Genomic DNA, 57,124 nt, shown 5'->3' with positions numbered 1-57,124 from the left:
GCGAAGAAGTGCTGGAGCCTCGGCACCGCGAGCACGAGCAGGAACGCCCCGCCCATCGAGGCGACGAGACAGATCCGCCACCAGGTGTAGGGCCGGGCGATGATCGCGAGCACCCACATCGAGACCAGGAAGAGCGTCAGCGTCGCGACGCTCGTCTCCGCCTCCAGCGAGCCCTCCCCCGTGTAGTAGTGGCGCGCGATCAGGTACGTCGTGAACGTCGCCGCCGCCGCGACGACGCCGCCCGGGATCGAGTACCGCATCACCCGCCGCACGAAGTGGGGCTGGGCGCGCTCCTTGTTGGGGGCGAGGGCGAGGAAGAACGCCGGCACGCCGATCGTGAGGGTGGACAGCAGCGTCAGATGACGCGGCAGGAAGGGGTACTCGACCTGCCAGCACACCACCAGCACGGCCAGCAGCACCGAGTAGACCGTCTTCACCAGGAACAGCGTCGCGACCCGCGTGATGTTCCCGATGACCCGGCGGCCCTCCCCGACCACCGACGGCAGGGTCGCGAAGCTGTTGTTCAGCAGCACGATCTGGGCCACCGCGCGGGTCGCCTCGGACCCCGAGCCCATGCTCACCCCGATGTCCGCGTCCTTCAGGGCCAGGACGTCGTTCACCCCGTCGCCGGTCATCGCCACCGTGTGCCCGCCGGACTGCAGGGCGCCGACCATGTCCCGCTTCTGCTGCGGGGTGACCCGTCCGAAGACCGTGCCCTTCTCCAGGGACTTCGCCATCTCCTCGCGCTCGTCCGGCAGCCGGCGCGCGTCCACGACCTCGCCGGTGAGCCCCAGCTTTCCGGCGACCGCGCCCACCGACACCGCGTTGTCACCGGAGATGACCTTGGCCCTGACGTCCTGCTCGGCGAAATAGCGCAGGGTGTCGGCCGCGTCCGGGCGCAGCCGCTGCTCCAGCACGACCAGCGCGGCGGGCCGGGCGGCCTCCGCGACACCCGGGTCGTCCAGGTCCTTGGTGGTCCTCGCGAGCAGCAGCACCCGCAGCCCCGCCTCGTTGAGCCGCTCGGTCTCGGCCAGGGCCCCGTCCTCGGGGGGCAGCAGGACGTCGGGCGCGCCGAGCAGCCAGGTGCTCGACTCGCCGTTGCCCTCGCTGAAGCCGGCGCCGCTGTACTTGCGGGCGGAGGAAAACGGCAGGGACTGGGTGCAGCGCCACTCCTCGCTGTCCGGGTAGGCCGCGATGATCGCCCGGAGGGAGGCGTTCGGCCGCGGATCCGACTCGCCGAGCGCGCCGAGCACCCTGCGCAGGTACGACTCGTCGGCGCCGTTCAGCGGCCGCAGCTCGGTGACGTCCATGCCGCCCTCGGTGAGGGTGCCGGTCTTGTCGAGGCAGACGGTGTCGATGCGGGCGAGACCCTCGATGGCCGGAAGCTCCTGCACGAGACACTGTTTTCGGCCAAGGCGGATCACGCCGATCGCGAAGGCGACGGAGGTGAGCAGGACCAGGCCCTCCGGGACCATCGGCACGATCCCGCCGACGGTCCGCGCCACGGAGTCCTTGAAGCCGTGCTGCTTGACGACGAGCTGGCTGATGATCAGGCCGATGGCGGTCGGGATCATCATCCACGTCACGTACTTGAGGATCGTGGAGATACCGCTGCGCAGCTCGGAGTGGACCAGCGTGAACCGCGAGGCCTCCTCCGCGAGCTGGGCCGCGTACGCCTCCCGGCCCACCTTGGTCGCCGTGAACGCGCCGCCGCCGGCCACCACGAAGCTGCCGGACATCACCGGGTCGCCGGCGTGCTTGACCACGGGGTCGGCCTCACCGGTCAGCAGCGACTCGTCGATCTCCAGCCCGTCGGCCTCCGCGCAGGTGCCGTCGACGGCGACCTTGTCGCCCGGCCCGATCTCGATGAGGTCCCCGAGCACGATCTGCGACGACCGCACCTCGGTCGCGACCCCGTCCCTGCGGACGGTCGGTCTCACCTCCCCGACCACCGCGAGCGAGTCCAGCGTCTTCTTGGCCCGCCACTCCTGGATGATGCCGATCCCGGTGTTGGCGATGATCACGTAGCCGAACAGGCTGTCCTGGAACGGCGCCACGACCAGCATGATCAGCCAGAGGACACCGATGATCGCGTTGAAGCGGGTGAACACGTTCGCCCGGACGATCTCGCCGACGGAACGGCTGCTGCGGACGGGGACGTCGTTCACCTCGCCGCGCGCGACCCGTTCGGCCACCTCGGCGGCGGACAGCCCCTCGGCCCGCCGGGAGGCGGGTACGGGCACCGGGTGAACGGGGTCCAGTCCGGCGCCCGCGTCGGTGTGCGTCATGCCATCGACGGTACGTGCGGATTTGTGGCTTCACCCGCCGAGTGCGCAGAAGTTCCGACCTGGGGAGGAGGGGGAGCGGCGGACAATGCTGCCGTAGGTGGAGAAGCCCCTTAATCCGGCGGTGGAGAAGGCCCCTAGTCCGTCACGGGGGTGGAGGGGGAGCCGCCCGCCAGGGCGCGCTTGATCGCGGCGTCGCGCTTGCGGACGTACCAGATGCCGATCAGGCCGAGGCCCGCGCCGGCCAGACAGGTCCACAGCCACCACAGGTGCCCGTGGTCGTCGAACCAGCCGTAGAACGGGAGCTGCACCAGGAAGAGGACGAACCAGAGGATCGTGCCGCCCGTGATGGTGGCGACCACGGGGCCCTCCAGGGGCTCCGGCGCCTCGTGCTTGGGGGTCCACTTCGCCATGTGCACAGCTTACGAGGGTCGGCGATCGATTGTGTTCGCACCCGGTGTCCCCTTGTGCCGCAAGGGTCTACGCGCGGAGATAGCGATTTCGAACTCATATGTTCATACTGAAACCGTCTGAGTCTGGCCGGTTGTATTCGTAGGAAACGCCAACAGCGATCTGGGGGAACCTGTTGGTGAACGACTGCCGACCGGACTCGATCACGCCCCTTCCCCTGCACGTTTGAGGACCCGCATGTCCACCTCGGCCGCCACCAAGGCCCCCGCCCCGCAGGAGCCGGAGCCCCGGCCCGCGCAGGGCGCCCTCGACCGCTTCTTCAAGATCTCCGAGCGGGGCTCCAGCCTTCCGCGCGAGATCCGCGGCGGTTTCGCCACCTTCTTCGCGATGGCCTACATCATCGTGCTGAACCCGATCATCCTGGGCAGCGCGAAGGACATGTACGGGCACCACCTCGACAACGGGCAGCTCGTCACCGCGACCGCCGTGACCGCGGCCTTCACCACCCTTCTCATGGGTGTCATCGGCAACGTGCCGATCGCGCTCGCCGCCGGCCTCGGCGTGAACACGGTCGTCGCCCTCCAGCTCGCGCCCCGGATGTCCTGGGCGGACGCCATGGGCATGGTGGTCCTCGCGGGCTTCATCGTGATGCTCCTGGTCGCCACCGGTCTGCGTGAGCGCGTCATGAACGCGGTGCCGCTCGGCCTGCGCAAGGGCATCGCGATCGGCATCGGCCTGTTCATCATGCTGATCGGCCTGGTCGACTCCGGCTTCGTCACGCGCATCCCGGACGTCGCCCAGACGACCGTCCCGCTCCAGCTCGGCACCGACGGCCACCTGCACGGCTGGCCCGTCCTGGTCTTCGTCCTCGGCACCCTGTTCACCCTCGCGCTGATCGTGCGCAAGGTGCCGGGCGCCATCCTCATCTCGATCGTCACCATGACGGTCGTCGCGGTGATCATCAACGCCGTCACCACCGTCCCGTCCTGGGGTCTGACCACCCCGAAGTGGCCGGGCAACCCGGTCGCCAGCCCGGACTTCGGCCTGATCGGCCAGTTCAGCCTGTTCGGCGGCTTCGGCAAGGTCGGCGTGCTGACCGGCGTCCTCTTCGTCTTCACCGTGCTGCTGTCGTGCTTCTTCGACGCGATGGGCACGATCATGGGCATCAGCGACGAGGCCAAGCTGACGGACGCCGAGGGCAACATGCCCGGCATCAACAAGGTCCTCTTCGTCGACGGCATCGCCGTCGCCGCGGGCGGCGCCTCCTCCTCGTCGGCCACCACCTGCTTCGTGGAGTCCACGGCCGGCGTCGGCGAGGGTGCCCGCACGGGCTTCGCGAACGTGGTCACCGGCGCGCTCTTCGCCGTCGCCCTCTTCCTGACCCCCGTCGCCACGATGGTCCCGTCCCAGGCGGCCACCCCCGCGCTGATCGCGGTCGGCTTCCTGATCATGTCCCACTCGGTCAAGGAGATCGACTGGGCGGACTACACGATCGCCATCCCGGCCTTCGTGGCGATGATGATGATGCCGTTCACCTACTCGATCACCAACGGCATCGGGATGGGCTTCATCACCTTCGTCGTGCTGCGCCTGGCGGCGGGCCGGGGCCGTGACGTCCCGGTCGCCATGTACGTGGTGTCGGCGGTGTTCGCCTTCTACTACCTGATGCCGGCCCTCGGCCTGACCTGAGCGGCTCCGACGGCCCAGGCCGTACACGGCAAGGTCACGTGACCCCGTAGAACTTCTCCGTCTCGTCGACGGCGGTCTGGAACCGCTCGTCGAAGTCGTCGCGAATGAGCGTCCGGACCACATAGTCCTGGACGCTCATTCCGCGTTTCGCGGCATGTTGTCGGAGCCGGTCGAGCAGCTCCCCGTCGATGCGCAGGCTGAGCACGCTGGTCCCCATGGAGTCGAGGGTCGCCGCTTTCCGGCCGGATTCGGGTCACTTTCCGGAGCAATCTCACTCATATGAGTGATCTCTGCGGCGAATGGCGTGTGTCACAGGGGCCCCGTTGTTCTTTAGCGAGAGTAATGAGTTACGCTAAAGAACATGCCTGACCTAACCCATGGCGACGACGAGGCCGCCGTGAACGCCTTGCGCTCCGCAGTGATGCGGTTGTCGCGTCGACTCAAGCACCAGCGGGTCGACGAGTCGCTGAGCCCCACCGAGATGTCGGTGCTCGGAACCCTCGCCCGCTGCGGCAGCGCCACGCCGGGCGAGCTCGCCCGCAAGGAGCACGTGCAGCCGCCCTCGATGACCCGGATCGTCGCGCTGCTCGAATCCAAGGGGCTCGTCAGGCTGGAGCCCCACCCCGAGGACCGGCGCCAGAAGGTGGTGACGCGGACGGACAAGGCGGAGGCGATGCTCGAAGAGAGCCGCCGCAGACGGAACGCGTTCCTGGCCGGACTGGTCGAGTCCCTCGACGAGGACGAATGGGCCAAGCTCCGCGAGGCCGCTCCCGTCCTGGAGAAGCTGGCGCACATCTGACCGACGACGGACCTCTTCCGCTCGCCGGGCTCGGATCGGCGGTCTCGGTCCGGAGCACGGGTCTCGGTCCGGAGCGCTGATCTCGGATCGGCGCATTCGGAGCGGTGGTCACCGTCCGGATCGCCGATCACGTCCTGGAGCAGTGCTCTCGGTCCGGAGCACGGGCCGCGGACCGGAGCACCGCTCTCGGCCCGGATCGCGGGTCGCGAACCGGATCGCCGATCACGAACCGGAGCACCGAGCGCAGCCCGGAGCACTGCTCTCGGAGGGTGGAGGGTCCGTCCTTCTTTCCCGCAAGCGTCGGCGCGCCCGCGGCGCCGACGTCCACGACTGCCCTGGAGGCGAGCCCTTTTGAGTACGGGACCCGGAGCACACTCCGCCCCCGGACCAGCCACCCACGACTCCACAGCCACCCGCGACCCCCGCCGCTCCTCCTCGATGTTCAGCTCGCTGAGGATCCGGAACTACCGACTGTTCTTCCTGGGCCAGGTCGTCTCCAACACCGGCACCTGGATGCAGCGCATCGCCCAGGACTGGCTGGTGCTGAGCCTCACCGGCTCCTCCGCCGCGGTCGGTGTGACCACCGCGCTCCAGTTCCTGCCGATGCTCCTCTTCGGCCTGTACGGCGGTGTCCTCGTCGACCGTCTCCCCAAGCGCCCCACGCTGCTGGTGACCCAGACGGCGATGGCCCTCACCGGTCTCGCGCTCGCCTTCCTCACCCTCTCCGGACACGTCCAGGTCTGGCACGTCTACCTCGCCGCGTTCGCCGTCGGCATGGCCACCGTCGTCGACAACCCGGCACGGCAGTCCTTCGTCTCCGAGATGGTCGGCCCAGGACAGCTCCAGAACGCGGTCAGCCTGAACTCGGCCAACTTCCAGTCCGCGCGGCTGGTCGGACCCGCCGTCGCCGGCCTGCTGATCACCGGAGTGGGGACCGGCTGGGCCTTCCTGCTGAACGGCCTGTCGTTCGTCGCCCCGCTGGCGAGTCTGATGCTGATGCGGTCCCGCGAACTGCACGTCGTCGAGCGGGCACCGCGCGCCAAGGGCCAGCTCCGCGAGGGCCTGCGCTACGTCGCGGGCCGCCCCGAACTGATCTGGCCGATCGTCCTCGTCGGCTTCATCGGCACCTTCGGCTTCAACTTCCCCGTCTGGCTGTCGGCGTACGCGGACGACGTCTTCGACTCGGGCGCCGGGGCGTACAGCCTCTTCAACACGCTGATCGCGCTGGGCTCGCTGGCCGGAGCGCTGCTCGCCGCCCGGCGCGGCACGGCCCGGCTGCGCGTGCTGATCGCGGCCGCGCTGGCCTTCGGGGCGCTGGAGGTAGTGGCCGCCACGGCCCCCGGGCTCTGGCTGTTCTCGCTCCTGATGGTCCCGATCGGCGTCTTCGGACTGACGGTGAACGTCACCGCGAACACCGCGGTCCAGATGGCCACCGACCCGGCCATGCGCGGCCGGGTCATGGCGCTGTTCATGATGGTCTTCGTGGGCGGCTCGCCGCTCGGCGCGCCGCTGGTCGGCTGGGTCACCGACGTCTACGGACCCCGCGTGAGCTTCGCGCTCGGCGGACTGGTCTCGATGGCCGCGGCGACGGTCGTCGGTCTGGTCCTGGCCCGCCTGGGTGGTCTGCGGGTCTCCCTCGGATGGCACCACGGCCGCCCCCGGATCCGCTTCGTCCCGCGTGCGCGGAGCGAGGAACGGCTCGCCGCCGCGGGGTGACCGGGCGGCTCGGAGGCGGCCGGCCCGCGAACACGGTCGGCCGCCTCCCGCGTACCTCCGGCTGCCTCCCGCGCACCTCCGGCTGCCTCCCGCGCACCTCCGGCCGTCGCGTGCGTACCTCCTGCCGTCGCGCGCCCCGCATGCTCGCGCCCCGCGTACTCCCGTGTGCTGATCGTCGTTCCCTGGGAGGCTGGCCCCATGAGACTCTTCGCGGCGGTACTGCCCCCTGTCGACGCGGTGCGTGAACTGGCCCGGGAAGTGGACGTGTTGCATCGGACGCCGGGTGCGGACGCCTTGCGCTGGACGGAACGCCCCGGCTGGCACTTCACCCTCGCGTTCTACGGGGAGGTGGCCGACGACATCGTCCCCGACCTCACGGAACGGCTGCTGCGGGCCGCCCGCCGCACCGGCCCGTTCCCGCTGTCCCTGCACGGCGGCGGGCACTTCGGCGGACGCGCCCTGTGGGTGGGCGCCACGGGGGACGTCGAGACCATGCGGCTGCTGGCGGACCGGGCGGAGGCGGCGGGCCGCAAGGCGGGTGTCGAGATGGAGGAGCACCGCCGTTACCGGCCGCACCTGACGGTGGCCCGCAGCCGCGGCTCCGCGGACTTCGAGCCGTACACCGCCGTGCTGGACGCGTTCGCCGGGAAGCCCTGGACGGTGGGTGAGCTGTGTCTCGTCCGCAGCCACCTGCCGACGTCGGGAGTGCCCGGTGAGCAGCCCCGATACGAAACGGTGGCGAGCTGCCCGCTGGGGGCGGGCGACGGGACCGGGCCCAATGCCCGTTAACCTCGTTGGCGTGAACCCGAAGACCCGTAACCGGATCATGGCCGGTGTGCTCGTGCTGATGTTCTTCGTCGTGGCCATGGCGGCGGCGGTCAGATAACGACCGCCGCCGCCGGACGCACTGTCGGACCACGGGGCCGACGCCTCGGGGGACGGTCCCGCTACCAGGCGAACGCCTCGGGGGACGGTCCAGGGCCCGGGAAGATCTCGTCGAGACCCTCGAGGACCTCCTTCGACAGCTCCAGCTCCACCGCGCGCAGCGCCGATTCGAGCTGCTGCGCGGTGCGCGGTCCCACGATGGGGCTGGTGACGCCGGGACGGGTCAGCAGCCAGGCCAGCGCGGCCTCTCCGGGCTCCAGGCCGTGCTTCTCCAGCAGGTCCTCGTACGCCTGGATCTGCGCGCGTGAGGTGGGGTCGGCGAGGGCGTCGGCGGCCCGGCCGCTCGCCCGGCGGCCGCCCTCGACCTCCTTCTTGATCACGCCGCCCAGCAGTCCGCCGTGCAGCGGCGACCAGGGGATGACGCCGAGCCCGTACTCCTCGGCGGCCGGGATCACCTCCATCTCGGCGCGGCGCTCGGCGAGGTTGTAGAGGCACTGCTCGCTGACCAGGCCGATGGTCCCGCCGCGGCGGGCGGCGATCTCGTTGGCCTGGGCGATCTTGTAGCCGGGGAAGTTGCTGGACCCCACGTAGAGGATCTTCCCCTGCTGCACCAGGACGTCGATCGCCTGCCAGATCTCCTCGAACGGCGTCGACCGGTCGACGTGGTGGAACTGGTAGACGTCGATGTAGTCGGTCTGGAGCCGCTTCAGGCTCGCCTCGACCGCGCGCCGGATGTTCAGGGCGGAGAGCTTGTCGTGGTTGGGCCACGCGTCGCCCTCGGCGCCCATGTTCGCGTACACCTTGGTGGCGAGGACCGTCCGGTCCCTGCGGTCGCCGCCCTTGGCGAACCAGTCGCCGATGATCGATTCCGTACGGCCCTTGTTCTCGCCCCACCCGTAGACATTGGCGGTGTCGAAATAGTTGATGCCGGCGTCCAGCGCCGCGTCCATGATGGCGTGGCTGTCGGCCTCGTCCGTCTGCGGTCCGAAGTTCATCGTGCCGAGGACGAGCCGGCTGACCTTGAGCCCCGTGCGTCCGAGCTGTGTGTACTTCATGAGCACCTAGCCAACGACTTGGAGCGCACTCTATGCAAGGGGGAACCTGGGACGGCGGGGCGCTCTACGGCCTGTTCCGAGTCGGGATCACGGGAGGGCCGGCAGGCTGCGTAACCAGAGGATGGATCCGCGCAGGTGGGCGCGGTCGGCGCGGGAGGAGTAAGCCTTGTCGTCGGCGACTGCGTCCGGCCTGGTCCTGGGCTGGAAGACCGCGTCACGCGCCCGCATCCGGAACCGGTCGTAGATCGTCGACCAGGAGCCGTAGCTGTCCGGCACATCCCGCCGAGGGCTGCCGGTACGGAACCGCCACATCACCGCGTTGAAATAGCTGTGCAGGTCAGGGATCGGTCCGGACGCCCCCGGCGGCAGGTGCGGCTCGATCAACTCCCACTCGGCATCGGTCAGGTCCCCACGGGGCACGCGACCGGTCCTACCGCAGCCGGCACCCTCCTGGAGCGGGAAGGCGCGGGGAACTGCGCGAGCCGCCCCGACGCGGGCGCACCCGTACGAACGAGGCGAACCCCAGGCAACCGGGCGGGAGGCCGGGCCTACTGGAGCATGCCCCAGATGAGTTCGGTGTCGGCGTCGGTCACACCGGTCGTGGTGACGCCGGACGACGTGCCGGGGAAGCGCAGCGAGCCGTTGATGGCGCCGACGTAGAGGTCGGCCTTGCCGTCGCGGTTGGTGTCGCGGAGGCGGACCGGATCGCCGAAGCAGTCGTTCCACGCGACGTCGCCGGGGACGCCGACGGTGTTGCGGGCGAGCCACTGGGAGTTGGTGCCGGTGATCCCGCTCGCGCTGCCGCGCAGGACGTGGACGCCGCCCTCGGTCGTCTCCTGGCTGATCTTCTCTCCGTAGACGCCGATCGCGAGGTCCTTGTAGCCGTCGCCATTGATGTCGGCGGCCGAGACGGAGGAGCCGAACAGGTCGTCGGACTCTGGGGTGCCGGCGACGTTGGTGGTGGCCTGCGTGATACGGGCGGCGGTAGCGGGGCCGGTGGAGGAGCCGTACCAGATGGACACCCGGCCCTGGTAGTTGTTGTACATCTGGCTGCCCGCCGCGAGGTCCCCGTAGCCGTCCTTGTTGAAGTCGGCGATCACCGCCTCGCCGGGGTCGCCGTAGTCCGTGACGAGGCGCAGGGTCTTGCCCGCGCTGAGCGGGGAGCCTCCCTTGATGAACCACGCGTCCGTGCCGAAGTTGTCGGGCTCGTCGGTGATTCCGATGATCACCAGATCGGTCTTGGAGTCCCCGTTCATGCTGCCCGAGACCAGGGACTTGGGCGCGAATTCCGTCGTCTTGTCGTGGCTGGTGACCGAGCCTGCCGCACCGGTGCGCGTGATGCTGCGGTAGACGTAGACCTTGCTTCCGCTGATCGCGGCCAGGTCCTTCTTGCCGTCCCCGTTGAAGTCCCCGGCGGCGAGGTCGCGGCCGAAGCGGGCGTTCGACACCTTGGCGCCGGCGTTGGGGATCGCGGTGCCACCCGAGAGGCCGGTCGCGCTTCCCCACAGGATGACGACGCCGCCCTCGTCCGTGCGTCCGTCGACGTCCTCGCGCGACACCGACACGGCGAGGTCCCCGTATCCGTCGGCGTTGAAGTCGGCGGGCACCCGGACGTCGCCGAACTGGTCCTCCGTCTCGTCGGCGCCGGGGACACCGGGGCTGTCCTGGGTGATCAACTGGGTCTGGGTGCCGGGTCCGGAGGCGGTACCGAAGGTGATCCGGACGCCGCCGCCCTTGCTGTACCGCTCGTAGGTGTAGCTGGCGTAGTCGCGGTAGCCGTCGCCGTTGAAGTCGTCCGCGTATTTGGCCGCCGCCGCGCTGGCGGGAGGTGCCGTGAGGACGGGGGCGAGGGACGCCACGAGGAGCGCCGCGCAGGCTGCGGGGCGAATGCGCATGAAGTGTCTCCTGATGATTCTGTGCGACCGCTCCTGTGCCGATTGATTTCTCAGGGACCACAGAGACAGGGGCGGTTGATGATCAGAAGACAGTCGGACGGGGGAAAAGGTTGTAGGCGGGTAGCTGTGCAGGTCAGGGGGCGGTCCGAACGCCCCCGGCGGCAGGTGTGGCTCGATCGATTCCACTCGGCGTCGGTCGGATCACCACGGGTCACGCGACCGATCTACCGCAGCCGGCACCCTCCTGGAGCGGGAATGACCGATCCCATGATCTCAACTCAGAACACCCCCTAGTCGCGCGGGAACTCGTCGGTCTTCAGGGTGAGGCCCAGTGGGGTGGTGGTCATGTCGAGGTCGGCGCCGAACGTCACGGTCGTCTCGCAGGTGTAGTCGCCGTCCTTGGGCTGGGTGAAGAGGTGACACTTGCCCTGGTACGGGTCGACGATCAGGTAGACGGCCACCTCGGCGGTGGCGTAGGCGATCCGCTTCGGGCCGTAGTCGTTCGTCGCCGTGCCCTTGGAGATGACCTCCGCGGTGAACTCGACGTCCTCATGGCGCCATTGACCACCCGCCGTCTTCTCGGCACCTTCGGCGACCACCGTCACGTCCGTGGCGAAGCCGTTGAGCCGTCCCGGGTAGTCGATCCGGACGTCGGACTTCACCCGCTGCCGGGGGTACTTGGTGCGCAGCTGCTCGACGACGTCCAGGATGATGTCCCAGTGGGTGTCCCGCTGTGGCGACATGGAGATGGTCCCCTCGACGATCTCGACCTTGTATCCCTCGGGGACGGGCATCTTCTCGAGTCGCTCGAACAGGCTGTCGAGCGTGATCGGGTTGTCGCTCTCGGCCATCGCGATCCTGTCTTCAAGGACGGTCATCGTGGCGTTCCTCCCCGGCCGCTCCCTCGGTGAGAGCTGCCGCGCGGTACAACGATACGCACGGTCACCCGGTCACGGGTTCAGCCCTCGTACGCCTCTCCAAGCCCCCAGGCCTGGTGCATCGCCTCCGCGAACCCCTCCGCGATCTTGTGCTCGCCGCTCGCGTTCGGGTGGGTGCCGTCGTAGGTGTCGACGGCGATGTCGTACGAGGCCGGCGGGGACGCGAGCAGCAGCGGGGAGCGCGGTTCGTCGAGGTCGGCGACCGTCTTGGCGAGGAGTTCGTTGAACGCGGCCACCTCGGCGGCGAAGGGGGCCTCGTCCTGGGCGCGGACGTTCGGTATCACCGGGAGCAGGACCATGCGGACGCGCGGGTTCGCGGCGCGGGCCTCCGTCACGAAGAGGCGGACGTTGTCGGCGGTCTGGACGGCGTTGGTGTAGAAGCCGAGGTCGATGAGGCCGAGCGAGACCAGCAGGACGTCGGCGCGCTGCTCGCGGACCGCCTCGCGGATCAGCGGGGCCATGTGCAGCCAGCCCTCGCCCCAGCCGGCCAGGTGGGCGCGGGGGAAGTCGGGGTCCGCGTACTCGTACGAGCCGGCGGAGTCCGTCGCCTTGTCGTAGAGCGCCTCGCGCGGGCCGACGATCTTGAACGGGCCCCCGTACGTCGCGCGCAGGTGCTGCCACATCCGGTACCGCCACGTGTGTTCGCCCGCGCTACCGATCGTCATGGAGTCGCCGACGGGCATGAACCTGAGCATCCGATCATCATGGACGATCGGCCCGGGCGCCATGGGGCCGGACGGTGTGAGGCTGGACACGCGGACGCCCGGTCCGGTGGGTGGGGCGGGGCCGTGCCGGTGCATCAGCCCGTCGCCGTCGGGTGAGGTGTGGGCGTCGGTGGCGACGGGCATCGATGTACCGGCACGGCCCCTCGCGCCGGATCCCGGGTGCGGGTGATTCGTGGTGGCGGGCATCGGTGTGCCGGCACGGCCCCTCCCGTGCGTCGCCGGGTGCGGGTTCCGGTGGACGGCGGCGGCGTGAACGGTCCGACGGGATGGCAGGCTTGGGGACATGCGCCGATCGCACTCGTCCGTGTCCGGAGCCGCCGGAGTCCTCGCCGGAGCGGCCCTCGTCCTCGCCATGGCGGCGCCCGCCCTCGCCGACGGCGGGGACGGGGGATTCACCATCGAGGACCCCCGGATCAAGGAGTCCAGCGGCCTCGCCGCCTCACGCGTCCACCCGGGCGTCTACTGGACCCACAACGACAGCGACGACGGGGCGTACCTGTACGCGGTCGACAGCCGTACGGGCAAGACCGTCGCCACGGTCACCATGAGCGGGGTCGGCACGCCCCGGGACGTCGAGGCGATCTCCCTCGGCCCCGACGGTGATCTGTACGTCGGTGACATCGGCGACAACCTCGGCGGCTCGTGGGACCACGTGTGGGTCTACAAGCTCCCCGAGCCGAAGGTGCTCAAGGACCAGACGATCCGCGCCACCCAGTACGACGTGAAGTACGCGGACGGCCCCCGCAACGCGGAGGCGCTGATGGTGCACCCCAAGACCGGGCGCGTCTACATCGTCGACAAGGACGAGGACGGCGGCCACCTCTACGAAGGCCCCGCCGAGCTGTCGGCGGGCACGACGAACGTCTTCAAGCCGATCGCCCCCGTCGACCTGTGGGTCACGGACGGCGCCTTCTCCCCCGACGGCCGGCAGCTCGCCGTGCGCGGCTACTTCGGCGGCATCGCCTACACCTGGAACGACGGCCGCATCAAACGCCTGGAGCGCCTCAACGTGCCCCTCCAGGGCCAGGGCGAGTCGATCACCTACACCACCGACGGATCGAAGCTCCTGTACGGCAGTGAGGGCGCGGGCAGCACCGTGGAGCCGGAGGACGTGCCGGGCGCCGCGGGATCCGGCTCCAACTCGCCCTCCAAGGGCGGCGGTTCCGCCTCGGAGGACGGGAGCGGCGACGGGATGGGCGGTGAGGTGAAGGTCGGCGCCATCGCGGTCGCGGCCCTCTTCGCCGTGTTCCTCGGCTTCAAGCGGCTGCTGCGCCGCCGCTGAACGCGCCCTCGGGCCTGCCCTGCGGCCGGTGGCCGGGGCCCGTACGCGTGACGGCCGGCGGTCATCGCCCGTACGCGCGGCGGCCGGTTGCCATCGCCCGTGAGAGTGACGGCCGACGGTCCCGGCCCGTGCGTACGCACGGCGAAGGGGCGCCCCGCACGCTCGCGCGCGCCGGACGCCCCTCGGCCGTCGGTTCCGCCGTTACAGCTTCTCGATCACGTGGTCGATGCAGTGCGTCAGCGCCTCGACGTCCGCCGGGTCGATCGCCGGGAACATGGCGACGCGGAGCTGGTTGCGGCCGAGCTTGCGGTAGGGCTCGGTGTCGACGATGCCGTTGGCGCGCAGGACCTTGGCGACCGCGGCGGCGTCGATCTCGTCGGCGAAGTCGATCGTGCCGATGACCTGCGAGCGCTTGGCCGCGTCCGTCACGAACGGGCTCGCGTACTTGCTGTCCTCGGCCCAGCGGTACAGGCGGGTCGAGGAGTCCTTCGTGCGGGCCGTGGACCAGGCGAGGCCGCCCTGGCCGTTGATCCACTCCAGCTGCTCGTTGAGCAGGAAGATCGTGGACAGCGCCGGGGTGTTGTACGTCTGGTTCTTGCGGGAGTTGTCGATCGCCGTGGGCAGCGAGAAGAACTCCGGGACGTGCCGGCCCGAGGCGTGGATCCGCTCGGCGCGCTCGATCGCGGCCGGGGAGAACACGCCGATCCACAGGCCGCCTTCGGAGGCGAAGGACTTCTGCGGGGCGAAGTAGTAGACGTCGGTCTCGGCGATGTCGACGGGCAGGCCGCCGGCGCCGGAGGTGGCGTCCACCAGGACGAGGGAGCCCTCGTCGGCGCCCGCGACCCGCTTGACCGGGGCGGCGACACCGGTCGAGGTCTCGTTGTGGGTGAAGGCGTAGACGTCGACGCCGGCCTCGGCGACCGGCTCGGGGTGGGTGCCCGGGTCGGAGGAGACCACGGTCGGCTCGGCGAGCCACGGGGCGAGCTTGGCCGCCTTCGCGAACTTGGAGGAGAACTCGCCGAACGTGAGGTGCTGCGACTTGTTCTCGATCAGGCCGTGCGTCGCGACGTCCCAGAACGCGGTGGAGCCGCCGTTGCCGAGGACGACTTCGTATCCGTCGGGCAGGGAGAACAGCTCGCGCACGCCCTCGCGCACCTTGCCGACCAGGTTCTTGACCGGGGCCTGGCGGTGGGAGGTGCCGAGCAGGGAGGTGCCGGTCGCGGCCAGCGCGTCCAGTGCCTCCGTCCGCACCTTGGAGGGGCCGGCGCCGAATCGTCCGTCGGCGGGCTTGAGGTCAGCGGGGATCTGGATATCAGCCACGTCAGGAGACTAGCCGTTCCGGGAAACCTCGGTGAAACCTGGTCCGTCGGCTGAGACGGGGCGTGTTGACGGCACGACCGCCGCGGGGGCCCGTGACGGGCCCCCGCGGCGGTCGGCGGTCACGCCCGGTCGGTTCACCCGGCGGTGAGCCTGACCGGCAGCTCGAACAGGTCGTTCTGCGTCACCACCGGCTTGTTGCGCAGCTCCGACGCCGGGACGGCCAGGTCCAGGTCCGGGAAGCGCTCGTACAGGGCGGGCAGGGCGACGCCCGCCTCCAGCCGGGACAGGGCCGCGCCGGGGCAGACGTGGGGCCCGTGGCCGAAGGAGATGTGCCGGTTCTTGCTGGTGCGGGTGATGTCGAACTCGCCCGCGGTGGGCCCGTGGGCGTTCTCGTCGCGGCCGATCGCGCCGTACGACACGATGAGCGCGTCGCCCGCGGGGATCACCTTGTCGCCGACCGGGACGTCCTCCGTGGCGAAGCGGATGAGGACGTGGGAGGTCGGGGTCGCGTAGCGCAGGGTCTCCTCGACGACCGCCGACCAGTCCGCCTCGCCGGACAGGACGAGGGCGCGCTGGTCGGGGTGGGCGGACAGGTTGACGACCGCGTTGACGATGAGGGAGATCGTCGTCTCGTGGCCCGCCGCGACCATGAGCTGGAGCGTGGAGACGATCTCGGCGTCGGTGAGGTGGTCGCCGTCCTCGGAGGCCAGGATCAGCGCGCTGGTCAGGTCGTCGCCCGGTTCGGCACGCTTGGCCGCCACCGTCTCGGCCATGATCCCGGCCAGCTCCGTGAGGGTCGCGATGACCTCGGCGGGCGGGGTCTGGGTCGAGAAGAACTTCTCGAAGAGTTCCTTCAGCCGCGGCAGCCGGGACTCCTCCAGGCCCATGAGGTCGGCGATGACGTACATGGGCAGCGGGTAGGCGAAGTCGGCCTTCAGGTCGACGACGTCCCCGGTGAGGTCGTCGAGCAGGCTCTCCGTCAGCTTCGAGATCCGCTCCCGCATCTGCTCGACCCGGCGCGGGGTCAGCGCCTGCGCCACCAGGGTGCGCATCCGGCGGTGGTCCGCGCCGTCCACGGTGAGCATGGAACGGCCCGGGTTGGCGAGTCCGATCAGCGGCCAGTCGGGGGCGATCTCGCCGCGCTGCCAGGCGCCCCAGACGTTGATGTCCTTCACCAGGCGGGGGTCCGTGAGCAGGGCGCGCGCCTCGGCGTGGTGGGTGACCGCCCACACCGGGACCCCGCCGGGCAGTTCGACGGCGGCGAGCGGTCCCGCGGCGCGCAGCGCGGCGCTCTCGCCGTCCAGGTCGGCGACGAAGGGGTCCAGGGCTATGCGGGTCTCTTCGGTACCGGTGGTCATGCGGGGGTGCCTCCAAGGGCTGGGGTGGGGGTGAAGCGTTTTCCCCGGGGCATGGGGACAGCCCCGGGACCCGGCCGGACGAGGTGTGCCGGCCGGGTGGCGAGGGGGGTCTCAGAGGACGGGTACGGGCGTGAACCGCACGGGCAGTTCGGTCAGCCCCCGCAGCCACGGGGAGGGGCGCCGGGTCAGCGTCTCGGCGGGGACCGCGAGGTCGATGTCCGGCAGCCGGTCGAGCACGACCTCGATGCCGGTCCGCGCGATGACCTCGGCGATCTCCTGTGCCGGGAACGGGCAGCGGTGCTCCCCGTGGCCGAAGGAGAAGTGGGCGTTGTTGCCGCCGGTGAGCGCGGAGCCGTCGGTGCGGACCTGGGGGTCGGAGTTGGCGCCCTGGAGGCCGAGCAGCAGCAGGTCGCCGGAGCGGATGCGGCGGCCGCCGAGCTGGGTGTCGCGGGAGGCCCAGCGCCCGGCCACGTTCTGGGTGGGCGTGTCCTCCCACAGGACCTCGTTCATGGCCTCGGCGACGCTGTGCCGGCCGCCGAACAGGGAGGCCGCGAACCGCTCGTCGGTGAGCATCAGCCGCAGCGAGTTGCCGATCCAGTCGGCCGTCGGCTGGTGGCCGGCGGCCATCATGACCATGAGGTCCTGGACGATCTCCATGTCGTCGAAGCCCGCGGTGTTCGCGAGCATCCGGGAGACGACGTCGTCGGCGGGCTTCTCCTTGCGGTCGGCGATCAACTGCGCCATGGAGACGGCGAGGTGCTGCTGTCCGGCCAGCGCGCCCTCGCGCCCGTTGATCATGTCGTTCAGGGCGGTGACCAGGCCGGGGCCCTGATCGTCCGCGAAGCCGTAGAGGGTCGCGAGGACCCGTACGGGCAGCAGGGCCGCGTAGTCGCCGACGAGGTCGGTCTCGCCCTCGGGGCAGATCGCGTCGATCAGCTCGTCGGCGAACTTCTCGGCCTGGGAGCGCAGTTCGAAGGGGTCGACGGCTTCGAGGGCGTCGCTGATCATCGCGGCGCGTTCGCGGTGGCGCTCGCCGACGGTGTACAGGATGGAGGGCTGCTTGCGGCCGATCATCGGCAGCAGCGGCCAGTCGTCGGGGATGCGTTCCCACTGGCTCCACAGCTCCGAGTCCCGGCTGAAGAGCTGGGGGTCGCCGGTGACCTGGTGCAGTTCGCGGTAGCCGAGCACGAGCCAGGCCGGGACGTCGCCGTCGAGGACGACGGGCACGACGCTGCCGTGGTCGCGCCGCATCTCCCGGTACAGCTCGGTGGGTTCGGTCTGGAACCGCGGCCCGCCCAGGGGGACGGGCGCGGTGGTGGAGGCGGTGGTCAAAGCGCCAACTCCGGTGATTGAAGGGCGCCTTCCGCGGCCGCGGCGCCGTGACGGGCGTAGTGGGTCTTGAGGTGCTCCACCAGGGTGATCAGCACCTGCTTGCTGGACTCCCGGGAGCGGGCGTCGCAGTCGAGCAGCGGTACGTGCGGGTCGAGGTCGAGGGCCTCGCGGATCTGCGCGGACGTGTGCGGGGGGCCGCCGAAGTCGTTGCAGGCCACGATGAAGGGCGTGCCGTGGTGCTCCAGCCGGTCGATGGCGTACCAGGACTCGTCGATGCGCCGGGTGTCGACGAGGACGATCGCCCCGAGCGTCCCGGAGAACAGCCGGTCCCACAGGAACCAGAACCGTTCCTGCCCGGGCGCGCCGAACAGGTAGAGGATGTTGTGCGTGTCCAGCGTGATGCGTCCGAAGTCGAAGGCGACGGTGGTCGCGGACTTGCCGCGCACCTCGCTGATGTCGTCGACGCTCTCGCCGGCCTGCGTCATCGTCTCCTCGGTGTTGAGGGGGCGTATCTCGCTGACCGAGCGGACGAGGGTCGTCTTGCCGACACCGAAGCCGCCCACGATCACGATCTTGAGGCCGTTGTCGGCCGACGCGGACAGGGGCGCACGAGCGTCAGAGGTTACGGAGTCCAACGAGCACCTGCTCCAGGATGTCGGGATCGGGAAGACCGGAGGGAACAGTGGTGTGCGGGTGACGGGCGCTGACCCGGCCCGTGGAGAGCAGGTCGGAGAGCAGCACGCGGGTGATCGACACCGGCAGTCCGAGCTCCGCCGCGATCTCCACGACCGCCGTCGGCCGTTCGCACATCCGCAGGATCGCGGCGTGCTCGGACTGCATGCCCACCGCCGGATCGCACTCGGCGACCACCAGGGTCACGAGGTCGAAGGGGGTGTCGGGGCCGGACCGGGTGCGCCCTCCGGTGAGGGTGTACAGCCGGTCGGGCGCGTCGTCCCTGCCAGGACGGCTCATGACGACCGGGGCGGCGCGGTCAGGTGCTCGCCGAGTTGCTCCACGAGTTCGCTCATGTTGTGTCCCACCAGTCCGGCGTCGGCGTCCTCGGCGGTGACGACGGCGAGGTGCGCGCCGTCGCCGGCCTCCACGATGAACAGCACCCCTCCGTAGAACTCGGCCATCGCCGAGCGCACGCCTCCGCTGCCGTCGCCGAACTCCACGGAGGCGCCGTGGGACAGCGACTGGATGCCGGCGGCGATGGCGGCGAGCTGGTCGGCCTGGTCGACCGACAGTTCCGGGGTGCGGCACAGCTTCAGTCCGTCGCGGGAGAGCACGAGCGCGTGCCGCGCGCCCGGGGTGCGCTCGAGGAGGCCCTCGATGAGCCAGGTGAGCTTCTCGTCGGCGGTGAGGGTGCCGGTCATGAAGTGGTGTCGCCTTCCGGGAGCGCGTGTGCGGTGGGGGTGGTGGGGGTCGGGGTGGGGGGACTGGCGGACGAGGACGCGTGGTCCTCGGACCGTGCCGGCGCGCCGGCCTCGGGCGTGGCGTCGGGCGTGGCGTCGGGCGTGGCGGGTCCGGCACCCGGCGCCGTGCCGCGCACCGCCTGGCGGAAGGTGCCGAAGCGGGGGACCGGCCGGTTCCCGGGGGCGTCCCCGGTACGGGGCTCGGGGGCGGCGGCCGGGGGCGCGGCGTGCGAGCGGCTGCGCTCGGCGTGGGCGAGGGTGCGTCCGCGGCGGCGCTTGGGCAGGCCGCCGGTGGCCGCGGAACCCTGCTCGTGCCGGGGCGAGTCGTGGGACGGGACGGGGTCCGGGTCGAGGTCGCCGGGCGCGCGGGCGGCGGCGTACGACACGGGGGAGGCGGTGGATTCCAGGGGTGTACGGGATTCCCGCGCCCCCTGCGGCCGCTGGTGTTCCGGCGGTCCCTCGCCCTCGGGGGGCCTCTGCGCGGACGTGTGGCCGTCGACGGCGGTCGGGGCGGAGAGGACGGGCTCGGGGCCCGCGGGCCGCGGGGCCGCGGTGTGGGGGAGGTTCGGCTGCGTGAGGATGTCCTGCGGGATCAGGACCAGGACGCCGGTGCCACCGCGCGCGGAGGGGCGGAAGGACACCTTCAGGCCGTACTTGCGGGCCAGCCGGCCGACCACCGCGAGACCGAGGCGGGTGCCGGTGAGGCCGCCGAGGTCGGACGCGTTGACGAGGTCCCCGGAGACGGCGTACTCGGCGCGCCGCAGCTGTACGTCCCCCATCACCAGGCCGCTGTCCTCGACGGAGACGATGACGCCCGCCGGGACCTCCTCGACGTACACGTGCACTTCGGCGCTCGGCGGCGAGAAGTTGGCGGCGTTGTCGAGGAGTTCGGCGAGCGCGTGCATGACGCCCTCGGCCGCGTGTCCGGCGACGGCGGCCTCGCTGGTGGAGTGGACGCGCACCCGCTGGTAGCCGCCGATGCGGCCCATGGCGCCGCGCAGGATCGACTCCATGACGATCGGGCGGGCCCAGCGGCGTCCCGAGCGCGCGCCGGTCAGGACGGCGACGGAGTCGGCGAGGCGGCCCGCCTGCGCGGTGCGGTGGTCGAGGTGGAGGAGGTCGGCGAGGACGTCCTCGTCGGAGTGCCTCTCCTCCATGGCCCGCAGGTCGGCGAGCATGCCGGTGGACAGGGCCTGCATGCGGGCGGCCGCGTTGGCGGTCGCCGAGACCGCGGCGGCGCGGTTGCTGACGGCTTGCCTGGCGCGCTCGGAGAGGTCGGCGTTGCGCTCGACGAGCCGGGCGCGGTCGCCGACGAGCAGCTCGCGCTCCTCGGTGAACTCGGCGGTGAGACGGGCCAGTTCGCGGGACGCCGTCTCCGTCAGGCGGATCCGTTCCTGGGCCGCGGCCTCGGCCGCGCGGGTCCGTTCGCGGGCGGCCTCGTCGGTGAGCCGGGCTCGTTCCTGGCCGAACTCCTCGGCCAGCCTGGCGCGTTCCTGCAGGATCCGGCCGACGTCCTTGGTCACGGCTTCGAGGCGCCGGAGGGCGATTCGCTTGGCCTGTAAGGCGTGGGCGGCCACCGCGACGGCCGCGCACAGCAGTGCCGCGGCGGTTCCGGTGCCCCAGGCGAGGGGCGCACGGGCCGGCTCGGGGGCCAGCAGGACGGCGGCCGCCACCGCGGCGGCGGCCGGGACGGCGGCGGTCAGCACGGCTTTCGCCGTCGTGCGCGGGGCGGGTCGTTCGCCGGAGGGCTGGGGCGGGGTCATCAATCGGTCCTCGGTCGTGTTCCTGGGGGGAGAACGTGTCCTCGGTCGTGTCCTCGGTCGGTCCTGGGCGAGAAGCGACACATGATGCTCAAGTCGCCGTCACTATATGAGAGTTCGTTATCCGATTGGGAAGCTTCGAAAAGCGGTTTCATGATCGCACCCGCATATCGGGGCCTTTCGGGTGCACGGCCGAAGGGCCGCCGCCGAAGCCCGGCGGCATCCTGGAGGCATGACGGATCTGGGTGGACGGCCGGACGGACGGCCCGCGGGAGGACCGGACGCGCGGTCGGACGGACGGTTCGCGGGAGGACCGGACGCGCGGTCGGACGGACGGTTCGCGGGGCGGCCGGGAGGACCGGACGGCCGGCTCCGGTCCGAACTGGCCGGCGCCGTGCGCGGCGAGGTCTCCTTCGACGCGACGGCGCGGGCGCTGACCAGCATGGACGCCTCCAACTACCGGCGCGTGCCGCTCGGCGTGGTGACCCCGCGGGACGCCGACGACGTGGCCGCGGCCCTCGCCGTGTGCCGTGCCCACGGGGTGCCGGTCGTGGCGCGCGGCGGCGGCACCTCGATCGCCGGGCAGGCCACGGGAACCGGCGTCGTCCTGGACTTCACCCGCCACATGAACCGGATCCTCGCGCTGGACCCGGGGGCCCGTACGGCCGTGGTCCAGCCCGGTCTCGTGCTCGACCGGCTCCAGGAGGCGGCGGCCCCGCACGGCCTGCGCTTCGGCCCCGACCCCTCCACCCACGGCCGCTGCACCCTCGGCGGGATGATCGGCAACAACTCCTGCGGCTCCCACTCGGTCGCCTGGGGAACCACGGCGGACAACGTGCGCGGGCTCACGGTCGTCGGCGCGGCCGGGGACACCCGCCGCCTCGGCCGCGGCTGGCGGGGTGCCCCGGACGGTCTGCGGGCCCTGGTGGAAAGCGAGTTGGCACTCCTGCGGACCGGCTTCCCCGAACTCCCGCGGCGGATCTCCGGATACGCCCTCGACGCGCTCCTGCCCGAGCGCGGCGCGGACGTGGCCCGCGCGTTCTGCGGCTCCGAGGGCACCTGGGGCCTGCTCACCGAGGCGGTCGTGACCCTGGTCGAGGCGCCCCGGGCGCGGGCCCTGGCCGTCCTCGCCTACCCCGACGAGAGCGCCGCCGCGGACGCCGCGGCCGGCCTGCTCGGGCACGGGCCGCTGACCGTGGAGGGGATGGCCGCCGATCTCGTGCCCGCGGGCACGGGGCTGCCGCGCGGCGGGGCCTGGCTGTTCGTGGAGACCGGCGGCGGGTCCGCGGCCGAGGCCCGCGCGGCCGCGGACGCGATCGTGCGGGCGGCGGACGTGGGAGACGCCCTGGTGGTCACCGACCCGGCGGGGCAGCGGGCGCTGTGGCGGCTGCGGGAGGACGCGAGCGGCACGGCGACCCGGATGCCGTACGCGGGGGACGACGCGCTTGTCGGCCGGGGCCGCGGGCTCGGCGCCGAGGCGTGGCCCGGCTGGGAGGACTGCGCGGTGCCGCCCGCCCGCCTCGGCGCCTATCTGCGCGACTTCCGGGCGCTGCTCGCCGACCACGGGCTGCGCGGCACGCCGTACGGGCACTTCGGCGACGGCTGCATCCACGTCCGGATCGACTTCGACCTGGTCTCCGCGGCGGGCGTGGCCCGCTTCCGGCGCTTCTCGGAGGAGGTGGCCCGCCTCGTCGTCTCCCACGGCGGCTCCCTGTCCGGCGAGCACGGGGACGGACAGGCCCGCGCGGAACTGCTGCCCGCCATGTACGGCACGGAGATGGTCCGCCTCTTCGAACGGGCGAAGGACCTCTGGGACCCGCGGGGCCTGCTCAACCCCGGCATGCTCGTGCGCCCGCACCGGCTGGATCAGAACCTGCGCTTCGCGGTGCTGCCGAAGCGCCCGGTGGACGTCGAGTTCGGCTACCCGGCGGACGGCGGCGACTTCTCGGCGGCGGTGCGCCGCTGCGTGGGCGTGGCCAAGTGCCGTACGGCGTCGGTGCCGGGCGGCGACGAGGTCATGTGCCCCTCCTTCCGGGCGACCGGGCAGGAGCAGCACTCCACGCGCGGGCGGGCCAGGCTGCTGCACGAGATGCTCGCCGGCGAGATCGTCACCGACGGATGGCGCTCGACGGAGGTCCGTGACGCGCTGGACCTGTGCCTGTCGTGCAAGGGGTGCAGGTCCGACTGCCCGGTCGGCGTCGACATGGCCACGTACAAGGCGGAGTTCCTCCACCACCACTACGCGGGCCGCCGCCGTCCCGCCGCGCACTACGCCCTGGGACGCCTCCCCTTCTGGCTCGCGGCGGTGACCCGCACCCGCTCGGCCCGGCTCGTCAACGCCCTCGTGGCCCTGCCCCTCGTGGCCGCCGCGGCCAAGCGCCTGGCCGGGGTCGCGCCCGGACGGGAGATCCTGCGGCTGGCACCGGAGACGTTCAGCCAGTGGTGGTCGGCCCGGTTCCGGGACCGGGCACGGGCGTGCGCGCGCGAGCGGAGCGGGGGCGGGGGAACGGACGCTCCGGCGGCTGGACCGGCTGGACCGGCTGGACCGGCTGGACCGGCTGGACCGTCTGGACTGGCTGGACCGGCTGGACCGGGTGGGGCGGGTGGGGCGACCAGGTCGGCTGGGTCGGGCGGGCCGGGTGGTGCGGAGCGTGAGGGGCGGCGGTCCGCGGGCGAGCTGTTCCCGGGGTTCGGCGGCAGGACGGTCCTCCTGTGGCCGGACACCTTCACCGAGCACCTGGAACCCTCCGTCGGGCGCGCTGCCGTACGGGTCCTGGAAGCCGCCGGACTCGCCGTGCTGCTGCCGCCGACGACGGTGTGGGGACACGGGCCCGTCGGCGACGGGGTCACCAGGGGCCCCCTGCGCCCCGGCGCGCTGCTCCCGCCCCGCCGCCGACGGGTCTGCTGCGGACTGACGTACGTCTCGACCGGCCAGCTCGACCGCGCCCGCGCCGTCCTGCGCCGCACCCTCGACCTCATGGAGCCCTACCTCGCCGTGGACGGCGTCCCGGTCGTCGTGCTGGAGCCGAGCTGCGCCGCGGCCCTGCGCACGGACCTGCCCGAACTGCTGCCCGGCGACCCGCGCGCGCCGCGGCTCGCCGCGGCGGTGGTGACCTTCGCGGAGGCGCTGGAACGGCACGCGCCGGACTGGACCCCGCCCCGCCTGGACCGCCCGGCGGTCGGCCAGACCCACTGCCACCAGCACGCGGTCCTCGGCGACGGGGCCGAACGCCGGCTGCGCGACGCGGCGGGCCTGACCGGCGCGCTCGCGGGCGGCTGCTGCGGACTCGCGGGCAACTTCGGCTTCGAGAAGGGCCACGAGGAGGTGTCGCGGGCCTGCGCCGAGGAACAGCTCCTCCCGGCGGTACGGGCGGCCGACAGCGCCGCGGTGGTCCTCGCCGACGGCTTCTCCTGCCGCACCCAGCTGGCCCAGCTCTCCGGCCGCCGGGGCCGCCACCTGGCGGAGGTGCTGGCCGAGGCGCTGGAGGAGGGCCCGCGGAACACCGGGCCCGCGGCGGGCGCGTAAGCACGCTGGGATCTCACGGCCGAAGGACCCCGAGGAGCGGCGCGCATGACCCTCCGCCTGCAGTCGATCACCCGCGACGAACACCTCGCGTTCGTCCGCTCGCGGCCCTCGGCCAGCCACATGCAGGTGCCGTCCTGGGGGACGTGAAGCCGGACTGGCGCGCGGAGAGCCTCGGCTGGTTCGGCGCGGACGGCCGCCTCCGGGGGGCCGGCCTCGTCCTGCTGCGCCCGCTGCCGAGGGTCAGGCGGTACCTCGCGTACCTGCCCGAGGGCCCCGTCATCGACTGGCACGACCCGGACCTCGCCGCGCCCACCATGCTCACCGTCGGCACCCACGTCTGGTACTCCTACGGCGCCTCCACCGGCCGCAGGCGCGAGGTCCAGCCCGACAACGCCGTCCAGTGGCGGATGATGACCGACGCCCACGGGCTGGGCGCCGCCGTCCACGACTTCCGCGGCATCACCGACGCCCTCGACGAGGGCGACCACCTCGTCGGCCTCCTGCGCTTCAAGGCGGGCGCCGGCGGTGAGGCCGCGGAGTACCTCGGCGAGTGGGACTTCCCCATCAACCGGGTGCTGCACAAGGCGCTGAACGTCTACATGGCCCGTCGCTGACACGGACCGGACCGTCCGGATCTCAGCATCCAGGACAGTTGTATGTGCAGTTCACACTCCTGACGAAGTCCACTACCCTGGACCCGGCAGTACATCATGATGGACAACCGCCCGCGCCAGCCCCCAGGACCGCCCGTGAGCACCACCTCCAGCGCCACCACCTCGTCGTCCGCACCCGCCTCCGGGACGGGGGCCGCCCCCGTGTCCCCGGGCGGCGCTCCCGGGCGCCTCGGCTCCCTCGGTCCCGTCGGGCTGGTGCTGGCCGGGGGGATCTCGGTCCAGTTCGGCGGCGCCCTCGCGGTGACCCTCATGCCGCGGGCCGGCGCGCTCGGCGTGGTGACCCTGCGGCTGCTCGCCGCCGCGGTGATCCTGCTCGTGTTCTGCCGCCCCCGGCTGCGCGGCCACTCGCGCGCCGACTGGGGGACCGTCGCCGTCTTCGGCATCGCCATGGGCGCGATGAACGGCCTCTTCTACGAGTCGGCCGCCCGCATCCCCCTCGGCGCCGCCGTCACCCTGGAGGTGCTCGGCCCCCTCGCCCTCTCGGTGCTGGCCTCCCGCCGCGCGGTCAACGCGGTCTGGGCGGGCCTCGCGCTGTGCGGGGTCTTCCTGCTGAGCGGCGGAGGGTTCGGCGGCCTGGACCCGGTGGGCGCGGCCTTCGCGCTCGGGGCGGGCGCGATGTGGGCCGCGTACATCGTCTTCAGCGCCCGTACGGGCAACCGCTTCCCGCAGGCCGACGGACTGGCGCTGGCCATGGCGGTGGCGGCGCTGCTGTTCCTCCCGCTGGGGATCGTCGAGTCCGGCACCCGGCTCCTCGACCCGACGACGGTGGCCCTGGGCTCCGCGGTCGCGGTCCTCTCCTCGGTCCTCCCCTACACCCTCGAACTCCTCGCGCTGCGCCGGCTGCCCGCCTCCACCTTCGCGATCCTGATGAGCCTGGAGCCCGCCATCGCCGCGACAGCGGGTTTCCTCATCCTCGACCAGGCCCTGTCCGCCGTCCAGGCCGCCGCGATCGCCCTGGTCATCGGCGCGAGCATGGGTGCGGTGCGCACCCAGGTGGGACGGGGCAAGGCGACGGTCCCGGCCGAGGCACCCTGACCCCCACCGGGTACGGCACCCTGACACGCCCTTCCGGCGGCCCGCGCCGCCCGGGCTCCGGGGCGCGGTGCGCTCCGACCTCGTGGGGCCGAGCCGCATCGCGGCTACGGCGCGGCCTGCGGCGCCCGCCTCCTGCGGTGTGACGCGTGCTGGCGCCCGCCTCCTGTGGTGTGGTGCGTGCTGACGCCGGTGGGGCCGGTGCCGCATCGCGGCTACGGCAGCCTGCGGCGCCTGCCTCCTGCGGCGCCCGCCCCCTGCGGTGCGGTCCGCCCCGACCCCCGGGGCCGGCGCCCCGGCACCGCCCCGTGGCGCTGCGCTCCCTGAGCCGAAGGCTCCGGTGCGCCCGGCTCAGGAAGCCGTTTCCAGCCACTCCGTGAAGGCCGGGCCCGCCAGCCGGGCGTCCGCACCGGGGAGCAGACCGCCGTTCTCGAACAGGTCCCGCTCCGGGTCGTCCGGGTCGCTCACGGCGACCACCTCCACGGCCGGGTCCCGGCGGGCCATCAGCAGCCGGGCCGCCTCCTCCAGGCTCTCCTCGCGCGGACCGGCCACCTCCGGGAACGGGGCCCGCGCCCCCGGCGCCTCCTCGGCCTCCGCCAGCTCCACCACCGCCTCCGCGACGGTCCGCGCCGCGACGGGCTGGATCCGCATCCTCGGGACGTGGACCGTGTCGCCCTGGCGTCCCCACAGCGTGAACTGCTCCACGAGCTCGTGGAACTGCGCCGCCCGCAGCACCCGTGCCGGCACCGGTCCGGCCAGCACCGCGCGCTCGTGCTCCAGCTTGGCCGCGTTGTAACCGGCGACCGACGCGTCGATGCCGATGATCGACACGACCACCAGCAGGCCGACCCCGGCCTTCTGCCCGGCCTCGTGCAGATTGCGGGCCGCGGCCCGGAAGAACTCCGTCGCCACCTCCTGGTCGGGCGAGGGCGTGCTGGACGCGTCGATCACGACGTCCACACCCTCCAGCGCCTCGGCCAGCCCGGCGCCGGTGACGATGTCGACCCCGGTGGCCCGGGACATCGGTACGACGCCGTGCCCGCGCTCCTCCAGCACCTCCACGACGTGCCGGCCGAGCCGTCCGGTCGCCCCGGCCACCGCGATCTTCTTGGTCCCGCTCATGCTCAGGTCTCCCTCTGCGTCCCTCTGGCTGCTTCGTCATCGGTATGACGGACGGGGAAGGGGAGATGTGACGGGGCGGGGAAAAAGATCGCGGGCGGTCCGGGAAAGAAATTGATGCAAGCACGCTTGATTGTTTCTGGGGGCGCTGACATGCTCCCCCCATGTCCGATCCGACGCCCGTGTTCGACGATCTGCGTGACGAGAGCGAGGAACTCGACCGGCTCGTGGCCGGGTTGAGCCCGGAGCGGTGGGCGCTCCCGACGCCCGCGCCCCACTGGACCGTCGCCCATCAGATCGCCCACCTCGCCTGGACCGACCACTCCGCCCTCCTCTCCGTCACGGACGCCGACGCCTTCCACGGCCTCGTGGAGAAGGCCCTCGCGGCACCCACGACGTTCGTGGACGAGGGCGCCGACGACGGAGCCCGGCTCCCGTCCGCCGAACTGCTGGCGCGGTGGCGCACGGGCCGCGCCGCACTGGACCGGGCCCTGCGCGAGTCCGTGCCGGGCACCCGCTTCCCCTGGTACGGCCCGCCCATGTCCGGCGCCTCCATGGCCACCGGCCGGCTCATGGAGACCTGGGCCCACGGCCAGGACATCGCCGACGCCCTGGGTGTGGTTCGTACCCCCACCGACCGGCTCAGACATGTGGTCCGCATCGGGGTGCGCACACGGGACTTCGCCTTCGCCGCGCGCGGGCTCGCCGCACCGGCCGAGGAGTTCCGGGTGGAGATCCTCGCCCCCTCCGGCGACACCTGGACCTACGGCCCCGAGGACGCCGCCCAGCGCGTCACCGGCACCGCCCTCGACTTCTGTCTGCTGGTCACCCAGCGGGCCAACCGCGCCGACGTCGACGTGCGCGCAGAGGGCCCCGACGCCGACCGCTGGCTCGGCATCGCCCAGGCCTTCGCGGGCCCGCCCGGCGACGGACGCCCGCCCAAGGGGGACCCCGCGTGACACTGCGCATCGGCAACGCCTCCGGCTTCTACGGCGACCGCTTCGACGCGATGCGCGAGATGCTCACCGGCGGCGAACTGGACGTCCTGACCGGCGACTACCTCGCCGAGCTGACCATGCTGATCCTGGGACGGGACCGGCTGAAGGACCCCGCCGCCGGATACGCCCGCACCTTCCTGCGCCAGCTGGAGGACTGCCTCGGTCTGGCGCACGAGCGGTCCGTGAAGATCGTGACGAACGCCGGGGGCCTCAATCCGGCCGGGCTCGCGGACGCCGTACGGGAGCTGGCCGGCCGGCTCGGCATCCCGGTGCGCGTCGCCCACGTCGAGGGCGACGACCTCACCGCCGCGTTCCCGGGAAGCCTCGCCGCCCACGCCTACCTCGGCGGCTTCGGCATCGCCGAGTGCCTGACGGCGGGCGCGGACATCGTGGTCACCGGCCGGGTCACCGACGCGGCCCTGGTCACCGGGCCCGCCGCCGCCCACTTCGGCTGGAGTCCCACGGACCACGACCGGCTCGCGGGAGCCGTCGTCGCCGGGCACGTGCTGGAGTGCGGCACCCAGGCCACCGGCGGCAACTACGCCTTCTTCCGCGACGGCGACGTCCGCCGCCCCGGCTTCCCGCTCGCCGAGATCCACGAGGACGGGAGCTGCGTCATCACCAAGCACCCCGGCACCGGCGGACTCGTCGACGTCGGCACGATCACCGCACAGCTCCTGTACGAGACCGGGGGCGCCCGGTACGCGGGACCCGACGTCACCGCCCGCCTGGACACCGTACGGCTCACCCAGGACGGCCCGGACCGGGTGCGGATCGACGGCGTACGCGGAGAGGCCCCGCCCCCCACCCTCAAGGTCGGGCTCAACAAGCTGGGCGGCTTCCGCAACGAGGTGACCTTCGTCCTGACCGGGCTCGACGTCGAGGCCAAGGCCGCGCTGGTGCGCGAGCAGATGGGCGACGCGCTCGCCAAGTCGCCGCCCGCGGACGTGCGGTGGGAGCTGGTGCGCACCGACCGGCCCGACGCGGGCACCGAGGAGACGGCGAGCGCCCTGCTGCGGCTCGTCGTCCGCGACCCCGACCAGGCGACCGTCGGACGCGCGCTGAGCGGAGCGGCCATCGAGCTGGCGCTCGCCAGCTACCCCGGATTCCATGTGGTGGCCCCACCTGGCAAGGGCGCTCCTTATGGGGTCTTCGAGGATGTGTACGTCCCTCAAGGCGCCGTCGACCACACGGCCGTCCTCCACGACGGAACCCGTCTGTCCGTGCTCCCGGCCCAGGACACGCTCGTACTGGAGCCGGCCGGGGAACCGTCCCCGCCCGAGCCGCTGCCCGCGGGCCCGACCCGCCGGGCCCCCCTCGGCCTGGTCGCCGGTGCCCGCAGCGGTGACAAGGGCGGCAACGCCAACGTCGGCGTCTGGGCCCGCACCGACGAGGCCTGGCGCTGGCTCGCCCACGAGCTGACGGCCGACCGCTTCCGGGAGCTGGTCCCGGAGAGCGGGGGTCTGACCGTGGTCCGGCACCTCCTGCCCCGCCTGCGCGCCCTCAACTTCGTGGTCGAGGGGATCCTCGGCGAGGGCGTCGCCTCCCAGGCCCGCTTCGACCCGCAGGCCAAGGCCCTCGGCGAATGGCTCCGCTCCCGTCACCTGGATATTCCGGAGGCCCTGCTATGACGGTCCTTTCGTCCGCCCTGGACGTGGGCGGCCAGGACTACCGGGCGAACCGCGAGGCCATGCTCGCGAAGCTCGCCGACCTGGACACCGAGCACGCCAAGGCCCTCGCGGGCGGCGGCGAGAAGTACGTCGAGCGGCACCGGAAGCGCGGCAAGCTGCTCGCCCGCGAGCGCATCGAGCTGCTCCTCGACCCGGACACCCCGTTCCTGGAGCTGTCCCCGCTGGCCGCCTGGGGCAGCGACTACGCCGTCGGCGCCTCCCTGGTCACCGGCATCGGGGTGGTCGAGGGCGTCGAATGCCTGATCACCGCCAACGATCCGACCGTGCGCGGCGGCGCCAGCAACCCCTGGAGCCTGAAGAAGGCGCTGCGGGCCAACGACATCGCCCTCGCCAACCGGCTGCCCTGCATCAGCCTGGTCGAGTCGGGCGGCGCCGACCTGCCCTCGCAGAAGGAGATCTTCATCCCCGGGGGCGCGATCTTCCGCGACCTCACCCGGCTGTCGGCGGCCGGGATCCCCACGGTGGCCGTGGTCTTCGGCAACTCGACGGCCGGAGGCGCGTACGTCCCCGGCATGTCCGACCACGTGATCATGGTGAAGGAGAAGGCGAAGGTCTTCCTCGGCGGGCCGCCGCTGGTGAAGATGGCCACGGGCGAGGAGAGCGACGACGAGTCGCTGGGCGGTGCGGAGATGCACGCGCGCGTGTCGGGCCTCGCCGACCACTTCGCCGTCGACGAGCGCGACGCGCTGCGCCAGGCCCGCCGGGTCGTCGCCCGGCTCAACCACCGCAAGGCGTACGGCGATCCGGCCCCCGCCGAGCCCCCCAAGTACGACGAGGACGAACTGCTGGGAATCGTCCCCGGCGACCTCAAGCAGCCCTTCGACCCGCGCGAGGTCATCGCCCGGATCGTCGACGGCTCGGACTTCGACGAGTTCAAGCCGCTGTACGGGACGAGCCTGACGACCGGCTGGGCGAGCCTGCACGGCTATCCGGTCGGCATCCTCGCCAACGCGCAGGGCGTGCTGTTCAGCGCCGAGTCGCAGAAGGCCGCCCAGTTCATCCAGCTGGCCAACCAGCGCGACATCCCGCTGCTCTTCCTGCACAACACCACCGGCTACATGGTCGGCAAGGAGTACGAGCAGGGCGGCATCATCAAGCACGGCGCGATGATGATCAACGCGGTGAGCAACTCGAAGGTCCCGCACCTGTCGGTGCTCATGGGCGCCTCCTACGGAGCCGGCCACTACGGGATGTGCGGACGCGCCTACGACCCGCGCTTCCTGTTCGCCTGGCCCAGCGCCAAGTCGGCAGTGATGGGACCGCAGCAGCTCGCGGGCGTCCTGTCGATCGTCGCCCGGCAGTCGGCCGCCGCGAAGGGCCACCCCTACGACGACGAGGCGGACGCGGCGCTGCGCGCCATGGTGGAGCAGCAGATCGAGTCGGAGTCGTTGCCCATGTTCCTGTCCGGGCGGCTGTACGACGACGGGGTCATCGACCCGCGCGACACCCGCACCGTCCTCGGCCTGTGCCTGTCCGCGATCCACACCGCGCCCTTCGAGGGCGCGCGCGGTGGCTTCGGCGTCTTCCGGATGTGAGGGATCACGTGATTTCGAGTCTGCTGGTCGCCAACCGGGGCGAGATCGCCTGCCGTGTCTTCCGCACCTGCCGCGAGGCCGGGGTGCGCACCGTCGCGGTGTACTCGGACGCCGACGAGAACGCCCTGCACACCCGGGAGGCGGACGTCGCGGTACGGCTGCCGGGCAGTGCGCCCGCCGAGACGTACCTGCGCGCCGATCTCGTCGTGCGGGCCGCGCTGGAGGCGGGCGCGGACGCGGTGCACCCGGGGTACGGGTTCCTGTCGGAGAACGCGGACTTCGCGCGGGCGGTGACCGACGCCGGGCTGGTGTGGGTCGGGCCGTCCCCCGAGGCGATCGAGGCGATGGCGTCCAAGACCCGCGCCAAGAAGCTGATGGGGCTCGAACCCCTGGAGCGCGTCACCGGGGCCGACCTTCCCGTGCTGGTCAAGGCGGCGGCGGGCGGCGGCGGGCGCGGGATGCGGATCGTCCGCGAACTGGCCGATCTGGACGCCGAGTTGGAGGCGGCCCGGGCGGAGGCGCTGAGCGCCTTCGGTGACGGGGAGGTGTTCGTCGAGCCGTACGTGGAGGGCGGCCGGCACGTCGAGGTGCAGATCCTGGCCGACGCGCACGGCACGGTCTGGCCGCTCGGCACCCGCGACTGCTCCCTCCAGCGCCGCCACCAGAAGGTGATCGAGGAGGCGCCCGCTCCCGGACTCGGGGACGAACTCACGCGCACCCTCTACGAGTTGTCGGTGCGGGCCGCCCGTGCGGTGGACTACGTCGGCGCCGGAACGGTCGAGTTCCTGGTCGCCGGCACCACCGCGCACTTCCTGGAGATGAACACCCGCCTCCAGGTCGAACACCCGGTGACGGAGGCGGTGTTCGGGGTCGACCTGGTGGCCCTGCAACTGCGGATCGCGGAGGGGGAGCGGCTGGAGGGCGAGCCCCCGCCCGCGCGCGGCCACGCGGTGGAGGCCCGGCTGTACGCGGAGGACCCGGCGGGCGCGTGGGCGCCGCAGACGGGCACCCTGCACCGGATCGCCGTCCCGGACGGCGTCCGGCTGGACACCGGGTTCGCCGACGGCGACCCGGTCGGCATCCACTACGACCCGATGCTCGCGAAGGTCGTCGCGCACGCCGCCACCCGCGCGGAGGCCGTCCGCAAGCTGGCCGGCGCCCTGGAGCGGGCCACGGTCCACGGCCCGGTCACCAACCGGGACCTGCTCGTACGGTCGCTGCGGCACGAGGAGTTCGCCGGGGCCCGGATGGACACCGGGTTCTACGAGCGCCACCTCGCCGCGCTGACCGAGCCCGCCCCGGACCCGTACGCCCCGCTGGCGGCGGCGCTGGCCGATGCGCACGGGCGTTCCCGGTTCGGCGGCTGGCGGAACCTGGCGTCGGGGCCGCAGACCAAGCGCTACCGGATGCACGGCACCGAGCACGAGGCCGCGTACCGGCACACCCGCAGGGGACCGGAGGCCGACGGGGTGCGCGTGCTGCACGCCGACGCGGGCCGTGTCGTCCTCGAAGTCGCGGGCGTGCGGCGGACGTTCGACGTCACGCGGTACGACGGCGGCCAGGTCTTCGTGAACGCGACCGCGCTGACCGAACTCCCCCGCTTCCCCGATCCGGCCGCGGACCGGGCTCCGGGCTCGCTGCTCGCGCCGATGCCCGGCACCGTGGTCAGGGTGGCCGACGGGATCGCCGAGGGCGCCGCCGTGCGGGCCGGGGAGCCGCTGCTGTGGCTGGAGGCGATGAAGATGGAGCACAGGATCTCGGCACCGGCGGCGGGGACCCTCACGGCCCTGCACGCCGTGGTCGGACAGCAGGTGGAGGTGGGCGCGCTGCTGGCCGTCGTAAGGGAGGAGACGGCGCCCGGCCCGGCGGCGGACGGCGCCGGGTGAGGAGGCGCCCCGCCCCGGGGCGCCGGGCCGCACCACCGCGCGGGGTCTTCGCCGCGCGGGTCCGACAGCTATGCACAGGCCGCGTTTTCCGTACTCTTCTCACCGAGGAGCCCTCATGAGCCCTGTCACAGAGACCGACGAACACAAGGCGCTCCGTTCCGCGGTCGCCGCTCTCGGCAAGCGCTACGGCCGCGCGTACCTCACCAAGGCGGTCGCCGAGGGCGGTCACCCCGACGAACTGTGGGCCGAGGCGGGCAAGCTCGGCTACCTCGGGGTGAACCTCCCCGAGGAGTACGGTGGCGGGGGTGGCGGCATCGCCGAACTGTCCATCGTCCTTGAGGAGTTGGGCGCGGCGGGCTGTCCGCTGCTGATGCTCGTCGTCTCGCCCGCCATCTGCGGCACGGTCATCGCCCGCTTCGGCACCGAGGAGCAGAAGCGGGCGTGGCTGCCCGGGCTGTCGGACGGCACCCGCACCATGGCGTTCGGCATCACCGAGCCCGACGCCGGCTCCAACTCGCACCGCATCACCACCACGGCCCGCCGCGACGGCACCGACTGGGTCCTGAACGGCCGCAAGGTCTTCATCTCCGGCGTCGACATCGCCGACGCGACGCTGATCGTGGGCCGCACCGAGGACGCGCGCACCGGCAGCCTCAAGCCCTGCCTGTTCATCGTCCCGCGCGACGCCGAGGGCTTCGGGCGGCGGCAGATCGACATGGAACTGTCCAGTGCCGAGAAGCAGTTCGAGCTCACCCTGGACGAAGTGCGGCTGCCCGCCGACGCGCTCGTGGGCGACGAGGACGCCGGACTGCTGCAACTGTTCGCCGGGCTCAACCCGGAGCGGGTGATGACGGCCGCGTTCGCGATCGGCATGGGCCGCTTCGCGCTCGCCAGGGCCGTGGAGTACGCGCGCGAGCGCACCGTCTGGAAGGCGCCGATCGGCGCCCACCAGGCCATAGCCCACCCGCTCGCCCAGGCCCACATCGAGCTCGAACTGGCCCGGCTGATGATGCAGAAGGCCGCGTACCTCTACGACGAGGGCGACGACATCGGGGCGGGGGAGGCCGCCAACATGGCCAAGTACGCCGCCGGAGAGGCCTGCGTACGGGCCGTCGACCAGGCGGTGCACACCCTCGGGGGCAACGGCCTCACCCGGGAGTTCGGCCTCGCCTCCCTCATCACGGCGGCGCGCGTGTCTCGTATCGCGCCGGTGAGCCGGGAGATGATTCTCAACTACGTCTCCCACCAGACCCTGGGTCTGCCCAAGTCGTACTGAGCGCTCTAGGAGGAACCGTGTTCCGCAGCGAGTACGCAGATGTCCCGGCCGTCGAGGAACCCATCCACGACGCCGTCCTGGGCGGCGCCGCCGAGCGGGGCGATGCCCCCGCGCTCATCGACGGCGTCGACGGCACCACGCTCACCTACGCACAGGTCGACGGGTTCCACCGGCGGCTGGCCGCCGCGCTCGCCGAGGCGGGACTGCGCAAGGGCGACGTGCTCGCCCTGCACAGCCCCAACACCATCGCCTTCCCCGTGGTCTTCTACGGGGCCACCCGGGCGGGGGCGTCGGTCACGACCGTGCACCCGCTCGCCACCGCGGAGGAGTTCGCCAAGCAGCTGCGGGACTCCTCGGCCCGCTGGATCGTGACCGTCTCGCCCCTGCTGGAGACGGCCCGGCGGGCCGCCGAACTCGCGGGCGGGATACGGGAGATCCTCGTCTGCGACCAGGCGGAGGGCCACCGGTCCATGCTCGACCTGCTCGGCAGCACCGCGCCCGAACCGGAGGTCGCCATCGACCCCGTGGAGGACGTGGCGGCCCTCCCGTACTCCTCGGGCACCACGGGCGTCCCCAAGGGCGTGATGCTCACCCACCGCTCCATAGCCACCAACCTCGCACAGCTCGAACCGGCCATGCCGATGGGCCCGGACGACCGCATCCTCGCCGTGCTGCCGTTCTTCCACATCTACGGGCTCACCGCCCTGATGAACGCGCCGCTGCGGCAGGGCGCCACCGTCGTCGTGCTGCCCCGCTTCGACCTCGACGCCTTCCTGCGCGCCATCCAGGAACACCGCATCACCGGCCTGTACGTGGCGCCGCCGATCGTCCTGGCGCTCGCCAAGCACCCCGCCGTCGCGGAGTACGACCTGTCGTCCCTGAAGTACATCGTCTCGGCGGCCGCGCCCCTGGACGCCGCGCTGGCCGCCGCCTGCTCGGCCCGGCTCGGACTGCCGCCGGTGGGCCAGGCCTACGGCATGACCGAACTGTCGCCCGGCACGCACGTCGTCCCGCTGGACGCCGAGAACCCGCCCCCGGGAACGGTCGGCAAGCTCGTCGCGGGCACCGAGATGCGCATCGTCTCCCTCGACGACCCGGACAAGGACGTCGCCGTCGGGGAGCGCGGCGAGATCGTCGTACGGGGGCCCCAGGTCATGAAGGGCTATCTGGGCCGGCCCGACGCGACCGCCGCGATGATCGACCCGGACGGCTGGCTGCACACCGGGGACGTCGGCCACGTGGACGAGGACGGCTGGCTGTTCGTCGTGGACCGCGTCAAGGAACTCATCAAGTACAAGGGCTTCCAGGTCGCCCCCGCCGAACTGGAGGCCCTGCTGCTCACTCACCCCGGCATCGCGGACGCCGCCGTCATCGGGGCCTACGACGACGACAACAACGAGATCCCGCACGCCTTCGTGGTCCGCCAGCCCTCCGCCGCGGACCTGTCGCGGAACGAGGTCATGCTGCACGTCGCCGAACGCGTCGCCCCGTACAAGCGGGTCCGTCGCGTCACCTTCGTCGACGCCGTCCCGAGGGCGGCCTCCGGGAAGATCCTGCGCCGCGAACTGCGAGGCCTGTCATGACCGTCGTCCGCGCGGAACACGAGCGGGGCGTCACCACCCTCACCCTGGACTCGCCCGCCACCCGCAACGCGCTGTCGGCCGCCCTCGTGGGCGAGCTCGCCGACGCCCTCACCCGCTCGGGCAAGGACGGCGACGTGCGCGCCGTCGTCCTGACCCACACCGGGAACACCTTCTGCGCGGGCGCCGACCTGCGCGACCCTCCGCCCCCGGAGGCGTTCACCGGCCTGCTGCGGCAGGTCGTCGAACTGCGCAAGCCCGTCGTGGCCCGGGTGGACGGGCACGTCCGGGCCGGCGGTCTCGGTCTGCTCGGGGCCTGTGACGTCGCGGTGGCGGGCGGGGCGGCGAGCTTCGCCTTCACCGAGGTACGGATCGGGGTCGCCCCCGCCGTCATCTCGCTGCCCCTGCTGCCCCGCGCCGACCCGCGCGCCCTCGCCCGGTACTACCTCACCGGCGAGCGCTTCGGGGCCGCCGAGGCCGTCCGCACCGGGCTCCTCACGGCGGCCGGGGACGACGTGGACGCCGTGCTCGCGCCCGTGCTCGACGGGCTGCGCCGGGCGGAACCCGGAGCCCTCGCCGAGACGAAGGCGCTGCTCACGGCTAAGGTGCTGGAGACCTTCGACCGGGACGCGGCGGACCTGACCGCGCTCTCGGCCCGGCTGTTCTCCTCCGCGCAGGCCCGCGAGGGGATGACGGCCTTCCTCGAACGACGGGATCCCGCATGGGTGGTGTGAGCGCGACGGAGCACGCGGCACGTACTCCGCACGTCCCCAAACAGGACCGCAGCCGGGCCACCCGGCAGCGGCTCCTGGCCGCCGCCGTGGCCTGCCTCGCCGAGCACGGCTGGGCGGGCTCCACGGTCTCCGTCGTCGCCGAGCGCGCCGGCGTCTCCCGGGGCGCCGCCCAGCACCACTTCCCCACCCGCGAGGACCTCTTCACGGCGGCGGTCGAGTACGTCGCCGAGGAACGCTCCACCGCGCTGCGGGACCTGTTCCCCGACGGACCCGCCGACCGGCGCGCCGTCGTCGAGGCCCTCGTCGGCCTCTACACCGGGCCGCTGTTCCGGGCCGCCCTCCACCTGTGGGTCGCGGCCTCGAACGAGGAGCAGCTGCGGGCGCGGGTGACCGAGCTCGAAGCCCGCGTCGGCCGCGAGAGCCACCGGATCGCGGTGGACCTGCTGGGCGCGGACGAGTCCAGGCCCGGGGTGCGCGAGACGGTGCAGGGCCTGCTCGACATGGCGCGCGGCCTCGGCCTGGCGAACCTGCTCACCGACGACACCGGGCGCCGGGAGCGGGTCGTCGCGCAGTGGGGGACGATCGTGGAGGAGACGCTCGGCTGAGCCGCGGTCCCGCGCCGGCCCCCGATCAGGGGCTGAGCCGCTCGATCCGCCAGCCGCCGTCGGGCTCGGCCAGGTAGCGGAGCCGGTCGTGGAGCCGGTTCTCGCGACCCTGCCAGAACTCGACCTCCCGCGGGGCGATCCGGAAACCGCCCCAGTGCGGCGGCACGGGCACCTGCTCGCCCTCCGGGTAGCGGGCGTCCAGCTCCGCGTACGCGACGTCCAGCTCGCTGCGCGAGGAGATGACCTTGGACTGCGTGCTCGCCCAGGCGCCGAGCTGGGAGCCGTGCGGGCGGGTGCGGAAGTATGCGGCGGTCTCCTCCCGGTCCGTGCGCCGCGCCGTTCCGGTGACGATGACCTGCCGGGCCAGCGGGTGCCACGGGAAGAGCAGCGAGACGTACGGGTTGTGGGCCAGCTCGCGGGCCTTGCGCGAGTCGTAGTTCGTGTAGAAGACGAAGCCCTGGTCGTCGTACCCCTTGAGCAGCACCGTGCGGGAGCTGGGCCGGCCCTCGGCGTCCGCCGTGGAGACGACCATCGCGTTCGGCTCGTGCACGAAACCGTGCACCGCGGCCTGCGCCGCCTGCTCGAACCAGCGGGAGAACTGCTCCATGGGGTGCGCGGCGAGATCGTCCTCGTCGAGTCCCTCGGCGCGGTAGTGCGCCCGCATGGAGGCCGGGTCGGCGGCGATCTCCTCGTGCGCGGCCTCGGCGGCCTGGGCCGCGGCCTGGATGAGGGGCTCGTTCGTGGATTCGTCCGGGACACGATCGTTCACGCGGTCATCCTGCCGCATCCGGGCCCCTGACGGGCCGGGTGCGCGGGCGAGTGCGCTTCGTCACGCGGTGGCACTCAGTGCCGCGTACTCTCCCTAAAGATGGCACTCGGGGATATCGTGCTGGTGCCGTTCCGGTTGGAGGACCGGCCGTACGGGGCATCACCGGGGTAGCCGCTTCCGGAGCGCGAGCCGGCGAAGACCGACCGAAGAGCATTCGGGAGTCCTCGCCGACGGCCGTGGAACCGACGGGCGCAGCGCCTCACCGTCGACCGCCGCCCCCACAGGGGCACGAGGTCACCACCACTCCGACAACACCATTCGTCGTACACATCATGAGGAGCCGCCTGATGTCCGACTTCGTACCCGGACTCGAAGGAGTCGTCGCGTTCGAGACGGAGATCGCCGAACCCGACAAGGAGGGCGGCGCCCTCCGTTACCGGGGCGTCGACATCGAGGACCTCGTCGGCCACGTCTCCTTCGGCAACGTCTGGGGACTTCTCGTCGACGGTGCCTTCAACCCCGGTCTGCCGCCCGCCGAGCCGTTCCCGATCCCCGTCCACTCCGGTGACATCCGTGTCGACGTGCAGTCCGCGCTCGCCATGCTCGCGCCCGTCTGGGGCCTCAAACCCCTCCTCGACATCGACGCGGAGCAGGCCCGCGCGGACCTCGCCCGCGCCGCCGTCATGGCCCTGTCCTACGTCGCCCAGTCCGCCCGCGGCCAGGGCCTGCCCATGGTCCCGCAGGGTGAGATCGACAAGGCCCACTCCGTCGTCGAACGGTTCATGATCCGCTGGCGCGGCGAGCCGGACCCCAAGCACGTCGCGGCCGTCGACGCCTACTGGACCTCGGCGGCCGAGCACGGCATGAACGCCTCCACCTTCACCGCGCGCGTGATCGCCTCGACCGGCGCGGACGTCGCCGCCGCGCTCTCCGGGGCCGTGGGAGCCATGTCGGGCCCCCTGCACGGCGGTGCCCCCTCCCGCGTCCTCGGCATGATCGAGGAGATCGAGCGCACCGGGGACGCCGAGGCCTACGTCCGGCAGGCCCTCGACAGCGGCGAGCGCCTGATGGGCTTCGGCCACCGCGTCTACCGCGCCGAGGACCCGCGCGCGCGGGTGCTGCGCCGCACCGCGCGCGAGCTGGGCGCCCCCCGCTTCGAGGTCGCCGAGGCCCTGGAGAAGGCGGCCCTCGCCGAGCTCCACGCCCGCCGTCCGGACCGTGTCCTCGCGACGAACGTCGAGTTCTGGGCGGCCATCGTCCTGGACTTCGCCGAGGTCCCGGCGCACATGTTCACGTCCATGTTCACGTGCGCCCGGACCGCGGGCTGGTCGGCGCACATCCTGGAGCAGAAGCGCACCGGCCGCCTGGTGCGCCCCTCCGCGCGCTACGTGGGCCCCCGCACCCGCACCGTCCAGGACATCGAGGGGCACGAGGGCATCGTGCACTGACCCCGCGGGGCCGCCGGTCATCACGCGGGGGCGAGCAGCTCCGCGTGGTGGCGGGCGGCGGCGAGCGGGTGCGCCCGCAGCTTGCCCTTGAGCTCGTTGTAGCCGTACTCGGCGAAGAGCGGGTTCGACGGGTCGTCGGTGACGCCGGGCGCGGCGGAGGCGTGCGGGAAGGGCAGCGGCTCGATCCGGGCGTCGAGGCGCGGGTTGTAGAAGAACGGCACCGAGAACCGCTCGGTGGCGCCGGCCGGGCTCACCACCCGGTGGTTGGTGGCCACGAGGTACCCGTTCGTGGCCACCTCCAGGAGTTCGCCCAGGTTGACCACGAAGGCGCCCGGCAGCGGCGGCACGTCGTGGAAGAGGCCGTCCTCGCGCTGCACCTGGAGCCCGCCGACGCGGTCCTGGAGCAGCAGCGTCAGGAACCCGTAGTCCTTGTGCGCGCCGACCCCCTGGCCGGCTCCGTCGCCGGCGCTCCCCGGATAGCGCACCAGCTTCAGGTGCGGGTGGGCCCGCTCGCCGAAGACCGGGTCGTAGAAGCCGGCGGGAGCCCCGATGGCCGTCAGCAGTTCGCGCAGCAGCCGCTCCGCGACCGCGCTCAGCCGTTCCATCCAGGTCAGCGCGGCCGTCCGCAGCTCCGGCAGCGCGGCCGGCCACTGGTTCGGCCCCTGGAGCCACCAGTAGGGGGGCTCACCGGGGCGGGGCACCCGGGCGGGCCGCTCGGCGCCTATGTCGAGCTGGTCGCGCCAGTCCCGGCCGCCGCCGGTGCGTTCGTCGCCCGTGCGCGTGTACCCGCGGAAGTGGGGTGAGCCGACGTTGTCGAGGGCCAGCCGGTCGGCCTCGGGGAGCGCGAAGAACCGGTGCATGGCCCGCAGCAGGGCGTCGGTCTCGGCCTCGGTCACGCCGTGCCCGACGAGCTGGAAGAACCCCACGTCGTGGGCGGCGCCGTGGAGCTGCGCGTGCAGCAGCGCCCGTGCCCGGGGGCCGCGGTCGGCCGCCGAGAGGTCGATCACCGGAAGCTGCTGGTACGAGGGGAGGGACCGCCCGCCCGGGACGGGTGCGCCCGGCGTGGACACGCCCGGGGCGGGCGTGTTCGGGGCAGGCGTGGAGTACGGGGAAGACGTGTTCGTCATGAGATGCGTCCGCGGGGTCTACGGGTGCCCGGGGCGGCCGCCGGGGGTGGGGCGGGGGCCACGGGTGCCGGGTGAGGGGAAGAAGCCGTGCGAAGGGGCCGGTCAGGCGGAGCGCCGACAGCCCGTGCTCGTGACGCGCACGTAATCCACGTGGCGGCGTCGGACGAGCATCGGAAGCATGGCCCCAGCCTACTGCCCCCTCCGCGAACCGCCTGTGACCCGGGTCACCCCGGCCGTCGTCCGCGGGCCGCCCGGAAACACCGCCCGGAAACACCGCCCGGAAACACCGCACGGAGAACACCGCCCGGAAACACTGCCCGGAAACGCAGACGACCCGTGAGCTCGGGTCCCTCCGCCTCGCGGCGACGGGGCCGGCCGGACGTACCGGCGAGCTCACGGGTCGGGTGACTGCGTTGGATTGGGCCGGCTGCATGCACATCACACATGCTGGTCCGGCGCCGAACCGAGTCCGACAACGGGCCGCTAGCCCGCAGTCACCTCGTATGTCCGGGTTTCCGTCATGAGCCGAACCACCTCCTCTCCTACGTGGGAAACACTCTAGGAACCCGTCCCGGGGGCCTCAAGTGATTTATCGGGAGGAGTGGGAAGGGGCTTCCGCGGGGGGCGCCGCGGAATTCCGCCGTACAGGGATTTCCCTCATCTTCGGGGAACGAGGTGTGGGCTGGGTCACGTTCGAGTTGAATGGTGACGAGTGAGCGATCTGTCGCGCCCTACACACGGACGCAGCTGCAGGGGGTCCAGGTGAGTGCTTCCCGGCGTAGTGGGACCACCGACGAGCTGGGGCCGGACGAGCCCGAGCGGGACGGTTCCGATCTGCTTGCCGCGCTGCTGGACGGCATGGACGCGGCCCTGTGCGCCTTCGACGCCGACGGGGTCCTCACCCACTGGAACCGCGAGGCCGAGCGCATCCTCGGCTGGACGGCGGCCGAGGCCGTGGGACGGCGCGGATTCGCCGGCTGGGCCGTGCGGACCGCGGACGCCGAGGAGGTCGAGAGCCGGCTGATGTCCGCCATGGAGGCGCCCGGCCGCCAGGTGGACGAGTTCGCGCTCCTCACCAAGGACGGCGGCAGGGTCCTCGTGCGCACCCAGTCCGCCGCCGTCCGCGGCCCCGAGGGCAAGCCCGCCGGGGTGTACTGCGCCTTCAGCGAGGTGCACACCCAGATCGACCTCGAACGGTCGATCGCCCTGAGCGAGGCGCTCTTCGAGGACGCCGGCTGGGGAGTGGTGCTGGTCGACGCGGACCTGCGGCCCGCCGTGATCAACGCGCACGCCGCACAGGCCTTCGGCACCGCACGCGGCGCGGCCCTCGGCCGCCCCCTGGGGGACCTGCTCGCCCAGGGCGTCGAGGAGCTGGAGAGCGCCCTCACCCACGTCCTGTCCGAAGGCGCGCCGCCGGCCCCCGCGGAGATGTGGGTGAGCCTGCGCACGGCGGAGGGCGAGAGGCGGCGGTGCTGGCGCAGCGGCTTCGTGCGGCTCGCCTCGCCGCTCGCGGAGGAACCCGTGCCGCTCGGCGTGGGCTGGCTCTTCCAGGACGTGACCGAGGCCAAGCAGACCGAGCAGGAGGCGGCGCTGCTGCGCTTCCGCGCCAACCAGCTCCACCGCGCCGCGCGGGCCGCGGCCGAGTGCGAGAACCCGGGCGAGGCCGCCGCCGTCCACCTCGACTTCGCCCTCGCCGGCTTCGCCGACCACGCCTTGGTCGACCGGGTGGCCGGGGGCGGTTCCGCGGACGGGGAGGGGCCCGTGCGGCTCGTACGGACGGTGGCCACGCCCGCCGGGTCGCCCGGACCGAGCCACATCACCGGGAAGGCCGGACTGCCCCTGCGCTACGGGGAGGGGCATCCCGCCCTCCAGTGCGTGGACCGCGCCGGTTCGGTACGGGCCGACGCGGCCGCCGCCGATCCCGGGCAGGCGCGCGAGTGGGCGCTCGCCCGGCAGTGGCCGCGCGACTCCGTGCACGCCCTGTGCGCGGTGCTGCGCAGCCGGGGGCGGACGCTGGGGGTCGTGACGTTCCTGCGGAACGCGGGCCGCAGCCGCTTCGAGCGCGCGGACGCGATGTACGCGGAGGACGTGGCCGTCCGGATCGCGATGGCCCTGGACCTGGAGGAGCTGACGGGAAGGCCCTGAGCGCCCCCGGTGTCCCCGCGGGCCCGCCTCCTCGGTTCCGGCGCCGGTGTCCGCCCTTTCAGCGCTGGTAGAAGATCCGGTCCCCGTACTCCGTCATGATCCGCTTGTTCCATTCGTGGCCGCCGTCGACGTTGCCCGAGCGGAGCAGGGGCGGTTCGACGCCGCGGTCCACGAGGGCGCCCGCCGCGGTGGCCATCACGGCCTGGAGGAGGGCCGAGGTGACGACGGTCGAGGCGGGGGCGAAGGGCGCCGCGACGGAGTCCAGGGTGAGTTCGGCGTCGCCGATCGGGATCCGCGAGTCGAGGACGACGTCGCAGTGGTCCTTGAGGTAGGTGCCCGACACGTGCCGTGACGTCGTCCCGGTGGCGTAGGCGACGGAGGTGACCCCGACGACCTTCACCCCCAGGGCGCGGGCGTGCATCGCCATCTCCACGGGGAGCGCGTTGCGGCCGGACAGGGAGATGATCACCAGCAGGTCGCCGGAGCGCAGCGGGCTGGAGTCGAGGACCGCGCTCGCCAGACCGTCGACCCGCTCCAGGGCCGAGCCCAGTGTCGCGGGCATGACGTCGACGCCCACCGCGCCCGGCACGGCGAGCAGGTTCATCAGCGCGAGACCGCCCGCGCGGTAGACGACGTCCTGCGCGGCGAGCGAGGAGTGACCGGCGCCGAAGGCGAAGAGCCGGCCGCCGTCCACGACGGTGTCCGCGATCAGGGTCCCGGCCGCCTCGATCTCCCCGGTGTCCTCGTCCCGTACCCGCCGCAGCAGGCCGATCGCGGCGTCGAAGAACTGCCCGGCAAGCTCGCTGTCGCTCATCGGCGAAGCCCCTTAGAAGTCTCGTCGGCGTGGAGATCTCGTCGGCGCCGGGTCGGCGCGGGGCGGGGGACGGCTGAACCGGTCGCCCGGTGCGGCCGTACTCCCGTCGTGTCGCGGATCACGTTGCGGTCTGTACCACTGCCCTGTCAATACGACTTCCCGTGTACTCCCGGGCACGCGGTGAGGGCGTCCACGGAACGGCGGGGGTGCCGACCGCGGGGATTTCCGGAGCGATCGGTGCCAAGCGGTCCGAACGGTGAGGCACGGTTGTCGGTGCTATGCGTCAGAATTGAGTTCAGGGCCAGCGCACACGCCGGTGGACCATCGAGTCTCCGGCAGAGCTAATCGAGGGGCACGAATGTCCGGACTGATCGACACCACGGAGATGTATCTCCGCACCATCCTCGAGCTGGAGGAGGAAGGCGTCGTCCCCATGCGCGCCCGGATCGCGGAGCGGCTCGACCAGAGCGGCCCGACGGTGAGTCAGACGGTGGCGAGAATGGAGCGCGACGGTCTGGTGGCGGTGGCGAGCGACCGGCATCTGGAACTCACGGACGAGGGGCGGCGGCTGGCCACCCGCGTCATGCGCAAGCACCGCCTCGCCGAGTGCCTGCTCGTCGACGTGATCGGTCTGGAGTGGGAGCAGGTGCACGCCGAAGCCTGTCGCTGGGAGCACGTGATGAGCGAGGCGGTGGAGCGGCGCGTGCTGGAGCTGCTGCGCCACCCGACCGAGTCGCCGTACGGAAACCCGATCCCGGGCCTGGAGGAGCTGGGCGAGAAGGACGGCGCGGACCCGTTCCTGGACGAGGGCATGGTCTCGCTGTCCGAGCTGGCCCCGGGTCCGGACGGAAAGACCGTGGTCGTCCGGCGGATCGGCGAGCCGATCCAGACGGACGCCCAGTTGATGTACACGCTGCGGCGGGCGGGCGTGCAGCCCGGCTCCGTGGTGAGCGTGACCGAGTCGGCCGGCGGCGTCCTCGTCGGCAGCGGCGGCGAGGCCGCGGAGCTGGACGCGGACGTCGCCTCCCACGTGTTCGTCGCCAAGCGCTGACACGGTTCCCGGTACCCGCGAGGGGCAGTTCCCGGGCGTCGACCGAGGGGCCGGCAGTCGCCGGCCTTCACGTCGGCGTCCGGGAGCACGCCGGACACCGTGGGGCGCACCCGCCCCGCACGGCTCCGGATGCGTCAACTGCCGTGACAGCAGGGGCTGTTGTGACGTCCTCGCGACCTTTTCGAAACCAAGATTCAGTGTGCCGAATCGCAGCGCCGGGACCGTTTGCGTGCAAGGCTGTCGCGTGAGGCATATGACCTGAGGGCTCTTGACCGTCTCCGGGAGCGATGGTGAACGGTCGGGGAGGGGACATGAGGATGTGCCGCAGATGCGGAGAGGGCCCCGGCGCCTTCCGGCGCCGGGGCCTGTCCTCCCCTGTGCTGACCCGGAGCCCCGAGCTCCCAGGGTCATTCCCCTCGGACCGTTTTCCCCGAGCGGTCCGCCTCCCGCAGAAGATCTCCCCCGGGCGACGGCGGTCAATCCTCGTGGGCGGTCACTCGAACGAGGGGTGTTGCAGGCGGAAAGGCCATTTTCGAATCCCCATTCGATAACGTGACGATGTGGCGGGGCGCGCGAGGAGCGCCGACCGGCACGGCGGGAACAGCGGCAGGGAGCGGTACGAGTGGACCGGCCGGGAAGTGCGGGAGCGAGCGGGTCCGAGCGAGCCAGGGGGGTGCCATTACCGATGGTGCGGCGCATCGACGTGACGGGAGCGGGCGGCGTACGCCTCGCCGCCTGGGAGTTCGCCGACCCTCCCAAGGGCGACCGGCCGAAGGCGCCCGGCGTGCTGTTACTGCACGGCCTCATGGGCCGCGCCTCGCACTGGGCGTCCACCGCCCGCTGGCTCTCCGAGCGGCACCGTGCCGTCGCCCTCGACCAGCGGGGCCACGGCCAGAGCGACAAGGCCCCGGAGGCCGAGTACACCCGTGAGGCCTACGTCGAGGACGCCGAAGCCGCCCTCGAGCAGCTCGGCCTCGGACCGGCCGTCGTCGTCGGCCACGCGATGGGCGCGCTGACCGGCTGGCAGCTCGCCGCCAAACGCCCCGATCTCGTCCGCGCCCTGATCGTCTGTGACATGCGGGCCTCGGCGCTCGGCGCCGCCTCCCAGCGCGAATGGGAGGACTGGTTCAAGGCCTGGCCCGTCCCCTTCGCCACCCTCGCCGACGTGCGGAAGTGGTTCGGCGAGGACGACCCCTGGGTGGAGCGCCGCAATCCCTCCCGCGGCGAGTTCTACGCCGAGGTGATGCACGAGTCCCCCGACGGCTGGCGCCCCGTCTTCGAACCCGAACAGATGCTCAAGTCCCGTCAGACGTGGGTCTATGACGCCCACTGGGAAGAGCTCGCCCAGGTCCGGTGCCCCTCCCTCGTCGTACGGGGCCTCGACGGCGAGCTCGGCCGCGCCGAGTCCCAGGAGATGGTCCGGGTCCTGCCGCGCGGCCAGTACGCCGAGGTCGCGGACGCCGGCCACCTCGTGCACTACGACCAGCCCGAGGCGTGGCGCGCCGCCATCGAGCCGTTCCTGGACGGCGTGCTCACCGGGTAGGACCGTTTCCGCCCGGATGGTCCCGGGTTCCGTCGCGACGTGCCGAGCGGGTCGGAGCGCCGGCCGACGCCGCCTTGTGTGAATGGGCTGTTCACGCTTCTTGTCGCGCCGTCAGGCCGGAATTAGGGCTTCCGCGTTGAGATGTGGTAGCGCCGTGCGTCACAAGATGATCACGAACGTTCATGGGATCTTCACCTTTAGTTCACATGCTGTGCGCAATGGCTCCTGCGGCGCGGTGTGCCGCCTCGGCCGCTCAGCCGTCATGCCTGGGAGGCGTGTTCACCGCAAGGCCGCCACCATCCATCGTCACGAAGAAAGAACCAGTACATGCGCATACGCGGCATTCTCACCACCGGAGTCGCGGCTTCCGCGGCGATCGCCCTCGGCGCCGGTTCCGCCTCGGCGATCGAGTACAACCCGGCCACGGGTGCCGGCTTCGTCGGCAAGGGCGCTGTCCAGACCGCCCTCGGCTACAACAACGCGGCGCTCCAGAAGGCCGTCGACGCCAAGAGCCTCGCGTTCACCGCCGAGCAGGCGACGACCACGCCGCTGTCGCAGGACGTCACCCAGGCGGGTTCGCAGGCCGGCACCCAGGCGGGCGTCCAGTCCGGCACCCAGTCGGCCACCCAGGCGGGCACCCAGGCGGTGTCGCAGGAGCTGACCTGCACGTACACCAACGGCAACGGCACCAAGGTCTTCCACCGGGAAGGCGAGCGCGAGGCCCTGCGTACCGGCACCCGGACCGGCTCGCGCGTCGGCACCCGCGAGGGCAGCCGGGACGCCTCCCGCGAGGGCACCCGCGCCGGCAGCCGTGCCGGTAGCCTCGGCGGCTCCCTGAGCTACGACATCGATGTCGAGGCCCGCAAGGCCAACCAGTACACCGGCTTCATCCTCAAGGGCTGGAAGGGCGAGCCGACGTACACGGCCGGCGCCACCACCTGGAACTCCCCGTCCTTCGGTGACTGGGAGTTCGGTGACTGGGAGTTCGACGGCTACCAGTTCGCCGGTGACTACCAGTTCGCCGGCGACTTCCAGTTCGGCGGCTACACGTTCGCCCCCATTTCCGCCACGGTCTGGGGCGAGTGGGACGCGGCTCCGGGCGAGAACCCGGACGACTGCCTCCGCAGCTCCAACGCCGACAAGATCACGCAGCTCAGCAACGTGATCACGGAGGGCGCCACCACCGACGGCACCATCACGGAGGGCGGCATCACGGACGGCGCCATCGCCGACGGCGCCATCACCGACGGAGCGATCGACGAGGGCGCCATCGACTACGGCACCGAGGTGCCCGGCGTGCGGACCATCACCGGTTCCGCCAAGGTGCTCGTCAACGGCAAGGCCCTCTGAAACACCCGCTCCACAGCGGTAACCGCATGACAGCGGCAGCCCCCGGCCACACCCAGTGGCCGGGGGCTGCCGCCCGTTCAGCCCTTGCTGACCGCCGTCAGGATCTCCGGCAGGCGTCCCGCCGTCCGGGGTGCCGCGAGCCTGAGGCCCAGCAGCGTGATCAGCGTCCCGTAGACGGCTCCCACGGGCAGCAGCAGCCAGGTCCAGCGGTCGCCCTGGGCGCTGACGTTCAGCCAGATCGTCAGGGCGATGACGGGGGAGGAGAGCAGGGCGGCCGAGACCAGGCCGCCGAAGATGGCGATCCAGGCGAGACCGGTCTGACCCGGGGCCACGTTCTTGTAGCCCTCCTGGGGAATGGAGTACGGGAAACGGGCCGAGGACCAGGCTCCGGTCGCCAGCATCGCGCCGAGCAGCGCGAAGGACAGCCCGAGCGCTTCGGGCAGCTGCTCCCACGCGCCGAGCAGCCCGGTCGTCAGCGTGGTCACGAGCGTCGCGTACGGCAGGGTGATCAGCAGCAGGGCCAGCGCCCGCCCGCGCAGTTCGACGTACGCGTCACGGGGCGAGGAGATCGTCAGCGCCACCATCCAGAACGCGGACGTGTCCTGCCCGAACTGGTTGTACATCTGGATCCCGAGCATCCCGGCCGCGAAGCACGAGAAGTAGACCGAGCCGGTGCCCTGGAGCGCGTTGAACACCGGCACGATCAGACCGATGGCCAGCGAGGTCACCCAGGCCGCCTTGGTCTTCGGGTCGCGCCACACGTACCGCAGACTGCGCTCCATGACCGTGCCGGTGCGTCCGGCCGGGAGCAGCCGCGCGAGCCCCGACGAGCCACGCCCGCGGGCCTCGGGTTCCGCGGCCTGGAGCGTGGACCCGTCGGGCGAGGTCATCAGCCGGGTCAGATGACGGGACCAGAGCGCCAGAAGCCCCGTCAGGGCCGCGGCGCACAGCGCGAGCTGGACGGCCCCGGCCCCGTACGAGCCGTCGCTCACCGAGTCCACGGCACCGATCGCCGACCCGGGCGGGATCCAGCGCAGTACGTCGCCCACCGGGTCCAGCGCCGACATGCCGCCCGCCGAACCGAGCCGCTGGGCGCCGAAGTTGACGAGCTGGGCGCCGACCGCGACGACCAGTCCGCTGAGCACCGCCAGATCGCGGCCCTTGCGGCTGGACAGCAGACGGATGTTGGCGGCCGCGACGGCCCGGGCGAGGGCCACGCAGACCAGCAGGGCGAGCACGAGGGCGACCACCGCCGTCGCGTACGCCGCCGCCCCGTGCGCGACCGAGATCACCGAACCGAGCAGCAGGCAGAACGTGAAGAGCGGTCCGATGCCGACCAGGGAGGCGGCCAGCAGCGCCCGGACGAGCGGTCGCGGCCGCAGCGGCAGCATCACCAGCCGCGTCGGGTCGAGCGTCTCGTCGCCGCTGGGGAAGAACAGCGGCATCACCGCCCAGCCGAGCGCCAGGACCGCCACCAGCAGGACGCCGACGGCGGTGGCGTGGGCGTTGCCGCGCAGTGCGATCAGGCCGAGCAGCTGGAGCGCGGCGAAGAGCAGGACGAGCACCGCGGACGCGATGAAGGCGGCCCGCCGCCCGGTGGACTGCCGCAGGCCGTTGCGCAGGAGGGAGAGCTTCAGACGTACGACGACGGGGGTGATCGACGCGGTGGACACGCCGGCGGGGGCGCTCATCGGGAAGTCCCGCCGCCCAGCCAGTCCAGGTCGGCCGTGGTGCCGGGGCCGTGCGCGCCCACCAGCTCCAGGAACGCCTGCTGGAGCGAGGGCGCCTCGCCGCGCACCTCCGCGAGCGGACCGTGCGCGCGGATGCGTCCGGCGGCCATGACGGCGACCCAGTCGCACAGCGACTCGACCAGCTCCATCACGTGGGAGGAGAACACGACGGTGGCGCCGGAGGCGGTGTACCGCTCCAGGACGCCCCGGATGGTCTGCGCGGAGACCGGGTCCACCCCCTCGAACGGCTCGTCCAGGAAGAGGACTTCGGGGTTGTGCAGGAGTGCGCAGGCCAGACCGATCTTCTTGCGCATGCCGGTCGAGTAGTCGACGACGAGTTTGTGCTGCGCGCCCGCGAGGCCGAGGACGTCGAGGAGCTGGGTCGCGCGCTTGTCGACCTCGGCGCCGGGCAGACCCCTCAACCGCCCGTTGTACGCGAGTAGTTCGCGTCCCGAGAGCCGCTCGAAGAGGCGGAGTCCCTCGGGCAGTACGCCGATGCGCGCCTTCACCTCCGCCGGGTCGTGCCACACGTCGTGACCGACGACCTCGACGGTGCCCTGATCGGGTCTGAGCAGCCCGGTCACCATCGACAGGGTGGTGGTCTTGCCCGCCCCGTTCGGTCCGACGAGCCCGATGAACTGCCCCGCGGGAAGCTCCAGATCGATCCCGGCCACGGCGACCTGCTCACCGAACCGCTTCCAGAGCCCCCGTATACGTACGGCGGGTACACCGCCGCCCTTCGCTCCCTCGTTCATACAGGCACCCTAGATCCCCGGGCCGCCCGCCACCCGTCCCCGCGGCCCGGTTCCTGCCGGCCCCCGCCGGTCCCTACCGGTCGCGCCCGCAGGCGTAGGCCAGCGGCGAGATCAGTTCCTCCGCGTCCGGCAGCCAGCGGTTCGCGGGCGTCGGACGGCAGGCCCACTGGACGGCACCCCGGGATCCGACCCGGGTCGGCGGCGCGGCCACGTAGGCCCCCTCGCCGAGCGTGCTCAGGTCGAGCGAGGCGGGCGGCCAGCCCAGCGCCCGCACCAGGCCCGGGACCTTCGCCGCGGCCCCGGGGAGCACGAAGAAGTGCATGCGGCGGTCCGGCGTGCACGTCACCGGCCCGAGGGCGAGATCCATGCGCCGCATACGGGCGAGCGCCAGGAACCCGGCCGTCTCGGGCACCTCGATCGCGTCGAACGAACGCCCCGTGGGCAGCAGGACCGAGGCCTCCGGCTGCAGCGACCAGAGCCGCTGCGCGACGGTCACGCTGCCCGTGGCCAGGCCCGCCCAGTCCGGGCGCGCCGGATGCGCGCCGGGCACGGGGCAGGCGGGATCACCGCAGGAACAGAGCCGCGCTCCGCCGGCCGTCACCAGCCAGGTGCCGGGGAACACGTCCCAGTGGCGTTCCTCGACGTAGCGCACGGCGGTTTCCCGCAGTGCTTCGCCGCGCTGCCGGGATATCTGTGCGGACTCGGTGCCCGCGATGGTCTCTTCCACGTGGACCTCAACTTCCGCGTCCACTGCGGGTTACGGGGGGCACGCGCGCGGGGGAGGAGCACTGGTTCCCCGCCCGGGGCGCATGGGTGCACGTGCGGGGGCGCGCGGGGGCGGCGGCAGCCGGTAGCGGGTAATCAGGGGTGGGGTCGGGCGACCGCCCTTACCCCGGCAATCCTCACATGTCTCGCATCTTCGGTATGTCTGCGGGGCATTGATCTTCCTGGCCGGTCCCCTCCGGGGCGCCTGCCAGCGAGGACACATCAACTCGGTGCGTGGGCAGGCACCGCAGCCACAGGGGGTACGCCATGGCCGCAAGGCCTCTCATCGCCAGGCAGCCGAACGAACGGCTGCAGGCGCTCATCCAGGAAGCGGGCTGCTCGAACGCCGGGCTGGCCCGCCGAGTGAACATGTGCGGCGCGGAGCACGGACTCGACCTGCGCTACGACAAGACGTCGGTCGCGCGCTGGCTGCGCGGTCAGCAGCCCCGGGGGCGGGCTCCGGCGATCATCGCCGAGGCGCTGGGCCGCAAGCTCGGCAGGACGGTCACGATCGACGAGATCGGCATGGCCAACGGCAAGAACCTGGCGTCCGGCGTCGGTCTCCAGTTCTCGCCGACGGTACTGGGCGCGATCGAGCAGGTCTGCGAGCTGTGGCGCAGCGACGTGGGACGGCGGGACTTCCTGTCCGGGTCGTCCGTCGCCGCCTCCGCGCTCGTCGAGCCGAGCCGCGACTGGCTGATCTCGTCGCCGGACTCGCAGGTGGCCCGGTCGGCGGGCCCGCGCGTCGGGCTCTCGGACGTGGCGGCGGTCCGCGCGATGACCCAGGCCCTGACCGACCTGGACCACCAGTACGGGAGCGGCCACGTGCGCCCGGTCGTCGTGCACTACCTGAACAGCGTGGTCTCCGGGCTGCTCGCCGGCTCCTACCGGGAGGCGGTCGGACGCGAACTGTTCGCGGCCGTGTCCCGGCTGACGGAACTCGCCGGCTACATGGCCATCGACACCGGACAGCCCGGGCTCGCCCAGCGCTACTACATCCAGGCCCTGCGGCTCGCGCAGGCGGCGGGCGACCGCGCGTACGGCGGTTACGTCCTCGCCGCGTCCATGAGCCACCTGGCCGCCCAGCTCGGCAACCCGCGCGAGATCGCGCAGCTGGCGCGCGCGGCCCAGGAGGGCGCGCGGGGGCGGGTGACCCCGCGGGCGGAGTCGATGTTCCACGCCGCCGAGGCGCGCGGGCACGCGCTGCTGGGCGACGCGCGCGCCGCGCAGGTGGCGTCCGGGCGCGCGATCACGGCCCTGGAGAACGCGGACGCGGCCTCCGGGGACGACCCGGCGTGGATCGCGCACTTCGACGAGGCGTACCTGGCCGACGAGCTGGCCCACTGCCACCGCGACCTCGGCCAGGCCGAGGCCGCCGCGCGGTGCGCCGAGGAGTCCCTGGCCGGCCTTCCCGAGTCGCGTGCCCGCCGCCGGGCCATCGGCTACGTCCTGCTGGCCACGGCACAGGTCCAGCAGCGCGAGGTGGAGCAGGCCTGCCACACGGGTCTGCGCGCCGTCGAACTGCTCGGCACGCTCCGGTCCAACCGCGGCGCCGAGTACCTGGAGGACCTGCAGCAGCGCCTGGAGCCGTTCCAGGACGAGGCCGTGGTGCGGGAGTTCGGGGCGCGCATGGAGCTGCAGGCGGCCGCGTGACCGTACGCGGGGGATCCGGGGGCCGGGGGCCGTCCGTGCGGGGTGTGATCATTTCGCTCCGCCGTCTTCCGGGCCCTCTTGCGTGAACATATGGCCCGTAGAGGCGTGAACGCCGGGAAAACGAGGGCGCTGCGACGGACGAGGAGTGAGATACAGCGCATTCGGGGGCGGTTTCGTTACCCGTGTCACAGGGTTCGGAGGTCACCACAGGTGCTGCGTGGCACCGGGTCGCGGGGACCCGGTAGCGTGAGCCGATGATTCCGAAGGTCCCCCATTCGTAGGAGTCCCGGTGACGCAGAGTGGACAGGGCGAGGAGCCCTCGGCGCGGCCCGCGCGCGAAGGCGTCGTGCTGCCCTCCGACGGCAGCGCGCCCCTGCTGCCGGGCACGACGGGTGACCGCGTGACCCCGGCCGGTGGCCCGGCCTGGGGCGGGCAGTGGGGTCCCGACCAGTCGGCCGCCGCCCCGCAGTCGGCCGACGGCTGGGGCGCGTCCGCGAACGCCGAGCCGTCGTGGGGCGCCTCCGCGCCCTCCGGGGCCCAGGGCTGGCCGGCGGCGGAGCAGCAGGGCGCACAGCAGGCGCAGGGTTTCGGCACGCCGGGATCCGGCTCCGCGCCGCTGCCGCCCGAGGGCGCGTCGGCCTCGGCGTACGGCGCCCGGAACGGCTATGCGCCGGGGGCGCACGGCCCGGGCGCGGCCGGCGGATACGACGGCTACGGCGCCTACGGGTCCCAGGAGCAGCAGGGCGGGCACGCCGGTGCCGGGACGCAGCTCCCGTCCGGCGGCGAGGACGGCGCCACCCAGTACATCCCGTACATACCGGCCGCTCCGGGCGGTGACGAGGGGGCGACGCAGTTCATACCGCCGGTCGCCGCCGCGCCGGACGAGGGCGCCACCCAGCTCATACCGCCGGTGGGGCCGGGCGCCCTGCCGCCGGAGGTCGGGGGAACCGGCGCGCCGCAGTACCCGGGGCAGACGGCGCGGAGCGGTTCGGACGCCGACGCCACGCAGTACATCCCGCCCGTGCCCGCGCAGCCGTCAGGGGCCTTCGGGATGCCCTCCGGCGCGCAGGACGAGCGGCAGCCCCCGGCGGAGTTCGACAGTCTCTTCCGCAGCGAGCCGGAAGCGGCCGGGGCGACGCAGATGCTGCCCCGGATCGACGGAGGCGCCCCGCAGGCCCCGTACGGCGCGGACGACAGGTACGGAGCCCAGCCGGCGCCGGGCGGTTCCGGCGGACGTGCCGCCGGGCGCCGTGGCGGCGCGTCGGCCGGTGACGGAAGGGGCGGCGGCCGCACCGGTTCGCGCGTCCCGGTGATCGCGGCCGTCGGTATCGGCATCGTCGTGCTCGGTGTCGGCGCGGGCGCTCTGCTCAGCGGCGGCGGGGGCGACGACGGCAAGGGCGACGACACCGGCAAGCCGGTGGCCGCGACCGCGAGCGCGCCCGCGACGGCGGGTTCGTCGGCGCCCGCCGGTGCCGACCCGGCGAAGGCGCAGGCCGTCGAGCTGGACAAGCTCCTCGCGGACAGCGCCAACAGCCGTGGCGCGGTGATCAGGGCCGTGGCGAACGTGAAGGCGTGCAACGATCTCGGCCAGGCGGCCAGTGATCTGCGGGACGCGGCCAAGCAGCGCAACGAGCTGGTCACCCGGCTCTCGGGCCTTTCGGTCGACAAGCTGCCGAACCACGAGGAGCTGACCGCCGCCCTCAACGGCGGCTGGAAGGCCTCCGCCTCGGCCGACAACCACTACGCGGCCTGGGCCGACCAGGTCGGCAACGGCAAGAAGGGCTGCCGCAAGGGCCAGGCCCGCACCACCGGGGAGAGCCAGGCGGGCGACCGGGCCAGCGGCACGGCCTCCACCGAGAAGGGGAAGGCCGCCACGCTGTGGAACTCCATCGCGGCGAAGTACGGCCTGACGCAGCGGGCCCGCACCCAGCTCTGACCACGCCCCGACCGCGTTCTGACCGAAGCTCTGACCACGCGCGAAGGCCCGGCCCCCTCGACCGTCCGGCGAGGGCGCCGGGCCTTCGTCGTGCGCGCCGTCCCGCTCCCGGCCGCCCGCGGAGGTCCTACTCCGTGCTGGCCAGGGTCTTCGTCATGTCGACGAACCCGTTGTGCTGCGACGTGAGCCGACCGTTGCGGATGACCTGGAAGGTGACGTCGGAGTTGACCAGGCGCGGGAAGTCGGCGATCGGGGTCTGCGCGTCGTAGCGCCAGCTCAGGGTCGGCGTGAGCCCGCCCGTGTTCACCTTGAGGCCGCTGTCGAGCTCGCGCCGGATGGTGAGGGGCGAGACCTCTCCCGCGCCGAGGGACTCGATGACCTTCTTCAGCACGGTGTAGGCGATCCAGGTGCTCTGCACCCCGGCGTCGGCGGGGTCGATCCGGTTGTCGCCGAAGGCCTGCTCCTTGATCACCGCGCGCATCGGGTTCCAGCGGGAGTCGTCGGCGGTCGGGTACCAGCCGGTGACGTACGAACCCTCGTAGGGACCCGACTTGCCGCCGGTGGCGTTGATCAGGGACTGGTCGATGTTGCCGATGACCGTCCCGGTGGCCACCTTCGGATAGTCCTCGGCGTCGCGCCGGAAGGAGTCCATGAAGGTGTTCGTGCGGTCGCCGAGCGCGGGGACCACACAGCCCTTCCTGGCCGGGTCGGAGCTCGCGTGCTCGAGCGCCTGCCGGGTCGGCTCCGAGTACTCGGTGGCGTCCTCGGCCGCCCGCTGGTCCGCGGCGCGCGAGTGGCCCAGCGACTTGAGCCCGGCGTCGAGCAGCACCGGCAGCTCGTCACCGGCGATGGTGTCGGGGCGTATGAGCGAGACGGGCCCGCAGTTCTTGCCGAGCTGCCGGCCGAGGCCCGCCAGCAGGACCCCCTGACCGCCGTTGACGGGGTACGACAGGGGGCTGGCGAACTCGTCGTCGGTTATCCCGAAGCCCCCGATGTAGGGGATGCCCGCGCTTTCCAGCGGAGCGAGGAACGCGCGGCTGTGCTGGCTGTAGGAGCCCACCACCGCGACGACGTTCTCGTCGGCGGCCCGCTCCGCGCAGTGCGCGGCGGAGACCGAGTCGTTGTGGTCGTTGCAGGTGAGGACCTCCAGCCGGCGCCCGTTGATGCCGCCGTGGGCGTTGATCCAGCGCGCGTACGCCTTCGCCAGGGCCGGCATGCCGGGCTTGTTCGTCGCGCTGGTCTTCTCGGGGGCCCAGGTCATCACCCTGACGGGGTCATCCCCGGAGCCCCCCGTGGCACCAGGGATGACCCCGCATCCGACGGCGACCGACGCGCACGCCACTAAGGCGCCCACGTGCAGCAGCTTGGCCTTGCGGGGCCGGGGCGGGTGGGGGGAGGTGGTGCGGGTACGTCGCCTACCGGTCATGGGCATGCACGATTCCGTCACACCGAAAATATTTGTGTGACCCATGGTCGACACCGGGTGACGCAGAGGTGAATTACAGGGGTCGATGAACTGTTTTTCACAGGGAACGTACGATCGATGACCGTGCAAGACTCGGAGAACCCTTCCCGCCGTGGCCGTCGCTCATCCACCATGGGCGGTATGCCACTGAACGACATGCCGTGGTGGCGCTGGCGCAGCAATGTGCGCTCCGCGCTGCACATGCTTTCCGACCCCGTCTTCCAGCGGGACGTCTGGCTCGCCGGGGCCGACGGGTACGGCGACGTCACCGACGCCGTGTACCGCCTGGTCGAGGACACCTGGCTGGACAACTGGTCGGCCGAGAAATACGTCGGCACGATCTTCCGGGACTCCCAGGAGGCGGCCCTCGTGGACAGCGCCGTCCTGCGGGTCCTGCGGATCATGCACCAGGTCGGGCCCGACGCGCCGGTCTCCGCCTATCTCGACCACCCCTCGTGGCCGGACGCCCTGCAGGCCGCGCGTGCCGCGCACGTACGGCTGGCGTCGAGCGACGGGGAGGACCCGGACGCACCGCCGCGCACGCTCGAGGTCCTGCACATCCTGACGCGGTCGGCATAGCCCGTCGCACGGGTGCCGTCGGGCACGGCCCTCGCCGTCGCCCCGACGGTGGGGCGGCGTCCGCGTGGCGGGACGCCACTCCTGCCCGGGCAGCCGGTGTGAAACCCTGTCCGGCATGAATGAGCCCGCCGCCCGCGAGACCGTGCCCGCCGAGCAGTACGTCCTGACGCTGTCCTGCCCCGACAAGCAGGGCATCGTGCACGCCGTGTCGAGCTACTTGTTCATGACCGGATGCAACATCGAGGACAGCCAGCAGTTCGGCGACCACGACACGGGTCTGTTCTTCATGCGCGTTCACTTCACGGCGGAGTCGCCCGTGACCGTGGAGAAATTGCGTGCGAGTTTCACAGCGGTCGGCGACGCCTTCCACATGGAATGGCAGATCCACCGGGCCGAGGACCGGATGAAGGTCGTCCTCATGGTGAGCAAGTTCGGCCACTGCCTGAACGACCTGCTCTTCCGCACACGGATCG

General features: G+C 72.4%; 47 protein-coding genes and 1 pseudogene (2 of these 48 running past the window's edge). 25 read left to right on the top strand and 23 right to left on the bottom strand.

The genetic code is table 11. From position 1 onward, the window contains the following. Both ACFW6B_RS09395 and ACFW6B_RS09390 read right to left on the bottom strand, forming a co-directional pair. On the bottom strand, positions 1–2,288 hold the 5' portion of the coding sequence (locus tag ACFW6B_RS09395; RefSeq protein ID WP_386593738.1) for an HAD-IC family P-type ATPase. The gene continues 112 nt to the left of window position 1, outside the view; the window shows 2,288 of its 2,400 coding nt (coding positions 1–2,288); the start codon lies at positions 2,286–2,288; its stop codon lies beyond the left edge, outside the window. Between the two features lie 134 nt (positions 2,289–2,422). Continuing rightward, positions 2,423–2,698, bottom strand: coding sequence for a DUF2530 domain-containing protein (locus ACFW6B_RS09390; protein WP_386593737.1), 276 nt, complete (start codon positions 2,696–2,698; stop codon positions 2,423–2,425). A 235-nt stretch (positions 2,699–2,933) separates the two neighbouring features. On the opposite strand from ACFW6B_RS09390, the gene ACFW6B_RS09385 reads away from it, so the two are divergent. Continuing rightward, positions 2,934–4,385 carry an NCS2 family permease gene (locus ACFW6B_RS09385; protein ID WP_386593735.1) on the top strand — a complete coding sequence of 484 codons (1,452 nt, stop codon included), beginning with the start codon at positions 2,934–2,936 and terminating at the stop codon, positions 4,383–4,385. Positions 4,386–4,419: 34 nt separating this feature from the next. Here the strand turns inward: ACFW6B_RS09385 and ACFW6B_RS09380 are convergent, their stop codons facing one another. Continuing rightward, complete coding sequence (locus ACFW6B_RS09380) at positions 4,420–4,602, bottom strand: ribbon-helix-helix protein, CopG family (protein WP_386593733.1); 183 nt, start codon at positions 4,600–4,602, stop codon at positions 4,420–4,422. 144 nt (positions 4,603–4,746) lie between these two features. Between ACFW6B_RS09380 and ACFW6B_RS09375 the strand changes: the two genes are divergently transcribed. The 3 genes from ACFW6B_RS09375 to thpR all read left to right on the top strand — a co-directional run bounded on the left by ACFW6B_RS09375 (position 4,747) and on the right by thpR (position 7,689). After that, complete coding sequence (locus ACFW6B_RS09375; RefSeq protein ID WP_386593730.1) at positions 4,747–5,184, top strand: MarR family winged helix-turn-helix transcriptional regulator; 438 nt, start codon at positions 4,747–4,749, stop codon at positions 5,182–5,184. Positions 5,185–5,535: 351 nt separating this feature from the next. Then, positions 5,536–6,900 carry an MFS transporter gene (locus ACFW6B_RS09370; protein WP_386593728.1) on the top strand — a complete coding sequence of 455 codons (1,365 nt, stop codon included), beginning with the start codon at positions 5,536–5,538 and terminating at the stop codon, positions 6,898–6,900. Between the two features lie 198 nt (positions 6,901–7,098). Continuing rightward, the gene (gene thpR / locus ACFW6B_RS09365; protein ID WP_386593726.1) at positions 7,099–7,689 is read left to right on the top strand and encodes an RNA 2',3'-cyclic phosphodiesterase; all 591 of its coding nucleotides are present in this window, start codon (positions 7,099–7,101) and stop codon (positions 7,687–7,689) included. Between the two features lie 158 nt (positions 7,690–7,847). On the opposite strand, the gene ACFW6B_RS09360 is transcribed toward thpR, so the two are convergent. The 5 genes from ACFW6B_RS09360 to ACFW6B_RS09340 form a co-directional block, all read right to left on the bottom strand. Beyond that, on the bottom strand, positions 7,848–8,840 hold the full coding sequence (locus ACFW6B_RS09360; RefSeq protein WP_386593724.1) for an aldo/keto reductase: 993 nt from the start codon (positions 8,838–8,840) through the stop codon (positions 7,848–7,850). 87 nt (positions 8,841–8,927) lie between these two features. Further along, entirely contained in the window at positions 8,928–9,260 is a 333-nt protein-coding gene (locus tag ACFW6B_RS09355; protein ID WP_386593722.1) for a transposase, read from the bottom strand. Positions 9,261–9,388: 128 nt separating this feature from the next. Then, positions 9,389–10,735 carry an FG-GAP and VCBS repeat-containing protein gene (locus ACFW6B_RS09350; RefSeq protein WP_386593720.1) on the bottom strand — a complete coding sequence of 449 codons (1,347 nt, stop codon included), beginning with the start codon at positions 10,733–10,735 and terminating at the stop codon, positions 9,389–9,391. A 290-nt stretch (positions 10,736–11,025) separates the two neighbouring features. Continuing rightward, positions 11,026–11,613 carry a Uma2 family endonuclease gene (locus tag ACFW6B_RS09345; RefSeq protein WP_386593718.1) on the bottom strand — a complete coding sequence of 196 codons (588 nt, stop codon included), beginning with the start codon at positions 11,611–11,613 and terminating at the stop codon, positions 11,026–11,028. Between the two features lie 80 nt (positions 11,614–11,693). Continuing rightward, a complete protein-coding gene (locus ACFW6B_RS09340; RefSeq protein ID WP_386593716.1) occupies positions 11,694–12,368 on the bottom strand; it encodes an SGNH/GDSL hydrolase family protein in 675 nt (224 codons plus the stop codon). Positions 12,369–12,681: 313 nt separating this feature from the next. On the opposite strand from ACFW6B_RS09340, the gene ACFW6B_RS09335 reads away from it, so the two are divergent. Further along, positions 12,682–13,680 (top strand): WD40 repeat domain-containing protein, encoded by a 999-nt coding sequence (locus ACFW6B_RS09335; protein WP_386593714.1) that lies wholly within the window; start codon positions 12,682–12,684, stop codon positions 13,678–13,680. A 201-nt stretch (positions 13,681–13,881) separates the two neighbouring features. On the opposite strand, the gene serC is transcribed toward ACFW6B_RS09335, so the two are convergent. The 7 genes from serC to ACFW6B_RS09300 form a co-directional block, all read right to left on the bottom strand. Then, on the bottom strand, positions 13,882–15,000 hold the full coding sequence (gene serC / locus ACFW6B_RS09330; protein ID WP_386593713.1) for a phosphoserine transaminase: 1,119 nt from the start codon (positions 14,998–15,000) through the stop codon (positions 13,882–13,884). A gap of 134 nt (positions 15,001–15,134) precedes the next feature. Then, complete coding sequence (locus ACFW6B_RS09325; protein WP_386593711.1) at positions 15,135–16,358, bottom strand: cytochrome P450; 1,224 nt, start codon at positions 16,356–16,358, stop codon at positions 15,135–15,137. A 111-nt stretch (positions 16,359–16,469) separates the two neighbouring features. After that, on the bottom strand, positions 16,470–17,690 hold the full coding sequence (locus tag ACFW6B_RS09320; protein ID WP_386593708.1) for a cytochrome P450: 1,221 nt from the start codon (positions 17,688–17,690) through the stop codon (positions 16,470–16,472). Beyond that, positions 17,687–18,325 carry an ATP/GTP-binding protein gene (locus ACFW6B_RS09315; RefSeq protein WP_386593707.1) on the bottom strand — a complete coding sequence of 213 codons (639 nt, stop codon included), beginning with the start codon at positions 18,323–18,325 and terminating at the stop codon, positions 17,687–17,689. The genes ACFW6B_RS09320 and ACFW6B_RS09315 overlap by 4 nt, the downstream gene beginning before the upstream one ends. Further along, complete coding sequence (locus ACFW6B_RS09310; RefSeq protein WP_037624236.1) at positions 18,306–18,662, bottom strand: DUF742 domain-containing protein; 357 nt, start codon at positions 18,660–18,662, stop codon at positions 18,306–18,308. The genes ACFW6B_RS09315 and ACFW6B_RS09310 overlap by 20 nt, the downstream gene beginning before the upstream one ends. Beyond that, the gene (locus tag ACFW6B_RS09305; protein ID WP_339130030.1) at positions 18,659–19,066 is read right to left on the bottom strand and encodes a roadblock/LC7 domain-containing protein; all 408 of its coding nucleotides are present in this window, start codon (positions 19,064–19,066) and stop codon (positions 18,659–18,661) included. The genes ACFW6B_RS09310 and ACFW6B_RS09305 overlap by 4 nt, the downstream gene beginning before the upstream one ends. Beyond that, positions 19,063–20,868 (bottom strand): ATP-binding protein, encoded by a 1,806-nt coding sequence (locus ACFW6B_RS09300; RefSeq protein ID WP_386593703.1) that lies wholly within the window; start codon positions 20,866–20,868, stop codon positions 19,063–19,065. The genes ACFW6B_RS09305 and ACFW6B_RS09300 overlap by 4 nt, the downstream gene beginning before the upstream one ends. 229 nt (positions 20,869–21,097) lie before the next feature. On the opposite strand from ACFW6B_RS09300, the gene ACFW6B_RS09295 reads away from it, so the two are divergent. The 3 genes and pseudogenes from ACFW6B_RS09295 to ACFW6B_RS09285 all read left to right on the top strand — a co-directional run bounded on the left by ACFW6B_RS09295 (position 21,098) and on the right by ACFW6B_RS09285 (position 26,100). Further along, positions 21,098–24,391 carry an FAD-binding and (Fe-S)-binding domain-containing protein gene (locus tag ACFW6B_RS09295; RefSeq protein ID WP_386593701.1) on the top strand — a complete coding sequence of 1,098 codons (3,294 nt, stop codon included), beginning with the start codon at positions 21,098–21,100 and terminating at the stop codon, positions 24,389–24,391. Positions 24,392–24,436: 45 nt separating this feature from the next. Then, positions 24,437–25,005: pseudogene (locus tag ACFW6B_RS09290) on the top strand (lipid II:glycine glycyltransferase FemX). 135 nt (positions 25,006–25,140) lie between these two features. Then, positions 25,141–26,100 (top strand): DMT family transporter, encoded by a 960-nt coding sequence (locus ACFW6B_RS09285; protein WP_386593699.1) that lies wholly within the window; start codon positions 25,141–25,143, stop codon positions 26,098–26,100. Positions 26,101–26,448: 348 nt separating this feature from the next. Here the strand turns inward: ACFW6B_RS09285 and ACFW6B_RS09280 are convergent, their stop codons facing one another. Next, on the bottom strand, positions 26,449–27,219 hold the full coding sequence (locus tag ACFW6B_RS09280) for an SDR family oxidoreductase (protein ID WP_386593697.1): 771 nt from the start codon (positions 27,217–27,219) through the stop codon (positions 26,449–26,451). A 161-nt stretch (positions 27,220–27,380) separates the two neighbouring features. On the opposite strand from ACFW6B_RS09280, the gene ACFW6B_RS09275 reads away from it, so the two are divergent. The 8 genes from ACFW6B_RS09275 to ACFW6B_RS09240 all read left to right on the top strand — a co-directional run bounded on the left by ACFW6B_RS09275 (position 27,381) and on the right by ACFW6B_RS09240 (position 37,521). Further along, positions 27,381–28,175, top strand: coding sequence for a TIGR03084 family metal-binding protein (locus ACFW6B_RS09275; protein ID WP_386593695.1), 795 nt, complete (start codon positions 27,381–27,383; stop codon positions 28,173–28,175). After that, the gene (locus ACFW6B_RS09270; protein ID WP_386593693.1) at positions 28,172–29,845 is read left to right on the top strand and encodes an acyclic terpene utilization AtuA family protein; all 1,674 of its coding nucleotides are present in this window, start codon (positions 28,172–28,174) and stop codon (positions 29,843–29,845) included. Before ACFW6B_RS09275 ends, ACFW6B_RS09270 begins: the two co-directional genes overlap by 4 nt. Next, on the top strand, positions 29,842–31,440 hold the full coding sequence (locus tag ACFW6B_RS09265) for an acyl-CoA carboxylase subunit beta (RefSeq protein ID WP_386593691.1): 1,599 nt from the start codon (positions 29,842–29,844) through the stop codon (positions 31,438–31,440). The genes ACFW6B_RS09270 and ACFW6B_RS09265 overlap by 4 nt, the downstream gene beginning before the upstream one ends. 8 nt (positions 31,441–31,448) lie before the next feature. Continuing rightward, on the top strand, positions 31,449–33,326 hold the full coding sequence (locus ACFW6B_RS09260; protein ID WP_386593689.1) for an acetyl/propionyl/methylcrotonyl-CoA carboxylase subunit alpha: 1,878 nt from the start codon (positions 31,449–31,451) through the stop codon (positions 33,324–33,326). A 115-nt stretch (positions 33,327–33,441) separates the two neighbouring features. After that, a complete protein-coding gene (locus ACFW6B_RS09255; protein WP_386593686.1) occupies positions 33,442–34,602 on the top strand; it encodes an acyl-CoA dehydrogenase family protein in 1,161 nt (386 codons plus the stop codon). 17 nt (positions 34,603–34,619) lie between these two features. Beyond that, positions 34,620–36,185 (top strand): 4-coumarate--CoA ligase family protein, encoded by a 1,566-nt coding sequence (locus ACFW6B_RS09250; RefSeq protein WP_386593684.1) that lies wholly within the window; start codon positions 34,620–34,622, stop codon positions 36,183–36,185. After that, entirely contained in the window at positions 36,182–36,916 is a 735-nt protein-coding gene (locus tag ACFW6B_RS09245; RefSeq protein ID WP_386593682.1) for an enoyl-CoA hydratase family protein, read from the top strand. The genes ACFW6B_RS09250 and ACFW6B_RS09245 overlap by 4 nt, the downstream gene beginning before the upstream one ends. Next, positions 36,904–37,521, top strand: coding sequence for a TetR/AcrR family transcriptional regulator (locus tag ACFW6B_RS09240; protein WP_386593680.1), 618 nt, complete (start codon positions 36,904–36,906; stop codon positions 37,519–37,521). The genes ACFW6B_RS09245 and ACFW6B_RS09240 overlap by 13 nt, the downstream gene beginning before the upstream one ends. Positions 37,522–37,546: 25 nt before the next feature. Here ACFW6B_RS09240 and pdxH read toward each other — a convergent pair whose 3' ends face one another. Then, complete coding sequence (gene pdxH, locus ACFW6B_RS09235) at positions 37,547–38,185, bottom strand: pyridoxamine 5'-phosphate oxidase (protein ID WP_386593911.1); 639 nt, start codon at positions 38,183–38,185, stop codon at positions 37,547–37,549. A 452-nt stretch (positions 38,186–38,637) separates the two neighbouring features. Here pdxH and ACFW6B_RS09230 point away from each other — a divergent pair, with 452 nt between their 5' ends. After that, positions 38,638–39,738: a citrate synthase 2 gene (locus tag ACFW6B_RS09230; RefSeq protein ID WP_386593678.1), complete on the top strand. Its 1,101-nt coding sequence runs from the start codon at positions 38,638–38,640 to the stop codon at positions 39,736–39,738. Positions 39,739–39,758: 20 nt separating this feature from the next. On the opposite strand, the gene ACFW6B_RS09225 is transcribed toward ACFW6B_RS09230, so the two are convergent. Then, positions 39,759–40,865 (bottom strand): isopenicillin N synthase family dioxygenase, encoded by a 1,107-nt coding sequence (locus ACFW6B_RS09225; RefSeq protein WP_386593676.1) that lies wholly within the window; start codon positions 40,863–40,865, stop codon positions 39,759–39,761. 702 nt (positions 40,866–41,567) lie between these two features. On the opposite strand from ACFW6B_RS09225, the gene ACFW6B_RS09220 reads away from it, so the two are divergent. Next, positions 41,568–43,010: a PAS domain-containing protein gene (locus ACFW6B_RS09220; RefSeq protein ID WP_386593674.1), complete on the top strand. Its 1,443-nt coding sequence runs from the start codon at positions 41,568–41,570 to the stop codon at positions 43,008–43,010. Positions 43,011–43,068: 58 nt separating this feature from the next. On the opposite strand, the gene ACFW6B_RS09215 is transcribed toward ACFW6B_RS09220, so the two are convergent. Further along, on the bottom strand, positions 43,069–43,824 hold the full coding sequence (locus ACFW6B_RS09215) for an SIS domain-containing protein (RefSeq protein WP_386593672.1): 756 nt from the start codon (positions 43,822–43,824) through the stop codon (positions 43,069–43,071). A 358-nt stretch (positions 43,825–44,182) separates the two neighbouring features. On the opposite strand from ACFW6B_RS09215, the gene ACFW6B_RS09210 reads away from it, so the two are divergent. The 3 genes from ACFW6B_RS09210 to ACFW6B_RS09200 all read left to right on the top strand — a co-directional run bounded on the left by ACFW6B_RS09210 (position 44,183) and on the right by ACFW6B_RS09200 (position 47,768). Continuing rightward, complete coding sequence (locus ACFW6B_RS09210) at positions 44,183–44,875, top strand: metal-dependent transcriptional regulator (protein ID WP_386593670.1); 693 nt, start codon at positions 44,183–44,185, stop codon at positions 44,873–44,875. Between the two features lie 685 nt (positions 44,876–45,560). Further along, positions 45,561–46,418 (top strand): alpha/beta fold hydrolase, encoded by an 858-nt coding sequence (locus tag ACFW6B_RS09205; RefSeq protein WP_386593668.1) that lies wholly within the window; start codon positions 45,561–45,563, stop codon positions 46,416–46,418. 327 nt (positions 46,419–46,745) lie between these two features. Then, a complete protein-coding gene (locus ACFW6B_RS09200) occupies positions 46,746–47,768 on the top strand; it encodes a hypothetical protein (protein ID WP_386593666.1) in 1,023 nt (340 codons plus the stop codon). Between the two features lie 77 nt (positions 47,769–47,845). On the opposite strand, the gene ACFW6B_RS09195 is transcribed toward ACFW6B_RS09200, so the two are convergent. The 3 genes from ACFW6B_RS09195 to ACFW6B_RS09185 all read right to left on the bottom strand — a co-directional run bounded on the left by ACFW6B_RS09195 (position 47,846) and on the right by ACFW6B_RS09185 (position 50,980). Continuing rightward, positions 47,846–49,459 carry a transporter gene (locus tag ACFW6B_RS09195; protein WP_386593664.1) on the bottom strand — a complete coding sequence of 538 codons (1,614 nt, stop codon included), beginning with the start codon at positions 49,457–49,459 and terminating at the stop codon, positions 47,846–47,848. Then, on the bottom strand, positions 49,456–50,253 hold the full coding sequence (locus tag ACFW6B_RS09190) for an ABC transporter ATP-binding protein (protein WP_386593662.1): 798 nt from the start codon (positions 50,251–50,253) through the stop codon (positions 49,456–49,458). Before ACFW6B_RS09190 ends, ACFW6B_RS09195 begins: the two co-directional genes overlap by 4 nt. Before the next feature lie 73 nt (positions 50,254–50,326). Next, entirely contained in the window at positions 50,327–50,980 is a 654-nt protein-coding gene (locus tag ACFW6B_RS09185; protein WP_386593660.1) for a bifunctional DNA primase/polymerase, read from the bottom strand. A gap of 305 nt (positions 50,981–51,285) precedes the next feature. Between ACFW6B_RS09185 and ACFW6B_RS09180 the strand changes: the two genes are divergently transcribed. Both ACFW6B_RS09180 and ACFW6B_RS09175 read left to right on the top strand, forming a co-directional pair. Next, positions 51,286–52,671, top strand: coding sequence for a transcriptional regulator (locus tag ACFW6B_RS09180; protein ID WP_386593658.1), 1,386 nt, complete (start codon positions 51,286–51,288; stop codon positions 52,669–52,671). Between the two features lie 289 nt (positions 52,672–52,960). Then, complete coding sequence (locus tag ACFW6B_RS09175) at positions 52,961–54,607, top strand: hypothetical protein (protein WP_386593656.1); 1,647 nt, start codon at positions 52,961–52,963, stop codon at positions 54,605–54,607. Between the two features lie 127 nt (positions 54,608–54,734). Here the strand turns inward: ACFW6B_RS09175 and ACFW6B_RS09170 are convergent, their stop codons facing one another. Beyond that, on the bottom strand, positions 54,735–56,033 hold the full coding sequence (locus tag ACFW6B_RS09170; protein WP_386593909.1) for an ABC transporter substrate-binding protein: 1,299 nt from the start codon (positions 56,031–56,033) through the stop codon (positions 54,735–54,737). Positions 56,034–56,150: 117 nt separating this feature from the next. Between ACFW6B_RS09170 and ACFW6B_RS09165 the strand changes: the two genes are divergently transcribed. Both ACFW6B_RS09165 and purU read left to right on the top strand, forming a co-directional pair. After that, on the top strand, positions 56,151–56,651 hold the full coding sequence (locus ACFW6B_RS09165; RefSeq protein WP_386593655.1) for a hypothetical protein: 501 nt from the start codon (positions 56,151–56,153) through the stop codon (positions 56,649–56,651). Positions 56,652–56,766: 115 nt separating this feature from the next. Further along, positions 56,767–57,124, top strand: partial view of a formyltetrahydrofolate deformylase gene (gene purU, locus ACFW6B_RS09160; RefSeq protein WP_386593653.1) — the 5' end (the start) only. Its footprint extends 524 nt past the window's final position; the window shows 358 of its 882 coding nt (coding positions 1–358); it begins with the start codon at positions 56,767–56,769; its stop codon lies off the right edge, out of view.

The sequence above is a fragment of the Streptomyces sp. NPDC058751 genome (assembly GCF_042746485.1).
Taxonomy (GTDB): Bacteria; Actinomycetota; Actinomycetes; order Streptomycetales; family Streptomycetaceae; genus Streptomyces.
The sequence above is the reverse complement of the archived record's forward strand: the minus strand, read 5'-3'. Positions and strand labels throughout refer to the sequence as shown.

Coding starts and splice junctions, on each gene's coding strand:
- ACFW6B_RS09325 (WP_386593711.1), bottom strand. CDS start 16,358: ATGACCACCGGTACCGAAGAGACCCGCATAGCCCTGGACCCCTTCGTC.
- ACFW6B_RS09295 (WP_386593701.1), top strand. CDS start 21,098: ATGACGGATCTGGGTGGACGGCCGGACGGACGGCCCGCGGGAGGACCG.
- ACFW6B_RS09170 (WP_386593909.1), bottom strand. CDS start 56,033: ATGACCGGTAGGCGACGTACCCGCACCACCTCCCCCCACCCGCCCCGG.
- ACFW6B_RS09310 (WP_037624236.1), bottom strand. CDS start 18,662: ATGAGCCGTCCTGGCAGGGACGACGCGCCCGACCGGCTGTACACCCTC.
- ACFW6B_RS09240 (WP_386593680.1), top strand. CDS start 36,904: ATGGGTGGTGTGAGCGCGACGGAGCACGCGGCACGTACTCCGCACGTC.
- ACFW6B_RS09195 (WP_386593664.1), bottom strand. CDS start 49,459: ATGAGCGCCCCCGCCGGCGTGTCCACCGCGTCGATCACCCCCGTCGTC.
- ACFW6B_RS09350 (WP_386593720.1), bottom strand. CDS start 10,735: ATGCGCATTCGCCCCGCAGCCTGCGCGGCGCTCCTCGTGGCGTCCCTC.
- ACFW6B_RS09220 (WP_386593674.1), top strand. CDS start 41,568: ATGGTGACGAGTGAGCGATCTGTCGCGCCCTACACACGGACGCAGCTG.
- ACFW6B_RS09335 (WP_386593714.1), top strand. CDS start 12,682: ATGCGCCGATCGCACTCGTCCGTGTCCGGAGCCGCCGGAGTCCTCGCC.
- ACFW6B_RS09245 (WP_386593682.1), top strand. CDS start 36,182: ATGACCGTCGTCCGCGCGGAACACGAGCGGGGCGTCACCACCCTCACC.
- ACFW6B_RS09200 (WP_386593666.1), top strand. CDS start 46,746: ATGCGCATACGCGGCATTCTCACCACCGGAGTCGCGGCTTCCGCGGCG.
- ACFW6B_RS09345 (WP_386593718.1), bottom strand. CDS start 11,613: ATGACCGTCCTTGAAGACAGGATCGCGATGGCCGAGAGCGACAACCCG.
- ACFW6B_RS09210 (WP_386593670.1), top strand. CDS start 44,183: ATGTCCGGACTGATCGACACCACGGAGATGTATCTCCGCACCATCCTC.
- ACFW6B_RS09265 (WP_386593691.1), top strand. CDS start 29,842: ATGACGGTCCTTTCGTCCGCCCTGGACGTGGGCGGCCAGGACTACCGG.
- ACFW6B_RS09275 (WP_386593695.1), top strand. CDS start 27,381: ATGTCCGATCCGACGCCCGTGTTCGACGATCTGCGTGACGAGAGCGAG.
- pdxH (WP_386593911.1), bottom strand. CDS start 38,185: ATGCGGGCGCACTACCGCGCCGAGGGACTCGACGAGGACGATCTCGCC.
- ACFW6B_RS09340 (WP_386593716.1), bottom strand. CDS start 12,368: ATGCTCAGGTTCATGCCCGTCGGCGACTCCATGACGATCGGTAGCGCG.
- ACFW6B_RS09205 (WP_386593668.1), top strand. CDS start 45,561: ATGGTGCGGCGCATCGACGTGACGGGAGCGGGCGGCGTACGCCTCGCC.
- ACFW6B_RS09280 (WP_386593697.1), bottom strand. CDS start 27,219: ATGAGCGGGACCAAGAAGATCGCGGTGGCCGGGGCGACCGGACGGCTC.
- ACFW6B_RS09360 (WP_386593724.1), bottom strand. CDS start 8,840: ATGAAGTACACACAGCTCGGACGCACGGGGCTCAAGGTCAGCCGGCTC.
- ACFW6B_RS09380 (WP_386593733.1), bottom strand. CDS start 4,602: ATGGGGACCAGCGTGCTCAGCCTGCGCATCGACGGGGAGCTGCTCGAC.
- ACFW6B_RS09180 (WP_386593658.1), top strand. CDS start 51,286: ATGGCCGCAAGGCCTCTCATCGCCAGGCAGCCGAACGAACGGCTGCAG.
- thpR (WP_386593726.1), top strand. CDS start 7,099: ATGAGACTCTTCGCGGCGGTACTGCCCCCTGTCGACGCGGTGCGTGAA.
- ACFW6B_RS09225 (WP_386593676.1), bottom strand. CDS start 40,865: ATGACGAACACGTCTTCCCCGTACTCCACGCCTGCCCCGAACACGCCC.
- ACFW6B_RS09390 (WP_386593737.1), bottom strand. CDS start 2,698: ATGGCGAAGTGGACCCCCAAGCACGAGGCGCCGGAGCCCCTGGAGGGC.
- ACFW6B_RS09305 (WP_339130030.1), bottom strand. CDS start 19,066: ATGACCGGCACCCTCACCGCCGACGAGAAGCTCACCTGGCTCATCGAG.
- ACFW6B_RS09385 (WP_386593735.1), top strand. CDS start 2,934: ATGTCCACCTCGGCCGCCACCAAGGCCCCCGCCCCGCAGGAGCCGGAG.
- ACFW6B_RS09255 (WP_386593686.1), top strand. CDS start 33,442: ATGAGCCCTGTCACAGAGACCGACGAACACAAGGCGCTCCGTTCCGCG.
- ACFW6B_RS09230 (WP_386593678.1), top strand. CDS start 38,638: ATGTCCGACTTCGTACCCGGACTCGAAGGAGTCGTCGCGTTCGAGACG.
- ACFW6B_RS09300 (WP_386593703.1), bottom strand. CDS start 20,868: ATGACCCCGCCCCAGCCCTCCGGCGAACGACCCGCCCCGCGCACGACG.
- ACFW6B_RS09375 (WP_386593730.1), top strand. CDS start 4,747: ATGCCTGACCTAACCCATGGCGACGACGAGGCCGCCGTGAACGCCTTG.
- ACFW6B_RS09190 (WP_386593662.1), bottom strand. CDS start 50,253: ATGAACGAGGGAGCGAAGGGCGGCGGTGTACCCGCCGTACGTATACGG.
- ACFW6B_RS09165 (WP_386593655.1), top strand. CDS start 56,151: ATGACCGTGCAAGACTCGGAGAACCCTTCCCGCCGTGGCCGTCGCTCA.
- ACFW6B_RS09215 (WP_386593672.1), bottom strand. CDS start 43,824: ATGAGCGACAGCGAGCTTGCCGGGCAGTTCTTCGACGCCGCGATCGGC.